Origin of the sequence: Bacillus pinisoli (assembly GCF_023036475.1) — a bacterium.
Lineage (GTDB): Bacteria > Bacillota > Bacilli > Bacillales > SA4 > Bacillus_BS > Bacillus_BS pinisoli.
Genome location: NZ_JAJQKI010000002.1, coordinates 346,030 through 403,700 on the forward strand (window position 1 = coordinate 346,030; position 57,671 = coordinate 403,700).

Consider the following 57,671-nt stretch of genomic DNA (forward strand, 5'->3'; position numbering starts at 1 on the left):
TACCCACATATTTGTGAGAGACTGTCTTATCCAGTAGAAGAGTTTCCTTATCTTGAAGATTCCTTGCTCTTTTTGCAGCAACCGTTACAAGTTTATATTTTGAATCTACCTTCGTCATTAACTTATCAATTGATGGATATAACATATTATTCTACCTCCAGCATTCGTTTATATCGTATAGCCACTCGTTCACGGCGACAGTGCTCAGCCACAACGATTGCCTTTATTCTATCACATGCAAGTTCTACTTTATCATTTTCAACTACATAATCATAGGCATCCATCATCTCAATCTCTTCTTTAGCAACCGTCATACGGTTATTAATAAGATCCTCAGATTCTGTACCTCTTGTCTGAATACGACTTTTCAGTTCATTTAAACTTGGTGGCGCAAGGAAAATAAATAATCCTTCCGGAAAAGCCTTACGAACTTGTAATGCCCCTTGGACCTCAATTTCAAGCATCACATCCTGCCCCTTTTGAAGAGTTTCTTCTACATAATCCACAGGAGTTCCATAGTAATTACCAACATATTCAGCCCATTCGAGAAGCTTATCTTTTTTTATTAAATCTTCAAACTCTTCACGTGATTTAAAAAAGTAATCAACACCATCTACTTCTCCTTCACGAGGCTTTCGGGTAGTCATGGAAATAGAGTATTGCAGTTTTGTGTTCTCTTGTTCAAAAATTGCTTTTCTTACAGTCCCTTTTCCCACACCAGATGGTCCCGAAAGGACAATTAGTAGCCCTCTTTCATTCATCAGTTACATGTACCTACCCTTCATCAGATAAATCTTCTTTATTTACAAAGCGTTGTGCAACAGTCTCCGGTTGCACGGCAGATAAAATAATATGCTCACTATCTGTAATAATAACAGCTCTTGTACGTCTTCCATATGTAGCATCAATCAGCATTCCTCTGTCCCTTGCTTCTTGAATCGTTCTCTTAATAGGAGCAGATTCAGGACTAACAATCGCAATAATACGATTGGCTGATACAATGTTCCCAAAACCTATATTGATTAGCTTTATACTCATTTCTTCCTCCTAAAGTCACAAATCTATTCTAACCTTGTTTTTCAAGGAATATAAGCCATTTATTCAATGTTTTGTACTTGTTCTTTAACCTTTTCAAGTTTCGTCTTCATATTAACAACATGTTCAGCAATGAAAACATCGTTTGCCTTGGAACCAATCGTATTAATTTCTCGATTCAATTCCTGAACAAGGAAGTCTAATTTTCTTCCCACTACCTGCTCATCACCATCAAGTGCTTTGTAAAACTGAGAAAGATGACTTTTTATTCTAGTCAATTCTTCGCTAATATCAGTTTTGTCAGAGAAAATAGCTACCTCATTGAGAATCCGATTTTCATCAATAAGCCCCTCCGTGAACTCTACAATCTTTTTATGGAGTCTGTCACGGTAAGATGACACAACGGATGGCGCTAACTCCTCAACTTGCTTAGCACTTTCTTCAATGAAGGTAAGGTTTTGTTTAATGTCTTTAAGTAGTCCTTGGCCCTCTACCTGTCTCATTTCTCTAAGCTGAAGAACCGCCTTCTCCACTATATCTAATAAATCCATCTCAAGCTGGGGATGCGTCTTTTCTTTTTCCACAATCTGAGTAAACTCTGAGTGTCGGAATAATTCCTCCACCGTTATGGGTTCTCCGACTAAATTATATCTCTTCCGTGCCTCAGTGAGAGCATCATAGTATTGATCAACAAGTTCCCATTCAACTTGTAACTCTTTTGTTGACAAGATATTACCTTCGATGCTGATAAATACCTCAACACGTCCTCGTTGTATGTATGTAAGAATGGACTTTCGAATTTTTTCTTCCATCAGCATGATCTGCCTCGGAATTCGAATATTAACTTCACAGAATCTGTGGTTTACCGACTTCATTTCAACTGTTATCGAGTAATCCGTAAACTGCTTATGCACACGTCCAAAACCAGTCATGCTAGTCAGCAAAATATCACTCCTAACTCCTAGTCTATTTATTTTATCACCTAATAAGTAAATTCGATAGTAAAAAGAAGAAGGTAGATAAGAATTCGAAAAATGTTGAATATTTCGACAGGGCAGTGAGGGTTATTTACTTAGTAAATAGGCTAGATTATATGTCTTTGATTTATTCTTACCTGTGGTTGGAAGATCAAGTGAGGAAAGTAGGTATCTTACTACATTGTTCGAGGATACTTGTAAAAAATTACGGGCTTGTCTATTCGTAATACACGTTCCAAAAAATAAGCTATAGTCCACTAATGCAGGAATATGTGCCATTCTGCTTTTATTATTACATTTTGGACAAACCCAATTACTATGAAATCTGCACATAGGAATATTCAAGCATTCAGGACACTGAACACCCTTTAAGATATCCGTTCGCTTTATTTCATAATATTGAAGAAGGTCTGAATCTAATGTTTGATTCTTTTTAACCAACTGTTTGCCTACTTTTTGAATTTCACTAGCTGACAATATTTCTTTAACATATAATTTATTTAGTTCCTCAATTTTCAAATGGAGTTTCGCACTATGAATAACACGTTGGAGGATTTGTTTTTTCGCAGTAGTGGCTTTAATAATAGTAGAGGGATTGCTAATCACAACAAGAGTATAAATGGGGATATCAGTGATGTTAATATGAGCACTCAAAAAATTCTTTAACAATCTTTTTTGTCTATCTACCTGTAACAAAGGATCCGGAAACGCCTCTTCTTTCTCTTGCTCAATCCGAATTAGCTGGTTGAATTCTGGATCAAAAAGGAGAGTGCCCTTTATATTTTTAACCTCAAGTATAAGAAAGTAGTACTTCGAAAGAATAAGGACATCAATTTGAAAGAATCCTATACCATCAAAAAACCTTAATCCATGCAAAATAACATATTCTTTCTCAGGTAAGTAACTCAAATGGTAATCTAATACTCTCTCACCTTGATAACCTGATTTTTGTCTCCCGAAGTTGTCGACTACTTTTTGAAAATTTATATGGTTTGGGTTCAACCTTCGTGATAATGCCTCTAGTTTCCTTAAATGAACAGGGTACTTCTTAATAGTTTCTCGAATCAATTTCCCACTCCTCTCGTATGAATATTTATTCTCCAATTGACCTAAAATATCCTTTACAGCAATTTGTATTTGTTAAATAAACTTCTGAGGACCTTAGAAAAGGAAAAACCTAATCTAACATCTTCTTACTAAATACCGTTCATAGTCTTTATCATGAAAGAATAGATAAATATCATTAAATCGAAACAATATATCAGGAATTTTTTGCTTATATCAGTAATTAGAACGATATATCAGCAAAACACCCCAATATATCAGGAATCTCACAAATACCATACAAAAAAACCCGCCACCAAGGCGGGTCCAAACTACATTCAACCTCTAAGCTCGACGCTTCTTTCCAAACAGCAACGATCCTGCTAACAGGAACGTCGGTATCGCAGACATTCCTAGGATTAACAACCAATCTCTTGGTTCAATCGCCATCGTGTGGAAGACTGGTTGAAGCGGTGGATAGTAGATTACGACTAACATCAGCAAAATGGAAGAGATTACGGCAAATACGAGATACATATTTTCGAACGGATTGCGGTGAAAGACTGAACGATCACTTCGACAATCGAATACGTGAATTAATTGAGCCATAACTAGTGTTGCAAATGCAATGGTTTGAGCGTACATTAAGTTGCTAGGATCATTTGTATAGACAATCATAAAGGCTGCAATGGTAACTCCACCTATTAGGAAACCGCGGCTTACTATTTTCCATGCAAGTCCTCTTGCAAATACCCCTTCACGAGGATTTCGAGGTGCACGCTTCATGACGTCTCCTTCAGGCTGGTCTAAACCGAGCGCCATCGCGGGAAGACCATCTGTGACAAGATTCACCCATAAAATTTGAATAGGTACTAATGGTAAAGGAAGTGCAAGAAGCATCGCAAATAACATAACTAGAATTTCACCGACATTTGATGCTAATAGATAACGAATGAACTTACGGATATTCTCATAAATGTTACGACCTTCTTTAATGGCTGCTTTAATTGTTGCAAAGTTATCGTCTAGCAAAACAAGGGACGATGCCTCTTTTGCCACGTCAGTACCGGTGATCCCCATGGCAATTCCAATATCGGATGCTTTAATTGCTGGTGCATCGTTCACTCCGTCTCCTGTCATGGCAACGATATGACCATTGTTTTGGAGCGCCTTCACAATCTTTAGTTTATGTTCAGGTGAAACGCGAGCAAATACATAGACATCTTCTACAATGTCTTCTAACTCTTCTACTGACATATTCGCTAATTCGCTACCTTGGACAACCTTTCCACCTTCAGGTAAGATTCCAAGCTGTTGTGCGATTGCTTTTGCTGTAATGATGTGATCTCCTGTGATCATAACTGTTCGAATTCCGGCTTCTTTACATTCTTGGACAGCCAATTTCACTTCTGGTCTCGGTGGGTCGATCATACCTTGAAGTCCGATAAAAATTAGGCCTTTTTCCGCATCAATTTCATTGTAGACCGTTTCTGAAGGACCAAGTGCCTTAAAGGCCACCGCAATTGTTCTTAACGCTTGCCCACCTAAATCAGTGATTGCCCCCTCGACTTCTTCCTTTAATCTTGGTGAAAGAAATTGCTGTTTTTGGTCCCATAAAATGGACTCACTGCTTTGAATCAGAACATCAGGTGCGCCTTTTGTTACAACAAAACGTTTACCATTTGTATCACGGACCACTACAGACATCATTTTACGATTAGAATCAAAAGGGAATTCTTTTTCAATAATAAATTGTTCTTGAAGTAATGATCTAGAGAGACCCGCTTTCATTGCCGAAACAACGAGAGCCCCTTCCGTTGGATCACCATCTAACACATACTCTTTTTTCTTTTGCTTTAATTCTGCGTTGTTACATAATAAGCCAAAGGTTAACAGCTGATGAAGTGATTTTACATCTTTTGGTTGAATGACTTCTTCACCATCATAAAAGCGACCATCGGGTTCATATCCAGTACCAGAAACAGTCCAAGTTTTGCCCCCTGACCATACATGAGTAACGGTCATTTTATTTTGCGTCATTGTCCCTGTTTTGTCTGAACAAATAACGGAGGCACAGCCTAATGTTTCAACAGCTGGAAGTTTCCGAACAATGGCATTGTTTTTGATCATCCTTTGCACACCAAGTGATAAGGCAACCGTTACAATAGCAGGCAGCCCTTCCGGAATAGCTGCGACAGCCAATGATACCCCTGCCAAGAACATACTATACACATCGTGACCTTGAAGTACACCAAGTAAAACCACAATAGCTGTTAAGAAAAGCGCAACTGTAATTAAAATTTTGCCAAGCTGTTCTAATTTACGTTGTAGTGGTGTTACCATCGTTTCAGCAGACTGTAGTAAATCAGCTATTTGCCCCATTGCCGTATTCATACCAGTTCCCACTACTACTCCGACACCTGATCCTCTAGTAACCATAGTTCCCATAAAAGCCATATTTTCTTGATCACCAAGTCCTACATCTTGCCCTTGAATCGGATTTGTTCTCTTTTGTACGGGTAAAGATTCCCCTGTTAGTGCTGATTCCTCAATTTCTAAACTGCTTGTTTCTACGATTCGAATATCTGCACTTATTCGGTCACCTGATGTGAATTTGACGACATCACCGACAACAAGTTCAGCTGAAGCAGTCTTTACCCAATTACCATCCCGTTTTACCATTACCTGTGGGGCCGATAACTCCTTTAGCGCATCTAGAGACTTTTCAGCTTTGCGCTCTTGGAAGAATCCTAGAAATCCATTAATGATAATAATCGCAATGATTGCAATGGCATCAATGTATTCTCCCAACAATCCCGAAATAAGGGTAGCAGCTAATAATACTAGAACCATAAAATCCTTAAACTGTGCTAGAAAAAGTAAAAACATATTTGGTTTTTCAGCTTCCTGAAGCTCATTATAACCAAACTTTTGAAGGCGATTTTTGACCTCTTTGTCCGATAATCCTTTCTCAAAATCTGTATTTACTTGCTTTTCTACATCTTCTGTTCGTAGCTCATACCACTTCATCTGGGAATCTCACACCTTTTCTCTGTTTAATCAAGACGTATGTTTGTCCTCTCTCATGGAAATCTTATTCAGACAAGTTGTAAAAAATGCTATACTTATAACAATTGTTCCAATTCTGGACAATAAAATAAGAAAGCTAGTGTATGGGTGAGAGGGTGTTTTTATGTCATTTGATGGTGTCGTCACAAGGGCCATTGCTGAAGAATTAAAAGAAACAATTGTAGGGGGAAGGATTTCTAAAATTTATCAACCCTATAAGCAGGAGCTATTAATTCATGTGCGTGCGGGTGGTCAAACGTATAAACTCTTACTATCTGCTAATCCTTCTTACTCCAGACTTCATTTTACAAATGAAGCCTATGATCATCCATCTGAGCCACCAATGTTCTGTATGCTTCTTAGAAAGCATCTAGAAGGAAATGTGATTACCTCAGTTCATCAGCTTGATATGGAACGAATCATTTACATAGAGACTAGAGGAAGAAATGAATTAGGCGATGAAACAATGAAACAGTTAGTCGTTGAAATCATGGGTAAGCATAGTAACATCGTGTTAGTGGAGAAAGAGAGAAACATTATTTTAGATAGTATTAAACATATATCACCTGCTGTTAACCGTCACAGAACGATATTGCCGGGGTATGAATATATGAGTCCACCCGCTCAGGAGAAGATTAATCCTCTTTTAGTGGATGAAGACACTTTTCTAAGAAAGTTAGATTTTAATTCCGGTAAGCTTGCTAATCAGTTAGTGGGTGCTTTCAGTGGAATCTCTCCAATCCTTGCAAATGAGATTGTCCAACTTACAGGATTAAGCGGTAAAAAGGCATTAGCACAGAACTTTTTTACTTTTATGGAGAAAATTAAAAACCAACAGTTTGTACCTAGTATTATGACTGGAAAGCAAAAAGAGAATTTTTATGTTTTTCCGCTTCAACATCTTTCTAACGAAATAAGACAATTTGCAACCCCTAGCGAAATGCTAGACCGTTTTTATTACGGAAAAGCTGAACGTGATCGTGTAAAACAGCAGGGGCATGATCTCGAACGATTCATTCGGAATGAAAAGGAAAAGAATGATAAAAAGCTTGTGAAGCTCGAAAAGACACTCGAGGATGCAGGGAAGGCTGAAGAATACCAATTATATGGTGAGCTTTTGACAGCAAATATGTATAGGCTTGAAAAGGGGATGAAAATGATTGAGGTTGAAAACTATTATGATGAACATAATAGTACCATTCAAATTACCCTCAACCCTTTAAAGACACCTTCAGAAAATGCTCAAAGCTACTACTTAAAATATCAGAAGGCTAAAAAGTCTGTACATTTTGTGTTAGAACAAATTGAAAAAGCCAAAGAGGAAGTTTCTTATTTCAATTCCTTGCTTCAACAAATGGAGTCTGCTTCCCCTAAGGATATTCAGGAAATACGAGAAGAACTTGTGGAAGAAGGTTATGTAAAGGCTAAACAAACAAAGGGTAATAAAAAGAATAAACCTCAAAAGCCGAGTTTAGAAGAATATGTATCAACTAGTGGATTATCAATTTTAGTGGGCAAAAACAATAAGCAAAATGATTATTTAACCAATAAGGTTGCCCACCGAGAAGAATGGTGGTTTCATACAAAGGATATTCCTGGCTCACATGTTGTGATTAAAAACACGGAACCAGATGAAAAAACAATTAGAGAAGCAGCCAACCTAGCTGCGTATTTTAGTAAAGCAAAAAACTCAAGCTCTGTTCCGGTAGATTATACGAAGATAAAACATGTTAAAAAACCGAGTGGATCTAAGCCTGGATTTGTCATTTATGATCATCAACAAACAGTCTATGTTACACCAAATGAGGATTTAGTTCTACAGTTGAAAAAATAAGGATCGTCTTCTATGACGATCCTTTTCTCTATGCTGTTACCCAGGATCCGTCCTGAGGATTTTGTCTCCATTGTTCAAGCTTTTGAATATCTGTTTCTGCAATCTTTCCTTCTGAAGCTGCCACTTCCGCTAAGCTTGAGAAAGTTGTAATAGAGTGCGCGGAAACCTTCACACCTTCAAAATTTTCTTTAGCCACTTTTAGTTCGTAAGAGAATATAGCAGCAATTCCTAATACTACACAGCCCTCTGCTCGTAGTGCTTCTACCGTAGCTAAAGAACTTCCTCCAGTTGAGATTAGGTCTTCAATAACAACAACCTTCTGACCTGGCTTAATTGCTCCTTCTACCTGTTTTCCTTTACCATGACTCTTAGCTTTCCCTCTTACATAAACCATTGGAAGCTCTAGTGCATCACTTACCCATGCGGCTGGCGCAATGCCACCTGTTGCAGTACCCGCAATCACTTCTACACCAGCAAAATGCTCTTCTATGATTTCTTGTAAGCCTTTGGCTACGTCTTTTCGAACGTTTGGATATGACATAATTAAACGGTTATCGCAATAGATCGGTGACTTAATTCCTGATGACCATGTAAATGGATGATTAGGTTGTAATGAAACAGCCCCAATTTCTAATAAATGTTTTGCGATTTGTATTTTCATACTGTTACACCGTCCCATTCGTTTTTCATTAATTCGTACTTCTCCAAAGGATTCTCTGCTTTTGTAATACTTCTTCCCACCACAATCATGCTTGAACCTGCATTTTTAGCATCAGCAGGTGTTGCAACTCTTGCTTGGTCATCTTTTGCATCACTTGCTAGTCGAATTCCAGGAGTAACCGTTAAAAAATTACTCCCACAAACCTCATTTAACATCGGAACTTCTAATACAGAACAAACAACTCCGTCTAATCCTGAATCTTGAGAAAGTCTCGCGTACGATATGACTGTTTCTGATAAAGAATGTTGAATTAATAACTCGTTTCTTAACATTTCGTCATTTGTACTAGTTAGTTGAGTAACAGCAATTAACTTCGGCCTTTTTCCAATTGCCCCTGCTTCTAATCCTTCAAGAGCTGCTTCCATCATCGTACGACCACCAGCAGCATGAACATTCACTAGATCAACACCTAAAGATGCAAGGCTTTGCATTCCTTTTTTTACTGTATTCGGGATATCATGTAGCTTTAAGTCTAGGAAAATTTGATAGCCTTCACTTTTTAAATAGTGAATAATGGTGGGGCCCTCTTTATAAAATAGCTCCATCCCAACTTTTACATACAAGTCCTTGCCTTTAAAGGGTCTCAAAAAACTTTGAACCTCTTGTAAATTATTAAAATCTAACGCAATGATAAGGGGGTGCTTTTGCATGCCTTATTCCAGCTCCTTCCGATACACTCTGAGATATGATCGTAGCCTAGCTCATCTAATAACCCAGGGAGTTCATCAATAATGGTTGGACATACAAACGGGTCAACGAAATTCGCAGTTCCTACCGCTACTGCACTTGCACCAGCATATAAGTACTCAATTACATCGGTTGCATTTTGCACCCCACCCATTCCAATAATTGGAATACCTACTTGTTGACTTACTTCGTAAATCATACGAATAGCAACTGGTTTAATTGCTGGCCCTGATAATCCACCAGAGCGGTTGGCCAAAATAGGTGTTCCTGTTTTTAAATCAAGACGCATTCCAAGTAAAGTGTTAATCATCGTTAAACCGTCTGCGCCTGCTTGTTCAACTGCTTTAGCCATATCAACGATATTAGATACATTTGGTGATAGTTTCACGTAAACAGGAACCTCTGAAACTTCCTTTACTTGTCTCGTCACATCCGCTGCTACCTCTGGAATAGTCCCAAAAGCAATTCCACCTGTTTTAACATTTGGACAGGAGATATTTAATTCTAATGCATGGACATTTTTAGCTTTTGAAATGTTTCTCGCGACCTCAACATAGTCTTCTACAACAGAACCGGCAACATTAGCAATGATGGGTGTTTCATATTGCTCTAACCATGCTAGTTCCTCAGACAGTACCTTCTCAAGTCCAGGATTCTGTAGTCCAATTGCATTTAACATGCCTGCAGAGGTTTCAGCTACACGTGGAGTCGGATTACCAAACCTTGGTTCGACGGTAGTTGCCTTAATCATGATGGCACCTAAAACATTTAAATCATATAGCTTGCCATACTCTTTACCAAAACCAAAACAGCCTGACGCTGGCATAATTGGATTTTTCAACTGTAAGCCTGGAAGCTCCATCATTAATCTGCTCATAGTACCACCTCACCTACTCTAAATACTGGTCCATCGCTGCAAACCTTCTTGTAAGCATAGCCCGTTGGATCATTTTGTACATGACATACGCAAGCAAAGCATGCACCAATCCCGCAACCCATTCTTTCTTCTAGTGATAAATAAGCTCGTTTCTCACGATAGCGTTCTTCTAGTGCTCGAAGCATTGGTGTTGGTCCACATGAATATAACGTATCAAAGGCAAGACAATATTGATCAATAACAGTTGTTACGAAACCAGCGGTTCCGTATGTCCCGTCGACTGTTGCGACATAGGTTTCACCTAGTTCGTTGAACTTCGACTCATAAAAAGTATTTTCCATTGATTGAAAGCCGAGAACATGGATGACATTTACCCCTCGATTTACCAATTGCTTTGATAACTCATAAAGAGGGGGGACGCCAATACCGCCCCCAACAAGTAACGCTGTTTCCCCTTTTTGAGTCGCCTCTACAGGAAACCCATTTCCTAGAGGACCGAGAATATTAACTTGATCCCCCGCTCTCTTTTCTGAGAGCAAACTAGTTCCTAACCCATCACGGCGATACAGCATCGTAAACTGTTTATTCTCATGATCAATGGAACAGATACTGATAGGTCTTCTTAGTAAAGGTTCCACACCAGTTGCTACTTTGATATGAACAAATTGTCCTGGTCCTTTCATGTAGTCAACTAGCTTTCCTTGAACCGTCAGTTCAAAAATATCCTTAGCAATGGGTTTCTGTGCAATGATTGTCATCCACTCTTGCTGAATCACGCTAAGACCACCTCTTGCTTACGTGTGATTGGTTCCATTGCCTGTGCCTGGAATGTCATAGACTCTAGTACCCCTAAGATGGCATAAGCAGTATCTAATGAAGTTAAACAAGCTACTCCGTTTTCCACTGATTCGCGTCGGATTCTAAAACCATCACGTGCAGGTTGCTTCCCTCTTGTTAGTGTATTAATGACGAATTGTGCTTCACCTTTTCTAATGACATCGATTAGATTTGGTTTTTCAGCGCCAATTTTATTTACAACCGTTACCGGAATATTTTCTTGTTGGATAAATGCTGCAGTCCCTTCCGTTGCTAAAATATTATAGCCGATCTGGTGGAAGCGCTTCGCAATACTTAATGCTTCTTCTTTGTCTTTGTCTGCTACTGTGAAGAGAACAGATCCATATAATGGAACAGATATCCCGGAAGCTACTAATCCTTTATATAAAGCCTTTTCAAGGGTTACATCCTTACCCATTACTTCTCCAGTTGATTTCATTTCTGGACCGAGGGTAATATCTACTCTTCTTAGTTTAGCGAATGAGAACACTGGGGCTTTCACATAAACACCACGAGATTCTGGATGATAACCGGTTTCATAGCCTAATTGTTTTAGCGGTGTTCCCAAAATTGTCTTTGTAGCTAGATTTGCCATTGGGACTCCAGTGATCTTGCTTAAAAATGGTACAGTTCTACTTGATCTCGGGTTTACTTCTAGTACATAAACTTGATTGTCAGCAATAACAAACTGAATGTTTAATAGTCCAATAATGTTTAACCCTTTTGCAAGCTTAATTGTGTAGTCAATAATTTCTTCTCTTATTTCATTCGAAAGATTTTGTGGAGGGTAAACTGCAATAGAGTCACCCGAGTGTACACCTGCACGCTCAATATGTTCCATGATTCCAGGAATATATACTGTTTCTCCATCTGAAATGGCGTCTACTTCAATTTCTTTACCAGTTAAGTATCGGTCGATCAAGACTGGGTGCTCTGGATTAATTTTTACTGCATTTTCCATATAGTGTAATAATTCATCTTGATGATAGACAATCTCCATCGCTCTTCCACCAAGTACATAAGATGGTCGAACTAGAACAGGATAGCCGATCTTTTCTGCCACTAACACGGCTTGTTCTACAGACGTTGCCGTTTTCCCTTCTGGTTGCGGAATCCCTAGAGTTGAAAGAGCATGCTCAAACTTATCACGGTTTTCAGCTCGATCTAAATCTTCTAGTGATGTACCAAGAATTTTAACACCCTTTTCAGCTAAACCAGCTGCTAGGTTGATTGCTGTTTGACCACCGAATTGAACAATCACACCTTCTGGTTGTTCAACTTCTATAACATGCATAACATCTTCAACCGTTAGCGGCTCAAAGTAAAGCTTATCAGATGTGTTAAAGTCAGTTGAAACTGTTTCAGGGTTGTTGTTGATAATGATTGCTTCATAGCCAGCTTCTTTAATTGCCCAAACGGAATGTACAGTCGCGTAATCGAATTCAATTCCTTGCCCGATTCGAATTGGACCAGAACCAAGTACTAATACACTTTTCTTATTCGTTACTGCCGACTCATTTTCGTCCTCATATGTTCCGTAGTAATAAGGAGTTGAGGATTCAAATTCAGCTGCACAAGTATCTACCATTTTATAGACTGGGAACAGCTTATGTTCTTTTCTTAGTTCATAGATTTCTGTTTCTTTCATGTTCCAAAGTTTTGCAACAGCTTTATCTGAGAAGCCGATTCGCTTAGCTGTTGTTAGTAGTTCTAAATCTCCAATGTTTTCACTAAGCTGATGATCCATTTTTACGATGTTTGCAAATTTATGAAGGAAGAACAGGTCAATTTTGCTCCATTCGAAGATTTGTTCTATGGTAATCCCTCTTCTTAACGCTTCTCCTACAATAAATAAACGCTCATCATCTGCTTTTGAAATTCTTTTTTCAATTTCCTCATCTGTTAAACTACGGAAGGCTTCTTCTGTAAAATGATAGAGTCCTACTTCTAAAGAACGAATTGCTTTTAATAGAGACTCTTCTAACGTACGACCAATTGCCATTACTTCACCAGTCGCCTTCATTTGAGTACCAAGTTTTCGATTTGCAGACTCAAACTTATCAAATGGCCATCTTGGAATCTTTGTTACGATATAGTCGAGTGCAGGCTCAAAGCATGCATATGTTTTACCTGTCACAGGATTCATCATTTCATCAAGTGTTAAACCAACTGCAATTTTAGCCGCAAGCTTTGCTATTGGATATCCTGTCGCTTTTGATGCTAATGCAGATGAACGGCTTACACGCGGATTTACCTCAATTACATAGTACTGAAAGCTGTCTGGATCTAATGCAAGTTGAACGTTACATCCACCTTCAATTCCTAGGGCACGAATAATCTTTAAAGAGGCATTACGTAGTAATTGGTACTCTCGATCGCTTAAAGTTTGGCTTGGTGCGACTACAATGGAGTCACCTGTATGAACGCCAACTGGGTCAATGTTTTCCATGTTACACACGACAATGGCATGGTCACCGCTATCTCTCATTACTTCGTATTCAATTTCTTTAAATCCAGCAATACTCTTTTCTAATAAACATTGTGTTACCGGGCTATTTTTTAAACCGCTTGTTACGATTTCAATTAATTCTTCTTCATCTTCACATATACCGCCACCAGTACCCCCTAAAGTGTAAGCAGGGCGAACAATAACTGGGTATCCAACTTCTTCAACAAATTTATAAGCTTCCTCAAGGTTATGGATAATGTCACTTTCAGGTACTGGCTGATTTAATTCATGCATTAATTGACGGAATAAGTCACGGTCTTCCGCTTGTTCAATCGCAGAAAGCTTTGTACCGAGAATCTCTACTCCACACTCTTCAAGTACACCCGCTTTTGATAAAGCAACGGCAAGGTTTAAGCCCGTTTGACCACCTAAAGTTGGAAGTAGAGCATCTGGGCGTTCCTTACGGATGATTTTACTCACAAACTCTACTGTTAAAGGCTCAATATATACTTTGTCTGCCATTTCTGAATCTGTCATGATTGTTGCTGGGTTTGAGTTAACAAGTATTACCTTATAACCTTCTTCTTTTAAAGCTTGACATGCTTGTGTTCCGGCATAATCAAATTCTGCTGCTTGACCAATGACGATTGGGCCTGATCCAATTACTAATATCGTTTCAATATCATGTCTTTTAGGCATATTGTTTAACCTCTCCCTTTTTATTGCGTTCAATTAATGCTTGAAATTCATCAAATAATTCACTTGCATCCTCCGGTCCTGGTGATGCTTCTGGATGATACTGTACAGTGAAAGCTGGATAATCAAGATGACGTAGACCTTCTACCGTCCCATCATTTAATGCAACATGCGTTACTTCTAAACGAGTGTCCACTAACGATTCTTCTTCAACCGTGTAACCGTGATTTTGAGCTGTAATGGCAACCTTTCCAGTCGGTAAATGCTTAACTGGATGGTTTGATCCACGGTGTCCAAATTTCATTTTCTCTGTATTCGCTCCACAAGCTAGAGCAAACAGCTGATGTCCTAAGCAAATACCGAATAATGGTACTTTTCCTAAAATTTCACGAATCATTTCGATAGCTTCTGGTACATCTTTTGGATCTCCAGGTCCATTACTTAGCATAATTCCATCTGGATTTAACTGAAGCATTTCTTTTGCCGTCGTGTTATAAGGAACTACCACTACATCACAATTACGATTATTTAGTTCACGTAGTATTCCGTGCTTCATCCCGAAATCTACTAGTACAACTCTGTCGCCTCTTCCTGGACTTGGGTAAGGGTTTGTTGTGGACACCTGTTGTACTTGATTCGTTGGAAGTACGTCGCTCTTAAGCTTTTGAACGATTTCTTCTACATTTACATCCATTGAACAGAAGGCACCTTTTAATGTTCCATATTGACGAATTATTCTCGTTAGTTTTCTAGTATCAATCCCAGATAAGCCTGGAATATTTTTTGCTTTAAAATATTCATCTAGTGTATATTCGCTTCTCCAGTTGGAAGGAAAATCACATACTTCCTTTACAATAAATCCAGATATTGCGGGAATAATAGATTCAAAGTCATCTCGGTTAATTCCATAGTTTCCGATTAACGGATAAGTAAGAGTAACAATTTGACCACAATACGAAGGATCAGACAGGATTTCCTGATAGCCAGTCATCCCAGTGTTGAATACCACTTCTCCAACTGATTGCTCTGTACTTCCAAAACCTTCTCCTACGAATACTGTTCCATCTTCTAAAATGAGCTGTCTTTTCATACTGTTACCTTCTCCTTTTCCCAAACAATATTTCCATCCACCATAGTTAGCTGTGGCCAACCTTTACAAGTCCAATCTGTGAATGGAGTGTTTTTTCCTTTTGATAGAAATGTAGCTGGATTAATAGTTTCTTCATTTTCAAGATCAATGACTGTTAGATCAGCTGCAGCACCTACTTCAAGTCTTCCATATGATAGGTTGAACGCTTCAGCAGGCTTAATTGTAAGGAAATCAACGAGTTGCTTAAGTGTTATGTGACCTTTTTCAACAAAATAGCTATATAGCAGTGGAAATGCTGTTTCTAAACCAACTATTCCAAAAGGAGCTAGTTGCATGCCTTCCGCTTTTTCAGCCTCTGTATGTGGCGCATGATCTGTTGCGATAAAATCAATCGTGCCATCTAATAGACCTTCAATAAGAGCAAGCTGATCATCTTTTCCTCTTAAAGGAGGGTTCATTTTATAATTAGGATCTAGTCCAGGAATATCTTCATCACATAATAAAAGGTGATGAGGAGTAACCTCAGCCGTTACTCGGATTCCCGCTCTTTTTGCATCTCTAACTACTCGAACCGATTCTTTTGTACTAATGTGGCAGACATGGTAATGACAGCCTGCAGCTTCCGCTAATAATACATCACGGGCAATATGAACCGATTCGCATACGGACGGAATACCGTTAATACCTTGTTCCTTTGAGAATGTTCCTTCATGGACAGATCCTTTATTAATAAGGGTATTATCTTCACAGTGAGCAACAATCGCCATATCAAGTGCAGCTGCTTTCTTCATTGCTTCTAACATGACTCCAGCACTCTGTACCCCTACACCATCATCTGTAAAAGCAAAGGCTCCCGCTTCTTTTAAAGCAGCAAAATCTGTTAGTGTTTCTCCTAGCTGCCTTACTGTAATGGCTGCATATGGTAATACGTGAATCGACGAAGTTTCCTTAATACGATTTTGTAACCACTCCATTTGTTCTTTTGTATCTGGAACTGGTCTTGTATTAGGCATTGGAGCAATAGTTGTAAATCCACCTTTTGCAGCAGCCTTTGTCCCTGTCTCAATTGTTTCCTTATGCTCGCCACCTGGCTCACGAAGATGTACATGGAGGTCTACAAGACCTGGCACAACTAGCTTATTTTGAACGTCAATAACTTGATCAATGTCTGTCGTTTCAATGGAGGAAGTAATCTCCACAACTTTTCCATCCTCAATCTTTATATCACTGCTGACTAATTGACCTTCTTGACTTAATAGCTTCCCATTTTTGAGTATTGTTGCCATTTTTCTTGTTCCCCCTTATTAGTGGTAACTACTTGTTTTAGTACGGCCATTCTTACATATACACCGTTTTTCATTTGCTCAAAGATTCTTGATCTTTCGCATTCTACTAAACTGTCGGCAATTTCAACATCTCGATTTACTGGAGCAGGATGCATTATAATACTGCCAGGTTTCATTTTTCTTTCTCTTTCGTGAGTTAATCCATATTGCGTATGATATTCTTTCGCTGTTAGCCCCATTTTTTCTCCGTGTCTTTCATGTTGGATACGAAGGAGCATGACAACATCAGCAATCTTAATTGCTTCATCTAATTCTAAGTAAGTCCCATTGGGATTAGATCCATCTGTCCATTCTCTTGGTCCAGAAAAGTAAACATTCGCTCCTAATCTAGCAAGAGTTTCTGCATTTGACTTTGCTACTCGGCTATGACGAATATCCCCTACAATCACGACATTAAGATGTTGAAACCTACCAAATTCTTTTCGAATGGTATATAAATCTAATAAAGACTGAGTGGGATGATGACCACATCCATCTCCTGCATTAATTATGGGGATTTTAATTGATGGGATTAGTTGATCAAAATAGTGATCTTCTGAGTGTCGAATGATTAACGCGTCTATTCCAATCGCTTCTAACGTCTTCACTGTGTCATAAAGAGTTTCTCCTTTTTGAACACTTGAATTTTCAGCTTCAAAATTCACGACTTGAAGTCCGAGTTTTTTCTCTGCAACTTCGAAACTGAAGCGTGTACGTGTACTTGGTTCGAAGAAGAGATTTGCAACAAATTGATCTTTCTCTGTCTTCCAGCTATCACCTTGTTCAAAGCGCTCTGCTTCATCTAGAATTAGTTGAATTTCAGTTTCGCTTAAATCACTCATCTTCACTAAATGTTTCATGTAGAGTCCTCCCATCATGGTTTAACAGCACATTTTTCAAAAGTGGCTATTCCTGTAAAGATTGTTGCTTTCGTAAAAATCCCAAAAGCCTGATTTTTACTAGGTAGTACAGTGTCCAGTGTTTTAGTTAGAGAGACTTGCTCTTTTCTAACAATTATTACTTCGGTTTTACGTTTTAAAAAGGCTAGGTTTTTATAAATATAGTTTGAAAAGCAACAAAGTTTTAGAAAAGATCCTTAAAAAAACACCCTTTTCTTTATGAAAAGGGTGTAAGAAAGCAGAAGGAGGGTATTAGTCCCCATTCCTTCTTTACACCCTTGCAAGCCTCTCTGGACTTAATTAAAAGGTGACCTATTTAAGATTGTCGTTAATATCGAACATATCTCCTGAAACATCTTCACGATCAGGTAGAATGATGTTTAAAATAATCCCTAGAATTGCTGCTAGCGCCATACCGTGTACTTCAAAGTTTTCAGATACTTTAATGATGGCTCCGCCAATTCCAATTACAAGAATAACAGAGGAGATAATTAAGTTACGGTTTTTCCCTAAATCAATTTTAGAATCTACCATCATACGTAATCCTGATGAAGCAATGATTCCAAATAGTAGGATTGACACTCCACCCATAACAGGTGTTGGAATGGAACTGATGATTGCACTAACCTTTCCAATGAAACCAAACACGATGGCAAACACAGCTGCACCAGCTATAACAAATACAGAGAATACTTTCGTAATCGCTAATACACCGATGTTTTCACCATAAGTCGTATTCGGAGGCCCACCAAGTAGTGATGCGATGATTGTTGCCACCCCGTCACCCATAATGGAGCGGTGTAAACCTGGCTTAGCAATTAAATCTCTGTGAACAACTTTACTTAATACCATTTGATGTCCAATATGTTCAGATAACGTTACAATGGCAACTGGAACCATTAATAGTACAATATCCCACGAGAAATCTACTCCAGTATAGAAAGTAACGAAGTCTGGAATTTGAAACCATTTTGCTTGTTGAACTCCTGATAAATCAACTAATCCTACGAAGAAGGAATAAATATATCCACCTGCAATTCCAAGTAATACGGGAATTAAGCTTAAAAATCCTTTTTTCAAATAAACTGAGAAGCTAATTGTTAAGATTAACGTCACTAATGCTGCTGAAAAATGAAGCAATGAATATGTTCCTGGATCACCAGGATTTTCTAGCATTGCCATATTAACGGCTACACCAGCAAGACCTAATCCAATAACAATGATAACTGGACCAACTACTACTGGTGGTAGTAATCTTATTAACCATCTGTATCCTGCGGCTTTTATAATGAGTGCTACTACTCCATATACGAGACCTGCTAAAAAGCTTCCAAGCATCGCCGCTTCTGGTCCACCAAGAGCGGTTGCTGCTATGATTGGTGCAATAAAAGCAAAGGAAGAACCTAAGTATGCTGGCACTTGACCTTTTGTAATCAGTAAAAATGCAAGTGTTCCAAGTCCGCTTGAAATCAGGGCAACTGCTGGGCTTAAGCCGGTTAAGAATGGAACTAGTACCGTTGCACCGAACATGGCAAACAGATGTTGAAAGCTTAGTGAGATCCAGCTTATTGGATTCGGTTTTTCATTTATGTCTAGTATGATGTCTTTTGATTTCATGTATGTTTCCCCCTATATGGTGTTACCAATATTTCTTCTCTTTTATTAAAGATATTATGCGTATATAATAAAACCCCTTTGCAAATCTTACGCAAAGAGGTAGGCAGCATACACTTATCCTAAGTAAGTATATGACCGCCCTTTGTTAGCCTCTCTGGACTCCCTTAAAAGGGCTATCTAGTTTTCATGTATTGTTACTTGCTCTAGTTCATCAACTTCATTTAGACCAACTACAATTTTTTCTGAGCTTGATGTTGGGATGCTTTTACCAACAAAGTCTGCGCGAATTGGAAGTTCGCGGTGCCCTCTATCCACTAAAACAGCAAGTTGGATTTGTGCTGGTCGACCTAGATCCATAACTGCGTCCATTGCAGCTCTGACAGTTCTTCCTGTAAATAGAACATCATCTACGAGGATCACTTTTTGGTTCGTTACATCAACAGGTACATCAGATCCTTTAAACAAAGGTTCCTGATCTTCTGTTTTTTTCGTAAGGTCATCACGGTAAAGCGTAATATCAACCTCACCCACAGGAATCTGCTTTCCTTCAATTTGCTCAATTTTTTCTGCAAGTCTCTTGGCAATGTAAATCCCTCTTGTCTTAATGCCAATGAGAATACATTGGTCAATCCCTTTATTTTTCTCAATAATCTCATGCGCAATTCTTGTTAATGCGCGACGAATGGCTTGTTCGTCAAGGACTATCGCTTTATACGTCATCAATCCTCACCTCTTTAGTTTTACCCTTAAAAGAAGTATAAAAAAATCCTCTCACTGTCAGTGAGAGGATAGACTTATCGTATAAAAAGGATACATGTGTAGCCTCATTATACTTACTCCGTTTCCTTCTCAGCCTCACAGGACTGTGTTAAAGGGTCTTATTCGATTAACTAGATTATGTCATTAGCCTCGAAATTTGTCAACTTCTTTTTTTCAACCACTCTAATACCTCTTCAAATTCTGGTGGTATAGGTGCTTCAAATTCTAAATATTCACCCGTTCTTGGATGGTCAAATCCTAAAATACCTGCATGTAAAGCCTGTCCATCAAGTTCAATCGTTTTTTTCGGCCCATACTTAGGATCTCCCGCTAATGGATAACCAATATATTTCATGTGAACGCGAATTTGATGAGTTCTTCCCGTCTCTAACTGACACTCTACAAATGTAAAATCCTTAAAACGCTCAAGTACTTGGAAATGCGTGACAGCATCTTTACTATTCTTCTCTGTCACGGTCATGCTTTGACGATCCTTTTCATCTCTACCTATTGGTGCATCAATGGTGCCTTTATCATGGGGTATGACACCATGAACAATTGCTTTATATCGCCTAGTGACTGTTTTATGAACTAGCTGATTAACTAAAGACTCATGAGCCTTATCATTTTTAGCTATCATCAGTAACCCTGATGTATCTTTATCGATTCTATGAACGATACCTGGACGCATTACACCGTTAATACCCGATAGATCTTTACAATGGGCCATTAACCCATTAACCAATGTACCTGAAACATGTCCAGGAGCAGGATGAACAACCATTCCTCTTGGCTTATTTACTACAAGTACATCCGCATCCTCATAATAGATTTCAAGGTTCATTTCCTCTGGCTCTACATCAAGAGGTTCTAAATCTGGGACTGTAAATGTAATGACATCGTCCTTCTTACATTTGTAGTTCCCTTTTACGACATTGTCATTAACAAGCACAATCTCACTTTTGATCCATTGCTGAACCTGAGAGCGAGACCAATCATCACTCATGGCTGTTAAAACTTTATCAATTCTTTCAAGATGTTCGTCTTCATTAACTTTGTATGTTACCTGTTCCATTCTCTTTCTCCTTTTCCTGCTTTCCTTCTAATAATGTATGAATAAAGAAAAGCCCTACCCCGATTACTAATGCGGAATCTGCAATATTAAAAATGGGAAAATCGTAAGTAAAAATATATGTATTTATAAAGTCTACGACTTCTTTACGAAATAAACGGTCTATAAAATTTCCAATTGCTCCACCTAGCATTAACCCAAGTGACCATCCCATTAATTTCTCTTTTGCAGATAGTCGTTGGATAAACACAACAATCCCGATAATAACAATTGTCGTTATAATATAGAAAAACCACATTTGCCCCTGTAAGATTCCCCATGCTGCTCCTCTATTTCGATGGGAAGTGAAATAAAGAAAATTCGTAATAAGTGGTATACTTTCACCCAGCTCCATATACCTTACAACTAACCATTTAGTAAACTGATCTAATAAAACCACAATAAATGCGATCACATAATAAATCAAGATGACTCCCCCGCTTCGGATAAGATACTTACTGATTTTATCACAGACTCCCCTTTCGGACAATGAAGCATTGTCAATCGACAAGTGCCTGTCACCTGTCGATTCAGTTTTTGCAAGAAAAAGACGCCTTAGTAGAGGCGCCTTATATTCTAACGAGGTCACTATAGGTAAAGTCGTGCAGTGTTCTTGCAGTAGGAATTGTGCGTAATTTCTCAATGGGAATTTGCTGACCTGTTTCTTCACAATATCCGTAAATTCCAAATTTAAATTTAAGTAATGCTCTTTTTACATCTTCTAAATCATCTTGAATGTGTTTTTGAATGAGAACTTTCTTTTCATCTTGGTTTCTTTGATAAAAGGGTTCAGTTGCAAATTCTTCATACAGGTGTTCACTACCTAGTTTAAGACGGTTTGCCAGCTCTTGTTGCATCATGAGAAGTTCAGAATGAATTTCATTAAGATCTACATCCAGATTCATTGAATTTCCTCCTCTAAGATGTTCAGTGTTGTGTATCATATAGTTTTACCTTTTGTCAAGAAAATACAAGCTACAAGATTTTCCTCTCATTCATAAGTTTCGTACTTAATTTAGTCTGTTTTGGTATAGATTTCTAATACATTTTATATACCGGACCCTTTATGAATAAAGAGAGGTTCATGTACATTACTCAAATTTAAAAAGCATTAAGCTTAAGAATACTTTTTATGATACTACTTTTTCTCAATCTCTTTAACCTATGTATGCTTAAACATTGGTTCTACGTCAAATGTTGGGGTGATGACTAAATAGTCGTCACCCTTATCCAATATGAGTACCTACTCTTTTATACTGATTAGTTAATAAGATCTTTGCTCTAAAACGCTTAAAGCTTCTAAATCCATAGGCATTCCTTTTGATGACTTTAGTTGAATTATTTATCCCCTCTAAAAATCCATTAGAGTAGTTATAGACAAAGCTATTGAGGATCTCTACTTGCCAATTCTTAAAGGTTTTTATGGCATTACTTAGTTCTGATATGTCAGCCGATTCAACCATTTCGTAAAACTCTACGAGTTCTTGTTTAACGGTAAAAATGTCTTCTTGGCCAATCTCTTTAGCCCTCTTAAACCATTTACAATAAGCTTCTTTCAATTCATACGCTTGTTTTAACTCATCAGACATATCTAAATAGCGTGCCAAATGCCAGCGTTCGTCCTCAGTTAATCGTTCATTCGCTTTATGAAATACGTGTTTCATTCTCTTACAAGTCTTTCGATCATAATCATGAAAGTCTCCCTGAACTTTTCTTCTAACCTTATCTAGAGCCCAGTAGATATACCTACAAAAGTGAAACCTGTCGGCAACGATGACTGGCTTACCTAGTGCTTCTTGAACAGCTGCTTTAAATGCAGAACTCATATCCATAATCACAATTTGAACGTTTGCCCCATGCTTTTTTAAGTAGTGCTTAATCGTATTTTTATATCGATTTGGTAGTATATCCAGAGGTTGTTTCGTTACTCCATCAGCTATAATCAACTGATATTTACCCTCTCTGGTATCACCTTTGTATTCATCAATCGCAATGACTGTAGGTAATAGCTCAACCTTTTTAATCTCATTATTAGCGATTTGATCAAATCTACGTACAACGGTCGAGGATGAAGTACCATAGATTTCACTTGTTTCCTTAAAGGATTTCCCTCTTATCGCTCTTATGGAAACCGCTTGATTCCACTCAACAGAGGTACGTTGATAACGCTCTACAATCTCTGTTTTCTCTGAAAACCGTTTACCACACACACATGCGTATCGACGTCTTCTATAGAATAGTTGTGTCTTTCTTTCAAACCACTTTAAATGTTCAATCTTCTGGATACGATAGTCATGTACACGTTTTGTTCGTTGATCACAACTAGGACAACGATGTATCCTCCGTTCTAACTCCAGGTGGATTTGAATAAACTCTCCAGCTTCCACAACCTTCTTCACTAGTACATCTTTCATTCCAGGTAAATTCATGATAAGATTCATATACACGTAAACTCCATTCTCTACTTGTTTCTAGACAATTCAAGTATAAAAGAATGGGAAGTTTGCGTGTATTTTTTTTGCAAAACAAATTGTATAAGTACCCCAACAAATATTATAGAGCCTAAACATTTTGTGCGATAAAAGAAGGCTTAAGGAGTTTTCCCCTTAAGCCTTTTATACTTATTCTGTATAGTTTTGTTTTATTACATCGGCACAACGCCCACATAAGGTTGGATGACTTGAATCTTCCCCAACTGTTGGTGTGACCACCCAACAACGTTCACATGTTTCACCTTCAGCAGCACCAATCTGAATGGAAACATCCTCAAATACTTGTGCGGTTGCTGGAGCCTCTTTCATTGAACCACCAAAATGAACACCTGACACGATGAATAGCTGTTTTAAATCCTCTTTAATTGAATCTAATAAAGCTTTAGACTTGTCATTTGTATATAGCGTAATGCTTGCTGTTAACGATTTACCGATTAGTTTCTCGTTACGAGCAACCTCTAGAGCCTTAAGGACATCATCTCGTAGCGACATAAACTGATCCCATTTTTGTTCAAGCTCTTTTGCACCTGAGATTTGGATTGATTCCGGCATATCTACTAGCTGAACACTTTCTTCTTCAACTCCGTGAATGTACTCCCAAACCTCGTCAGCTGTATGAGATAGAATAGGAGCAACTAGCTTTGTTAAGCTCAATAATGATTCATAAAGGACGGTTTGTATAGATCTGCGATCGCTCTGATCTGCTGCTTCAATATAAAGAATATCTTTTGCAAAATCAAGATAGAATGAGCTTAGCTCAATCGTACAGAAGTTATGGACAGCATGATAAACAGCTGCAAAGTCATATGATTCATAAGATTTTTTCACCTTATCAATCAATTTATTTAATTTTACAAGGATATAGAGATCCACTTCTCTTAGTTGATCAAAAGGAACCGCATCTTTCTGGTGGTTATAATCCGCTAAGTTTCCTAATAAGAAACGGAATGTGTTTCTTATCTTGCGGTAAACTTCAGAAACCTGCTTAAATCCATTATCAGATACACGAACATCTGACTGGAAGTCAACAGAAGCCACCCATAAGCGAAGAATATCTGCGCCAAATTGGTTAATAACTTTGCTTGGCAAGATAACATTACCAATTGATTTACTCATTTTTCTTCCTTGTTCATCAAGAGTGAAACCATGGCTTAGTACTGCTTTATATGGAGCTTTCCCAGTTACAGCCACACTTGTTGATAATGAAGAGTTGAACCAACCACGATATTGATCAGACCCTTCTAAATATAAATCAGCAGGACGCTGGAGGTCATCACGTTCTAATAATACAGATTGGTGTGAAGATCCTGAGTCAAACCAAACATCCATAATATCCGTTTCTTTTGTAAACTGACCATTAGGACTAGACTCATGAGTAAACCCTTCAGGAAGAAGGTCTTTTGCTTCACGCTCAAACCATATATTTGAACCATGTTCTCTAAACAGGGTAGAAACATGTTCAATCGTTTCGTCTGTAATGATAGGCTCCCCATTTTCACCATAAAACACAGGGATCGGAACTCCCCATACACGCTGACGGGAAATACACCAGTCACCACGATCACGAACCATATTAAATAGTCTAGTTTCTCCCCATGCAGGAACCCATTTCGTTTCTTGGATAGCTGCTAGTAATTCTTTGCGAATGTCAGCAATGGAAGCAAACCATTGGGCAGTTGCACGGAAAATTGTAGGTTTTTTTGTTCTCCAATCATGCGGATAAGAGTGTGTAATAAAGCTTAACTTTAATAAAGCACCTACTTCTTGCAACTTTTCAGTAATCGGCTTATTAGCTTCATCGTAGAAGAGACCTTCAAAACCTTTTGCTTCTGAAGTCATATAACCTTTCTCATCTACAGGACATAAAACATCTAGGCCATACTTTTTACCAACAATAAAGTCTTCTTCACCATGCCCTGGTGCAGTATGAACACAACCTGTTCCAGAATCTGTCGTTACATGTTCCCCCACCATTACTAATGAATCACGGTCATAGATTGGATGCTTTGCTACCACACGGTCAAGCTCTAACCCTTTCACTGTTTTCACAACCTGTGGATTTTCCCATTCTAATACCTTTGTCACTTCTTCTAGGAGTGCTGACGCAATGACGTATTTCTGATTGTTTACTGACACCACACTATACTCAAGTTCAGGGTGTAATGAAATACCTAGGTTTGCAGGAATAGTCCAAGGCGTTGTTGTCCAGATAATGATTTTCTCATCGCCTTGTAAGACACCTTTTCCATCCTTAACATCAAAAGCAACATAGATGGAAGCAGAACGTTTATCTTGATATTCAATTTCTGCTTCAGCTAATGCTGATTCACTTGAAGGTGACCAATAGACTGGCTTTAGACCTTTATAGATATAGCCCTTCTTTGCCATTTCTCCAAACACTTTAATTTGCTGTGCTTCATATTCCGGCTTGAGTGTGATATATGGATTATACCAATCGCCTCTTACACCTAATCGCATAAATTGGTGTCTTTGACTGTCAATTTGTTCATACGCATATTCTTCACAAAGCTTTCTAAATTCAGAAACGCTCATTTCCTTACGATTTACCTTTTTATTTTTTGTCAGAGCCGTTTCAATAGGAAGTCCATGTGTATCCCATCCTGGTACATAAGGTGCACAATATCCAGTCATTGACTTATAGCGAACAATAAAGTCCTTTAACACTTTATTTAAGGCATGCCCCATATGGAGATCTCCGTTTGCATATGGAGGTCCATCATGTAGAACATATAACGGTCGACCCGCCGTCTTTTTTTGTACTTTTTCATAAATATTCATATCTGCCCATCTTGTTTGAACCTCTGGCTCACGGTTAGGTAAATTCCCACGCATCGGAAATTCCGTTTTAGGCATGAGTAATGTATCTTTGTACTCCATTTCTCTTTCCTCCAATTTTTAATAGTTTCATCATGTCCAAAATGTAGAATTGTTAAAAGTAAATGATTAGTAACGTTAAGAAAACGCAAAAAAGACCCTCTATCCCAAAAGGGACGAGAAGGTCTCGCGGTACCACCCTTATAGACTGATTCCAAACCATTACTTAATGTTTTGGTATTGAACAGTCCACTCTACATTCGTAACGAGAATGATTCGCCAATGCTTACTATTGTTCAGCTTGGGACTCAAGGGTGATCTTCATTCTTTTTCCTGTAACGGGCTCCCACCATCCCCGAATCGCTAAAACAGTTTACAAAAAGAAATTACTGTCCCTATCATAGTCAAATCCATTATCAGACATTGTTTGTTAATGAATTATATGTAATTATCTTTATTTCGTCAAGACCTAATCTTCTGAATCAAGTTCTGCTGATGGAACCTTAATTTCCTTATTAAGTTCCATTAGGTGATCCCAATCATCATTTTCAATCAAGTCTAATTGAGCTTGGATGAGCATTCTGAATCTGTTTCGGAAAACTTTAGATTGTTTTTTAAGCTCATCAATTTCAATTGTGACTTTTCTAGCCTTTACAAGTGATTCATTAATGATACGGTCTGCATTTTTCTCTGCTTCTTTGACTATTAATTTAGCCTCTTTAGTAGCGTTTCTTTTTACTTCTTCTGCTGTTTCTTGAGCAATAAGAATTGATTTGTTAAGTGTCTCTTCAATGTTAGAGAAATGTCCAACTTTTTCTTTTAACTCAATGACCTTTTCTTCTAATTCCTTCTTTTCACGAATTACTAACTCATAGTCTTTAATTACCTGGTCAAGAAATTCATTTACTTCATCTTCATCGTATCCGCGAAACCCTCTAGAGAATTCCTTATTATGAATATCCAATGGTGTTAAAGGCACTCTGGCCACCTCCACGTTCTCATTTATACAATTTTTTTCTTAATTCGACAATTTTACCTCTATTTCCTTCTATTTTAACAAACTTTTTGCTATTTGGCTTTACCTAATTTTAATCTATATTTATCTCTTTTTGTCTTCCCTTCTATTTCAATTATTTTACACCTTCCGAATCCCCTTACAGACAACATGTCTCCCTCTCTACATTCAAAAGAGGTTTCTTCTACCTGCTTCCAATTAACCTTTACAACTCCCCCCTTAATAAGTGGAGAAGCTTTTGACCTTGATAGATTATATGCTTCTGCAATTAGAACATCTAACCGAAGTGATGATGCTGTACAAAACTCCTCTTTCCATTCCTCTACAACGGGAAGAAGAGCTGTGAACTCTTTTTCTATCAACGTAACTTTAGCTCTGCCGATAGAATGTAAGTTCATTTGTATGAAATCTGCAACTTCTTTAGCAACAATAATTTGAACCCGTTCATTGTCGAATAGAATGTCACCATACTTAGCTCGTTTTAGCCCTAATGACATAAGTGAACCTAAGACTTGTGGATGCTCAATGGTTACAAATTTATGAGGATATTCAACCTCAAATAGTTTTAACTGAAAGTCAATTAATTCTGGTACATAATAGTCTGGATAGAAAAGCGCTCGTTGTCTTTCTAGTTGGTCAGACCCTCCCAAAAATTGAACCTGAACATCTTGGTTCTGTCCAATTACACTTTTCACTATATGCTGTTCCCTTGGATCTAAAAAGTCTGATAACTTAGGGCTATAATTAGACATAACTAACTCTTTCCATTCTAAAACCTGATCTATGAACGCATGTTCTTCAGGCCTAAAATGCTGGTAGATCGTCATTACTTTCTCTCCATTCGCTAATAGTTGCTTAACAATAAAGGGGAACCTATAGAAGATTCCCCTCATACTACATTACTTTATTTGAGATTACATTCACTGCATTCGTTCCTGACTGTTTATAGAAAGTCATCTTTTAGTGCGGTTCTAATAAAGTTCACCTTAAATAAGACCTAAAAATTGGAATAAAGATACTAATCCTCTTTGCGCAAAATTCAATAAGAAAATAGCAACAATAGGTGAGATATCAATCATTCCCAGCGGAGGAATAATTCGTCTAAATGGCTCTAAATAAGGCTCACAAATTTTAGCTAGAAATTGGCCAAATCCACTTTGTTTGGCATTTGGGAACCAAGAAAGTAAAATATAAATAATTAGACCATAGGAATAAATAGTTAGGGCATACAACAAAATTTGCAATAAAGTATTCAATTTACCACCTCTTCTCTGTCATGTCTTCTTCATAGTTGTCACTAGAAATGCTACCTGATACATCAACATTATCTGGGGTACATAAAAAGATATTCGCCCCTACTTTTTGTATATCGCCACCTACGGCATAAACGGTACCACTTAAGAAGTCAACAATTCGAATTGCTTGGTCATGTGAAATACGTTGTAAATTTATGACAACTGATCTTCTATTCTTTAAATGGTCAGCTATTTCTTGTGCTTCTGAATATGTCCTTGGCTCAAATAATACCATTTTAGAAGAATTCTTCGGAACGCTTTGTAGGCTTACTACATTTTGTTTTGTAGTCGGTTGGTGCTTTGCAGATCTTGACACAACCATTTCCTCTTCCTCAACGGATTGTTCATAATCATTATAATCATATTCATCATCTAGAGCAAAAAAGTTCTTAAACTTTGATTTTACACTCACTTTGTATCCTCCTATCGTCTCTATAGGTCATTAAAAATCAGATGTCTTAAAATGTAAAGCATTATTCTAAACGAGAAAAGCCTTATGCAAATATGGAAGTACCAATTCGAATAAAGGTTGCTCCTTCTTCAATTGCAATCTCATAATCATTAGACATACCCATTGATAACTCTTTACAACTTGCGTTTGGAAGTTGTAATGCTTGTACATCATTTCTTAACTCTCTCAATTTCACAAAACATTCTCGAATGACTTCGGTTTGTTCTGTATTCGGTGCCATTGTCATAAGACCAACAACTTCAATGTTCTTATAATCCATCAGCTCTTTAACAAAATCAGTGACTTCATTAGGGGTTAAACCATGCTTTGATTCTTCTCCAGATGTGTTTACTTGAACAAAACACTTTACTGGCGCATCAGAGCGCTTATTAATTTCTGCCGCTAATGATATACGGTCTAAAGAATGTATGTAATCAACTTCATTTATGATGTTCTTAACTTTACGAGTTTGAAGGCTGCCAATAAAGTGCCAGTTAGGCTCTGAGCCTAGTTGAGCTTTTTTCTCAAGTAAACCTTCATCTCGGTTTTCTCCAATATGCGAAATCCCAGCTTGAATAGCTTCTTTTGCTTGCTCTACTGTTACATATTTTGTCACAGCAATTAAATGTATTTCTTCCGGATTCCGATTGACCTTTGAACATGCTTGTTCAATTTTATGCAAGATGTTTGCTACATTCTCTTGTACTGGCAAAAGTTCTTCAATCCTCCTTATAACCGATAAAACTCATCATTCTACCCGTTTTTCCACGATCTCTACGATGGGAGAAAAACAGTTGATCTTCACAAGAGGTACATCTTGAACTCATGATGATATTTTCCTCTTGAACGCCTGCCTTCAGTAGAATTTGTTGATTTAGCTTAGCCAAGTTAAGCGAGTATTGACCAGGAGAAATCTCGATAAAAGGTAGGACATCCTGATCATCGAGCACTTTTTTCACCTCGTTAATCACATAATCATCAACAACATAACAGCAGTTTAAGATGGATGGTCCTATACATACATGGATATTCTCAGCCTGAACTCCTTCTTCTTCTACCCAACATCTTACCATACGACTTGCAATTTCTCTCACTGTGCCCTTCCAGCCTGCATGTGCTAAACCAATAAGCCCCCTTGAAGGTTCGATGAAGTAAAGAGGGACACAATCCGCATATACAGAAGTAAGTAAAATATTTGCTTCTGATGTATATACTCCATCTGTACATGGAATTCCCTCTTCATACTTCATGACACCTTTACCTCGGTCAGCTTTTGTTACCTTTTTTATATGATGGTCATGTACCTGTTCAGAACATACCCAATCTTCTAAAGGAAAATGAAGTAGTCCAGCAAGTCTTCCTCTATTTTGTATAACATGGTCCTTAGAATCATTTACATGTAAACCTAAATTAAGCGTAGAAAATGGTTCTTGGCTATAGCCACGATTTTTTGTTGTAAATCCCGCTGTAATAGTTGGAAACATGTTTTTCCAAGGGACAATACATAAATATTCATCCTGTACTAAATGTAAAGGCTCCATTTTAAGCCTCCTTAGCCGTCTGACATTCCTGGAAGGGAAAATATCCCTTCGACACTATTCTATCATAAATGACGATGAGAGGGGTATTGCATTTTTATTAGGTGTCGCTTTTTGAAATAAAAAGGCTCGACTCTCTCTATTTAGAGCACCGGATCCTGTACTACTAAGTACAAAAACGGCCTTTAAGATTATTATGATAGCAACCGTAAGTAATAGTGACTAGTTTGAGGATTCATTATAATCTTCACCAGATTGATAAAATCGAACTAGTATGACATCTGCACCAATTTTCACTATATTTCGCCAAGGTATAATGACATCTTCCCCTCTTCCAAACAACCCCATCATTCTGGTTCCAGTTGAAATAATAATAGCATCAATTTTTCCTGTTGTTGTATTAATCTCTAAATCATCTATATTTCCTAATTTTTTACCATCCGCAACATTCACAACATCCTTCACTTGAAAATCAGATATTTTTACCATTCAACCTCATCCTCTCTAAGGAAAACGAATTGGTCTTTCACAGTTCCATATTTCATTTATATGTTAAGAGGAAAGGTAATCATTCTTAAAACTAATAGCTCGGTAAAGAAATATGTTGAAATCCTGCACAGTTGGTAAAAGTGAATGATGTAAGACTCCAGGGTCCCACATGGTGTTTAAGTGACTTCTTGATTCTAAATCGGTCTAGTTCCTAAACTTTTTATCTTTTAGCTGTGTTAAAGTACAGTGTTGATTATTAGCAGAGTTGATTGAAGTGGAAGGACGCGAGACTCCTGTGGGAGAGCGGGTCGCGGGAGACCCCACAGGCACGGTTTTCGCCGAGGAGGCTCCCGGACTCGCCCACGGAAAGCGAGTGTCCTGGAACGAAAATCAACAACAAGTTTTAACAGAGGCTATCTTTTAAGTTTTAGGTTAAAAAAAGAACTGTCAACAAGACAGTTCTTAAGATTGTATGTTTTTATTCATTTGTCTGATTGCTGCTTTTTCTAATCGAGATACTTGAGCTTGTGAGATTCCAATTTCTTCTGCGACTTCCATCTGGGTTTTACCTTGAAAGAAGCGTTTACGCAGGATGAGCTTTTCACGATCATTTAAACGTCTCATTCCTTCTTTTAACGCTATCTCTTCAATCCATTGAATATCCTTATTTTTTTCATCACTTAGTTGGTCCATGACATAAATAGGGTCTCCCCCATCATTATAGATAGGCTCAAACAGTGAAACAGGATCTTGAATGGCATCTAATGCAAAGACAATTTCTTCATGAGGAACATCAAGTTCTTTTGCAATTTCTGCCGCAGTCGGTTCCCTTGATGTTTCACTCATTAGTCTTTCACGAACCTGTAATGCTTTATAGGCAATATCTCGCAAAGATCTTGATACACGAATTGGATTATTGTCTCGTAGATAACGTCGAATCTCTCCGATGATCATCGGTACAGCATATGTTGAAAATTTTACATTTTGACTTAAATCGAAATTGTCGATTGATTTCATTAGTCCAATACAACCAACTTGAAATAGGTCATCAACATATTCTCCTCTATTATTAAACCGCTGGATGACGCTTAGCACAAGACGTAAATTTCCATTCACAAGCTTTTCTCTTGCCCAGATTTCGCCACTTTGCATTTTCTTGAATAGCTCTCGCATCTCATCATTCTTAAGTACTGGAAGTTTAGAAGTGTCCACACCACAAATTTCTACTTTATTTCGAGTCAATTCTTTCCCTCCTAACGGGAGTGCTGTACAAAGTAAAGTATCTCCTTTGAAGGGAAATTTATGCACTTGACAAATACTGAATATAACGTAAAAGTAACGAAAATGATCGCTAAATGCTTGATGTGGCTTACTATTTGTCCACTTTAAAAATTTTTCTATTTATACCATTTTATTGAATTCTTTACGTAATCTTTTAATAATTCTTTTCTCAAGTCGTGAAATATAGGATTGTGAAATTCCCAGCATGTCCGCGACATCTTTCTGTGTTTTTTCTTCACCGCCAATTAACCCAAACCTTAATTCCATGATTTGTTTTTCTCGATCATTTAATTGATGCAAGGCCTTAATTAATAACTTTTTTTCTACGTTTGCCTCAAGATCTTTTGTAATAATGTCCTCCTCAGTCCCCAAAACATCTGATAGCAAGAGTTCATTACCATCCCAGTCAATATTTAACGGCTCATCAAACGATACTTCTGAACGAATCTTATTGTTTCTTCTGAGGTACATCAAAATTTCGTTCTCAATACAACGTGATGCATATGTAGCAAGTTTAATTTTCTTTTCAGGGTTAAATGTATTCACGGCCTTAATAAGTCCAATTGTTCCAATACTAATTAAATCCTCAATATTTATTCCGGTATTTTCAAACTTTCGTGCTATATAGACGACTAAGCGTAAGTTTCTCTCAATTAAGATGGATCTAGTTGCTTTATCACCCTGTGGGAGTTTTTTTAGTAACACTTCCTCCTCTTCTTTTGTTAAGGGTGGAGGTAGTGCTTCGCTTCCACCTATATAATAGATCTCATCGGTCTTAATTCCTAATTTAATTAAAAGCTTATACCACCAAACCGTTAAACGGATCTTCCAATGTCTCATGATACTCCTCCTCTTATGCAGATTGTATAGATGATTGCAGCAACATTTTAGGATGTATAATACAATCAAATTCGTCATCAGATGATAATGTGGAGTGACTAATTCCTATTAACACCTTTTTCACATAATTAACTTCTTCTCTTTTTATGACACGAACTAAGTCAGGTTTTATAGCAATTAAGAACTCATTTTGTTGCCCTACACCTCGATACGGAATAATCCTTAATCGTGACTCCCAAGGGTGATTAGACTCTAATGTTGAAAAGGAGTCTATTCCCACTGACTTTTCAATGACCTCAATGGGTAAAAAGCCTTTTACTTTTTCTACATCGACAATCATGACAGGAGACTTTGTTATTGGATCGGATAATTGATTTCCACTATCAACTAGCCCCCTAAGAGAAATGCTGTGTTCTTCTATAGTAATGGAGACATCAACCAGCTGATCGTATTGGATCTGTTTTACCTCCATATCTTTTAATCTATTTTTTGAGAAATACCAGAGAACTGGGAAACCAATTACAACAAATGACCAGCTAATAGGACTACCAAAGCCAGTTGACTTAGTTGCAACAAGTCCATCAAAGATGACCAGCTCCGTACTTAAAAAATAATGTACGCCGAGCATCCCCCCTCCCAATAGGAATGTTGAAAAGTAAAAGGTGAGTAATGCTTGAAAAAAATAACGGAAGCGCTTAAAACCAAATGTCATAAATACCATGACCACTGAATATAGTAGCTTGACAATAGGATGACCCATGATAGCAAAATAAGGGGTAATGATGAATAAAACAATTGACGAACCTATTAGTGCACCACATATTAAACGTAATTTACTAATCTTGCGTTTAAGGAATATCGCAGTTAACAGTAACAATGATGCGTCAATTCCAAAATTCAACAACCAGATCGCATCTAAATAAACTGTCAAGCTAGCACAACCTTTACAAATTAATCTATGAAATAGAAACTTTCAATCTATTCCCTATGTAAAAACTAGTATATATATATTCTAGTTGGAAGTCTGTCAGTTTATGCCGATGAGAGTGTATAAATTTTGAAAGATTTGTTCATATTTTGTCAAATACCTAAAGCTCTCAATTGAATAGTTTCTTCTACTTCAAAAATTTTGGGGGTGCCATAAGCAAAACAAAAGAGACGATCCAAAAGGATCGCCTCTTTTTGTTTTGTATATATTTTTAACTTATCTACGACGATTTCGGTTTCTTAAGAAAGTAGGGATATCCAACGTATCCTCGGAGTTTTGCTGTGTTGGTACTTCTTCACGACTAACTTCTCTCTTCATCGTCGGAGAAGTTTGTTGTTGTTGTTTATTTGGTTGGATGACAGAACGCGCTGGTCTTGGTTCTGAAACATTATATTCAAAACCAGTTGCAATGACGGTTACGATAATTTCGTCCTTCAAGTTATCATTGATAACCGAACCGAAAATCATATTTACATCTTGGTCAGAAGCTGAAGCTACAATATCAGCAGCCTCTTGTACTTCATATAGACTTAGATTAGAACCACCTGTGATGTTCATAAGAACACCTTGAGCCCCATCAATTGATTTTTCTAATAGAGGACTAGAGATCGCACGCTTAGCCGCTTCGGCTGCACGGTTTTCCCCAGTAGAAACTCCAATACCCATTAAGGCAGAACCTTTATTAGACATGATCGTTTTAACATCGGCAAAGTCAAGATTAATAAGACCTGGAGTTGCAATAAGATCCGAAATACCTTGTACACCTTGGCGTAATACATTGTCCGCTTCTCTAAAAGCTTCAAGCATTGGTGTATTCTTGTCCACTATTTCTAGTAAACGATCATTTGGAATAACAATTAATGTATCAACAGCTTCTTTCATTGCCTCAATTCCACCAGTAGCTTGAGTGGAGCGTTTTCTACCTTCAAATGTAAACGGTCTTGTCACAACCCCCACAGTTAACGCACCAATTTCACGGGCAATTTGTGCGATTACAGGTGCAGCACCAGTACCGGTACCTCCACCCATACCTGCTGTAACGAATACCATGTCGGCACCCTTCAGCACTTCTTCTAGCTGCTCTCTACTTTCTTCAGCTGCCTTTTTACCAACTTCAGGATTAGCTCCAGCGCCTAGACCTCTAGTAAGCTTACCACCAATTTGCATTTTCACTTCAGCTTTTGAAAGGTTTAAAGCTTGGGCATCTGTATTAACAGCGATAAAGTCGACGCCTTGAACACCGTGTTCAATCATTCGGTTAACGGCATTATTACCGCCACCTCCTACACCAATAACCTTTATTGTAGCCAATTGATCTAAATTTGTATCAAACTCCAACATTAGTAGGTCCTCCTAATATACCATATTCCTTTTTCCGTTCCACGCGACAAGTGAGAGCCCACAAAATGTGGGAGCATGCCCGTAACATCAAGGGATTATTTCTTATTTATTATTCGAAGAAATAACCAAAGAATTTTTTCATTTTATTTTGTATTTTTTCTTCTTCTACTTTTTGCTTTTTTACCGGCTGACTTTTAACTGCCTTCTTTTCTGCAGTTTCCACTACTACAGTAGATCCAATTTTCTTACCTTGAAGCTTTGCATTTTTATATGCAAATTGAATTAAGCCAACTCCAGTTGTATACTGTGGTTCACGAACTCCAATGTAATCCGGAATTGCAATGCGTACATTACTACGCAGAACTAATTGGGATAACTCCAATACACCCGGCATTGCAACTACTCCACCCGTTAGTACAAATCCTCCCGGAAGCTCTCTAACACCAAACTTCTTAAGTTCTTGTTGCACTAGTTCTAAGATTTCCTCTAGTCTTGCCTCAATAATATCAGAAATCTCTAATTGACTAAACTGTTGGTGTTGGTCACTTCCGATAATAGGAACACTAAATACTTCTTCATCTGAAGCATGATCATAAAAGGCATGTCCATATTTCGTTTTAACCTTCTCTGCATCTTCAGTAGATGTTCGTAGGCCAATAGATAAATCCTTTGTAATATGCTCGCCTCCTACTGGAATAACAGTAGTTGAACGTAGAATACCTTGTTCAAATACAGAAACGTTCGTAGATCCTCCACCAATATCAATTAGAGCGACACCAAGGTTCTTTTCATCTTTAGATAGAGCAATCGAGCCAGCAGCCAATGGTTGTAGGCAAATATCTGTAATTTCTAAACCTGCACGCTCTACACAGCGTAATAAATTATGTAATACAGTTTTAGAACCAGTAATAATTGTACCTTCCATTTCAAGACGTACACCAATCATACCACGCGGATCATTAATTTCATCTAATCCGTCGACAATAAACTGTCTTGGAATAACATCAATAATTTCTCTTTCTGGTGGAATAGAAATTACTTGCGCAGCATCTATTACACGAAGAATATCATCATTTGTAATTTCTCGGTTTTCACTTGATACGGCCACTACACCGTGACAAGCTTGAAGCTGTATATGATTCCCAGCTACACCAACTACAACACGATTAATTGCAACGCCAACCATCCGTTCAGCTTGTTCAATTGCCTTTTTAATAGAATGAACCGTTTCATCTATATCAACGATTGTACCTTTTCGTAAACCTTCTGATTTTACATTCCCCACACCTATTATGTTCAGATTATCATTTAACATTTCCCCAATAATAACCTTCACATTGGATGTACCGATGTCAAGACTCACAAAGATTTCATTGTTGTTCATTCTCTGGCACCTCCTTCATGATCTTACATTCTCTATAATCCTTACTTTTACGAACAACAAATTTTTATTATTCAGAAATACTGGCGCAAATTGTACTTTAACATAGCCAATTTTTTATCCATAAGGGAAATATTCAACAAATTCTATGTTTTCCCTTTTTGTAAATCAAATTTTTTTATGATTTTTCCCTAGATATAGACCATTTTGAGATAACAATTCGGCGAATTACTGCAATGTTTTGGAATAATCTCACTCCAAAGGCAAATACAGCAGCCAAATACAAGTCTACACCAAGATGGACACCAAGAAAAGCTAAACTTGCAGCTAAAATAATATTAAAGAAGAAACCTGACACAAACACCTTTTCATCGTATAAATTTTGAAGATGAGCCCGTATTCCCCCGAAAAGAGTATCTAATGAAGCAAGTACTGCAATTGATAAATAATTAGAGTATTCATCCGGCACTCGAATCTCTGAAAACAATCCAAGCACAATCCCTACCAACAATCCAACAATTGGAAGCCACATATCACGATCCCTCCTTTTCTTTAGTTACAGGTTCTGTGTGTTTAAGTCGAATGGGCTGGTCGTAGGCAGGAATGGTTATGTGATTTACTGGTGAAGAGATATTTAATGTAAGACCTTCAATCTCAAACTCAAATTGGATAGATTCTGATGCTAACATTCTATTATATAGTCTTTGAGGGTCACTACTTAACACTTTAACTTCAATGGGAACACGAGACAGACGAAAATTATTAATCGTCGTATATCCGTTTACATCACGTATCGGTGAAGTATTTAAGTATCTTTGTTCAGCAATGGCAATCTCTTCAGCACCATTGATATTTAACTCATTAATAAGTCTTCTGAGTAATTCTGCAGAAACTTGTGGTTGTGATTGACCAATAATGGGTTCATCAAACATATTTTCAATTGTAATCAGGAGTCCTTGTCCACTTATGTCAGTGAGCCCAGCTTCCTCTTTTAGTACTTGAAGAGTATTTTTTAAAGCTAGTTCCTTGCTTTGCTCGATTTCAGATTCATATTTCTCAATTGCTTCTTCGTATTTTCTTATTTCTTGAATTAGCTTGGATTGCACTTCTAATTCTTGATTGATTGCTTCTCGTAACTCCCATGCATCTCTTGTATCTCGTACAACTGGTTCGTTCGTAGTTTGGAATTGGATGGCGAGCATTAAGCCAACTAGTAATGCGATTAGTGAAAAAACATATTTACTTCTATTTTGCACGAGAACCACCTTTCATTTTACTGAGGCTCTATTTGTAAATTTCTTTACTTTGCATCTAACTATTTACAATAGTATGGAATGCTATTTATTTCTAACGAGTAACTATGTCCTATTGTGTGCCAAGCTTAGGTTCTAGTAAAATTTGTTCCTGTTTTGCAATTTTTACATTTATATTGTCATTTAACAGTTGATCCTTTACACCGCCTGTTAAATTGAGAGCAGCGTTTAATACTTCTGAATCCCCAATGGCACTGATGACAAAAGGTGCCGGATGTTGCGTTCCATCCACACTTACAACTGGTCCAATACAAGAAATATATGAATCATGAAAGATTCGTTGACCATTAATAGCTATAGCATCTGCGCCTGAGATTAACAACTCGTTAATCACTTTTTGTAGATGGCCCTCATGAACAATATAGTTATTTACGTTAGCTTTAGAAGGTACATATGAGGCATCTTCTAATGTAACTTGTATTCCTTTACCTTGTACCGCAATTTCTCCTACATACATTCTGAGCTTCTCAACATCCTCTACAAGATTAAACAAATTTTGTTCTTGATTCGCTAAATCTTCCTCTATCTTTCTCACCTTTTCTTGACGTTCAAATAGCTCTTGTTGAAGATTTCGATTTAACTCTTCCTGTTTAATAAGTGTATTTCGATATTCAAACTCTCTTTCCCATTGTCTATTCGTTAATCGGCTCGACTCCTTATTTTCACTTTTCGTAAACTGGTAGGAAAAAGAAATCATAAAGCCTAGTACAACACAAACAATGGAGAGAATTAAATGATTACCCTTCACTTTCATCTTCGTTCACTTCTTCCTCTTTATCCTGTTCTTCCATGGGTTTTTCATAGGACTCGAAATAGTATGCAACTTCCATATGAATAATACCCTTTAAACTCGGATCTAGCTGATTTACGATTGCAGGATAGGCACTCATTTTCTTAGCAAAATCTGTAATGGTGGCACGTACTTCGCGTCCATCATTCATATATAAAGTAATATAAAATGGATCTGAATCCTTGGGTGTGTGATGAATTTCAGAGATGGAGTTTGAAATTGCCGGAGATAACTTGGCCAATTCTGAAGCCATTTCTTGTAGTTCATTTCCTGTCCCCCAGTTTAGGAGGATAGGTGCATCGAAGTGTAATAACGACTTATCTTTAGAGTCCAACACATTTCCATCTTCTAAGATGGGGACAATTTCACCTTCAGTCATTGCATATGCTACACGTTTCATTTCACTAACTGTTATAGTGACCGTATTAGGGAATGCCCTTTTTATTACAGCCTCTTTAATTTGCTTGTTTTTCTTAATTTTAGTTACAGCTGTCTCTTCTTTAATATTCCAGAAGCTTGTCCGATTAGAAATACCTGACAAACTAATGATCTCTTTCGTTGTGACATGAACATTCCCCTCAACCTTTATGTTTGCAATATGACTAAGAGGAGATTGAAGATAGAGAATACCGATGATGAGGAGAAAAAAGAATGACACTGAGATAATAAGTCGTCGATTTGCTTTTTGTCTTCTTTGTTGCTTTAACTTTGGAATTCGATCTTCAAGTGTAAGGACTTTTCCTTTCTCCATATAATAATCCACCCGTATTAAAATTTTTTACTTCTTCGTGGCTGTGATTGCCTGTCCTACTAGGTTATTTAACTGAACATATCAAGTAGTATTTGAACTTTTTTAAAGTTAGAGTACTAATGGGCCCCAAACCTCTAGTTAAGAAGGCTTGTCCATCTATCTCAATTTGGTATACTTCTAAAATCTAACAGGCTACTTTTTTATTATCTAACTGAATAGAAACGGCACGATTACCATGCCGTTTCTATGATTGCATATAGAACTCATCGTGCTTAAATTATATCACAATATAACCAAATAGTGGATTATTTTCGACCAATTATTTCAACTTCTGTATGCAGATCTACATTGAATTTTTGCTTAATTTCAACTTGAATATGTCGGATTAAATTTAATACATCTTCTGCCGTTGCATTTTCTTTGTTAACAATAAAATTTGCATGCATTTCTGATACTTGTGCACCACCAACTTGATAGCCTTTTAAACCTGCCTTTTCAATGAGTTGACCAGCATAATCTGGAAGTGGATTCCTAAATATACTACCTGCACAAGGGAAATTCCATGGTTGTGTCTCACGGCGGTAATCTTTATTTTTTTGAAGCTCTGCTTTTATTTCTTCCGTTATGCCTTCTTCTAATTCCAGAACCGCTTGAACACATATACCTGGACGTTCTTTTTGAAGAATCGATGTACGGTAGGAGAACTTCATCTCATCATTAGATAGCCATTCAAAACTGCCATCCTCAAATAGAACATACGCTTTTTTTAAGATTTTGGACATATCAGAACGATGTGCACCTGCGTTCATGTAGACAGCCCCACCAAGTGACCCAGGTATCCCTGCTGCAAACTCTAAACCAGATAAGCCCTTTCTTGAAATAACAGTAGCAAGCTTTACTAACGGATAGCCTCCTCCGACAGTTATTTCAGAGCCATTCATTTCAAGAGCGTCTAATCCTTCTCCGAGCTTAATAACTACTCCTTCAATACCATGGTCTGAAACCAGCAGATTGGAGCCTCTTCCGATTGCTCTCCACTTTACTCCATGCTCTTTTATTAATTTTATCGTATATTCAAGACCTTCTACTGATGACGGCTCGACAAATAAGTCAGCCGGACCACCTATTTTCATTGTTGTATGTTGGGCTAAATTTTCACCTAACATGACTTTCCCGACATTTGCTTGACGAAGTAAGTTCGCTAATTGTTCCATGTTGACCTCCTAACAAAAAAACCATTCTCTTTATCTTACAACTCCACTACTTATCTAAAGAGTTTTTAAAGCACGATATAGTAAGATTGGACTTAATTTTTATAAAATTATAGATGAAACACAGTCTTTACTTATAGTATGCCGTTCACTAGGCAAGTGTCATAATGAATTTTATAACTACTACTTTTCCAACTGTTTTATCAATTGGTATAGTTTTTCAGCTGCATCAGGTATACCAAGTGATAATGTATTATCTCTCATTTTCTTCCACTGGATTGGGTTTAGGATAATTTCATTAATCTCATTCACTAGTGTTTCGTTCGTTAATTCTGATTCTATAATAAGCTTTGCTGCTCCATTTTGCACTAAGGATCTTGCATTTTTCTCTTGATGATTATTTGTAACATAAGGACTCGGAATAAGTATACTAGGAACTCCTAAAGCCGTAATTTCAGCCAATGTTGTTGCCCCTGCTCTAGCAACAATTAAGTCAATATTTTTAAGTATATCTGGCATATTATGAACAAATGGCTTAACCATTACATTTGAAGGATTTCCAGCCTTAGAAATCTCCTCCCTTACTTTATCATAATGTATTTCACCAGTAATATATAAAACTTCATAATTTTGTTTTTTAAAATCTGGTAATGCACGGATACAAGCATCGTTTATTGGCCGTGCCCCACGACTACCTCCCACAATAAGAACCGTTTTTTTAGTCGGATCTAGCCCTAATGTACTCTTATCTATTTTTTGATTTTGAACTACTTCTGTCGCTCTCGGGTTCCCCGTAAATACAACCTTGTTAGAAGGGAAGTAAGAACCTGCCTCACTAAAGCAAATGGCAATCTTACTAACATATCTACTCAAAAACTTGTTTGTTAGTCCTGGAACACTGTTTTGTTCATGAATAATGGTTGGCACATTCAACTTAGCTGCGGCATATACGACAGGCCCACAAACATACCCACCTGTACCAATCACAACATCTGGCTTAAAATCTTTGATTAGTTGTTTACTTTTATGAACCCCAGTAACAAATCTCATAATGGTTTTCACATTATCTAAGGAGAGCTTTCTTTTAAATCCAGTAATGTTAATAGATGTAAATGGAATCCCTGCTTTTTCGACAATACTTTTTTCTAATCCCGTTTCAGTACCTACGTATAAAAAAGATGCTTTTGGCTCCTTTTTTTTGATTTCATTTATTAATGCAAGGGCTGGATAAATATGACCTCCTGTTCCCCCACCGCTGATCATCACTTTCATATTTCTCCCTCCATTTACATAGATAAAACCCTGTTCACTTAAAAACAGGGTTACCACTTATCATATCAGAAATAACATTTTTTAGCGCGTATAATTTTTTGGTTAGGTTATTAAGCTCTTTTTTACTATCTGATATATTATTGTTGGCTCTGGTACTCTGTACTTTAACAATGCAATTGTTTAAAGCTTATTTTAGTACCGAGCATACCTACTAATATTTAATAATACACCAACGGCCATTAGCATAAGTGTTAGAGATGAACCACCGTAACTTAAGAACGGTAATGTAATCCCGGTAACCGGCATTAAACCTATTACAACGCCTATGTTAATAAAAACTTGTATAGCAATCATTGAGATAATACCTATTGCTAAGAAACTTCCAAATAGGTCCGGAGCTCCTAGTGCAATTCTTACACCTCGCCATAATAATAAAGCAAATAATAAGATTACAAGAGAGCCACCAATAAATCCAAGTTCTTCTGCTAAGATAGCAAAGATAAAATCCGTCTGGGGTTCAGGTAAATAAAAGAATTTTTGTCGGCTTTTCCCTAAGCCTAGCCCTAATAATCCGCCTGGCCCAATTGCATATAGTGATTGTATGATTTGGAACCCACTACCTAGTGGATCCTGCCATGGGTCAAGAAATGATGTGATACGTTTAATTCGGTATGGTGCAGATAAGATGAGTGCAACAAACCCAGCCACCCCTATAAGGCCGAGACCAACAAAATGGCTAATTCTTCCACCTGCAACGAAAATCATAACCATACATGTTCCTACCATAACTGTTCCAGTTCCAAGATCAGGCTGAAGCATAATCATCCCGAATGCAAAGAATACTAGAGCTAATGAAGGAATTAATCCTTGCTTTAAAGAAGTTATCTTTTTCTGATTTTCTGATAAAAATTTGGCCAAGAAGGCAATCATGGCTAATTTCATAAATTCAGACGGTTGAATTGAAAATGCACCCACACCAATCCAACTTCTCGCTCCACCACGTACTAGGCCGATCCCTGGTATTAATACGAGTACTAATAAAATAAAACAAATAATAAGAGCAACTTTAGACCATGTACGCCATGTCCAATAATCAATATTCATAATGAAAAACATGGCGACGACTCCAAGTCCTGCAAAGAGTAATTGCCGCTTTGCAAAGAAGAAGGAATCCCCATCAAATTTATAGGTTGCCCAAGCAGCACTTGCACTGTAAACCATTATCATCCCTATTGCTAAGAGTAATAGTGTAAGTACTACTAGTAAAAAATCAGGTGTTGATTTCTTTGTCGGCAAGTGGATCACCTCATGTCCTAAAATTAAGGGCGAGGTTTTATGGCAAGTTCATTACATCTGGCCAAGCCCTTACTTCAGTCTATGCACTGCCTCCACAAAAATGTCTCCTCTCACCTCAAATGTTTTATATTGGTCCCAGCTTGCACATGCTGGAGATAACAATATGACATCATTAGGTTCAGAAAGCTTATAAGCAACAGGCACTGCATGTTCCACATTATCGACAAATTCAATAGATTTAATCCCTGCTTCTTTTGCAATTCTTGATAATTTTTCTGCTGTTTGCCCGAATGTAACTAGTGCTTTTACATGTTTTAGATATGGCTTTAGCTCATCAAACTCATTTCCCCTATCAAGTCCTCCCGCTAATAAAATTGTAGGTTGGTTGAAGGAAGAAAGTGCCTTCGTTGTTGCTAATATATTCGTTGCTTTTGAATCATTGTAGAATAAGCGGTTATTAATGGAAGTAACAAACTGTAACCGATGTTTTACTCCTGTAAATGTTTTTAACACATTTATAATGGCCTCATTATCGACGTGTAATAATTTCGCTACCGAAACAGCAGCTAAAATATTTTCTAGATTATGCTCCCCAGGAAGAGCAATCTCCTCAATATTAATTATTTTTTCACCTAAGAATTGAACATATCCATCTTCTACACTTGCACCTTCAGGTAGTAATTGTTTTGTTGAAAAGAACATCTTGTTCGCCTGAGTTGATGAAGCAAGACGGCAAACTTCTTTGTCATCAGCATTTAATACTAAATAATCCCCTGCTGTTTGTTGTCTAAATATATTTGCTTTCGCCTTTCCATACTCATCTTTCGTACCATGGTAATCTAAATGTGCCTCAAAAAGATTTAAAAACACTGATATTTTTGGTTTAAACGCTTGAACACCTAATAACTGAAAAGAAGATAGCTCTGTCACAATTGTATGTTCAGAAGTGGCTTCTTGAGCGACTTCACAGGCTACCGTCCCAATATTCCCAGCAATAAGAGGATGTTTATTACCCGTTAAGAGCATTTCAAAAATTAACGTAGTTGTCGTTGTCTTTCCGTTAGATCCGGTTATTCCAACAAATGGTGCTTCAGATATTTGATAGGCTAATTCAATTTCCGTTAAGACCGGTATATTTAGTGACATTGCCTTTTGAACTAAAGCATTGGTATAAGGAATTCCTGGATTCTTCACAACGGCAAAAAGAGTTGAATTGACCAACTCTAAAGGATGTTCACCACAAATAACCCGAATCCCTAATTCTTGTAGAGACTGGGCTGACTCATTTTCTTCTAGTGGCTTTCCATCATTAACAGTGACATTAGCCCCCAATTGATGAAGAAGCTTAGCTGCAGCTAATCCGCTCTTTGCTAAGCCAAGTACTAACACATTTTGATTTGTATACACTTGTATGTTTTTCAATTACATCCACACCTCAATATAAATTCCAATCACAGAAAAAATCAATCCAACAGCCCAGAATGTCACGACTACTCTCCATTCAGACCAACCTACTAATTCATAATGGTGATGAAGCGGACTCATCTTAAACACTCTTTTGCCAGTTGTTTTAAAGGATATAACCTGAATAATAACAGATAAAGTTTCAAGAACAAATACCCCACCAATAATCACTAATAAAAGCTCAAGCTTAGTTAAAATGGCGATTGTTGCAATGGCCCCTCCTAGTGCTAGTGAACCAGTGTCTCCCATAAACACCTTCGCTGGATGAGCATTAAATACTAGAAAACCTAACACCGCACCTACAACAGCAAGTGAAAATATTGAAATATTAATTTGTCCCTGACTCCATGCAAGTACTGCGAATGCACCAAATGCAATAGCGGCAGTTCCAGCAAGTAAACCATCTAACCCGTCTGTAAGGTTAACTGCGTTTGAGCCTCCAACAAGCATAAAAATAAGGAAAACAACATAAAACCAACCAAGGTCGTATGACAAGTCTGTTCCTGGTATTCCTACAACTGTAGAAAAGTCATATTGGATAAAGATGATAAAGAAAATAATGGCTATTACAATTTGACCGATCAGTTTTTGCTTTGATGTTAAGCCAAGATTCCTCTTCATCGCTACCTTAATATAATCATCAAGAAATCCTAGTATACCGTAACCGATTGTTACAAATAATAGCAAGAATATTTCAATAGATGGAGTTGAGAATTGAAAAGCAACTATTAAAGTTGTGATGATAATAGATGCTAAGATCATTAATCCTCCCATTGTAGGAGTACCTGATTTCTTCTGGTGGGATTTGGGCCCTTCTTCTCTAATACTTTGACCAAATTTAAGTCTTCTTAAAAAGGGAATAAAAATGGGAGAAAGAAGAACAGATATTAAAAAAGCGATGATAATTGTAAATAAAATAACTTGTTCAATCATTCTTCCTCTCCTCCTTTCATGTCAAAAGATTGCTTTGGAGTAATAGCTTCCATATTTTCCTTCAGTTCTGAGATTTTGTCACTTACATGTCTAGAATATGACATATTTTCATCTATATGTTTATTAATCATTGAAAATGAGAATTTGGTGTCCACAGTATTAGTTCCTTTCAAAACAAATGAATGTATATAGTTCTTTACGATTATTTCTAATGATTCACATGGATCCTCTACTAGAAATACAGGGAAATGAGTTGGCAGGAAGGAAGGTAGTGCATGCTCCTTATTCCACAAAGAAGCTATTGCACCGTTATTTAAAGCTGTTTTTAGATGATTACTATTCATCTTTTCATCAGGTAGTAACGGAACAAATAACCCCTTATCAACAGAAAGAGTTGGATCGAGATAGACAATCTTAAAACCAATCTCCTCAAGGGATACCCCTCTTTGAAGAGGACACTCCTTCAACACATCTGCCAATGTTAACATCCTTTTAATCTCTCCTTTATTAACCTCTTTGAAACTTCTCTATCATCAAAATCAACAACTTCATGACCCAGGTCCTGATAAGTTTCATGTCCTTTTCCAGCTATTAAGATGACATCCCCATCTTTTGCTTTTTCAATTGCATAAGCAATTGCTTCTTCACGGTCAATAATGGAGTGATACGTTGAGTGATCCTTCACACCTGCTTCCATGTCTTTTACAATCTGAATAGGATTTTCAGACCTTGGATTATCCGAAGTAAAGATAGCAATATCAGACAAATTAGCTGCAATAGCTGCCATTAGAGGACGTTTCATTTTGTCACGGTCTCCACCGCATCCAACAATCGTGTAAACCGTACCTTTGGCAAATTCTTTGACCGTTTTAATTGCATTTTCTAAACTATCTGGTGTATGTGCATAATCTACAACTACTGCAAACTCCTGACCAGCGTGAACTAACTCAAACCTACCTGGCACTCCCTCAAGCTTTTCTAGGGTAGATAAAATGGTATTCATAGGAACCCGTGCTGCAATACATGCTGAAACAGCTGCTAATACATTATACACACTAAAAAGTCCAACTAATTGTACATGAACCTGATACGATTCATTCCCAACCTCTAACGTGAATTCTGTACCCGTATTAGTCATTTTAATATGCTTAGCCATCACATCACTATCTGTCTTAATTCCATACGTGATGATATGCGCTGCAGTACTTCTCTTATATTCGTTTGAAGCTAAGTCATCCGCATTTAAGATGGCAAATTTCTTGCGTGTAGGATGAAAGGTATTACCTAATTGAGCAAATAATAACCCCTTTACTCGTTGGTATTCCGTCATTGTTTCATGGTAATCCAAGTGATCTTGCGTCAAGTTAGTGAACACTGCAATATCAAAATCACAGCCATGCACCCTTCCCAAGTCTAATGCATGAGAAGAAACTTCCATAATAGCAGTATCTACCTCTGCTTGATGCATGTTGGAAAACATTTTTTGTAAAGTTAAGGATTCAGGCGTAGTATTCTTTGTTTCAAACACTTGGTTCCCAATCTTTGTATGTATGGTTCCAATTAGACCCGTTTTCTTATCGTGAGCCTGCATCATTCTTTCAATCATATGTGTAGTTGAAGTTTTACCATTAGTCCCCGTCACACCTATTAGCTGAAGCTTATGAGTTGGATAGTCATAAAAATAATTAGCGACTACTGCCATTGCACGTTTTGAATCAGGAACTAGTACAACTGGAACCTTCACATCTATTGCTTCTTCAGCAATAATTGCAACAGCCCCTTTTTTCACTGCTTGTTCAGCGTAGTCATGACCATCTACTGTGTAACCTTTTATACAAATAAACAAGCTCCCTGGTTTCACTTCCCTCGAATCCATTTCGACTGAAGAGATTTCGGGATTTTCATTTGATTGATACGTATACAAATGTAATGTAGATAATATTGATTGTAAGTTCATAAAATTCCTCTCTTAATAGGCTCTATTGTAAAAAAAGCCACATTTTCACACCTTACTAATTAGATATCATAAGTAAAGACATCCTATACTATTTTACATGATGTTGTATAGAAAAAGAAACCATGGATTTACTCCACAGTTTCTTCTTTCTTTTTGTCGGAGTTTCCTAATAGCGCTCTAATCGTAGCACCTTCCTCGACCTTTGTACCACTACGTGGAGATTGTTGGATAATCACATCTCCTTCGCCCTCTAGATCAAGCTTAAAATTATAATATTGTTGAGCAATTTCCTGTTTTGTTAACCCAAGCAGATTAGGCACTTCAACCATTATAGGATCTAAATATGGCCTTGATTCTTTCTCAATCTGTCCTTCTCTAGGTTCAACCCCCATAGCCCTTAAGCTATCACCTATAATACTTCCTACAATTGGCGCTGCTACAACCCCACCAAATTGAATAGTACCCTTAGGATTATCAACTGCAACATATATAACAATTTGAGGATCATCTGCCGGCGCAAAGCCTATAAATGATACAATATGATTATTTTCCATATAACGACCATCTTTAACTTTTTGGGCGGTACCAGTCTTTCCTCCTACACGATATCCTTCAACAAACGCATTCCGCCCTGAACCTTGTGCAACAACCGTTTCTAAAGCATATCTGACTTGCTTCGACGTTTCCTCTGATATAATACGTCTCTTTAACTCAGGAGTGTTCTTGCTTACAACTTCCCCTGTATTAGGATCAACAAACTCCTTGGCAATATAAGGCGTATATAAATAACCACCGTTTATTGCTGCTGCAACGGCTGCTACCTGTTGTATTGGTGTCACGGATACTCCTTGACCAAAGGCTGTAGTCGCCTGCTCAACTGGACCTACACGGTCAATATTGAATAGAATTCCTTTTCCTTCTCCTTGTAAATCAATTCCGGTTTTTTGTCCAAAACCAAAATCCTTAATATATTTAAATAATCTCTCTTTTCCTAAACGTTCTCCGAGCTCAATAAATCCAGGGTTACAAGAATTTTGAACAACTTGAAGAAAGGATTGGTGCCCATGCCCCCCTCGTTTCCAACAGTGAAGTGTGGCTCCCCCCACTTTAACTGAGCCAGAATCGTTAAATTCTTCTTTTTCTAAGTCTACTTCGTTTTCTTCCAATGCTGCTGCAAGTGTAATAATCTTAAAAGTAGATCCCGGCTCATAGGTACTCCATACAGGTAAATTACGGTTATAGATTTCTTGTGGTACTTCTTGAAAGTTAGCCGGATCAAAATTAGGTCGGCTATCCATTCCTAAAATTTCTCCTGTTTTTGGGTCCATAGCTATTGCGATGAGCCCATCTGGATTATATTTTGATTCGGCGATATCTAGTTCTCTATTAATAATGGTTTGAACTTTAGAATCAATGGTTAACTTCAGATTTAACCCGTCCTCAGGTGGGTCATAGTCTGCCGACAAGTTCTGCATTGGTTGTCCTTTTGCCGTGATATAAGGCTTTAGACTACCATCATTACCTTTTAACTCTTCATCATAGTAGAGTTCTAGTCCCATAAGACCTTGATTATCAATACCCGCAAAGCCTAGGACATGAGATAAATAGCTACCGTTAGGATAATGACGCTTAGAATCTTCTGCAATATAGACACCTTTTATACCAAGCGATTGAATTTCTCTAGCTTTTTCATGAGAGATTTTTCTCGCTTCATTTACTTTTACAATAGAAGAGTTCTTCGTTAAATATTCATACATTTTTTTCTCTGAAATTCCAATTGCTGTAGCAAGCTGACCTGCGGATTCTGATGCATTTTCAATCTGTCTTGGCATTACATAGACAGTAGGCGCACTAATATTCGTTGCGAGCGGAACTCCATTCCGATCTAAGATCTCTCCACGCTCTGGTTCAAACGGAATGTTTCGGCTCCATGAATTTTTCGCCCTCTCTGTCAGCCAATCTCCTATCCAAAATTGCACAAATCCTAATCTAATATCAATAATCGAAAATAGAAGAACACCTACTGTTAAAACGATTATCAATCTTCGTCTTACTGTCACATTTGATACACGCATCCTTAACGTTCCTCCCCTATTACACAGCAATGTCACCTGTTCTCTATACTTTAAGATCGGTGCACAAGCTAGAAACTATCAACTTCTATCGGTTAGGCCCATTTATGTAGAGTAGGCTAAAACTATAGCGTTTGTACCTTATTCAGGGCTCGTTTCATCTTATGCTTGTACTTTTTCGAATAGAACGATTTAGGGAGAACAAAGACTTGAATTCAAGAAGTAGAGTTGTATTATTAGGTACTTTTTCCAAAACAGGAAGCGAAATCAAGAACAAAAGGCGCAAGCGCCCCGGTTAGCCTCAGGCATAGCAAATGTTCCTTTGACCGAGGAAAAAGTGTTGTTCTTTTTCTTTCGAGGGGCTGGGGGCTGGAGCTGGATTGAAATGCACTGACCCTAGTTATCCACAAATGATTATTTTATAATTTCCAAAACAACAAAAAAACCGAATTATTAGGTACCTAAAGATTTCCTAATAATTCGGGCTTATTAATTCTAATACAACATATATGTCCCAGCCTCTGAAGACGTTACTATACTAATCTTGTGGCTGGCCTTCGCTATCGACTTCTTCAGGATTAGAAGCTGGTTGAGCTGTATTTGGAGCTTGTAGTTCAATAACAAGCTGGTCTCCAACCTTAATTTCCGCACCTGGGGATATATTTTGGGCTACTACATAACCACTGCCCATTAAATTAACCTTTAGATCATACAATTGACTTACTTTCATGACATCTCGTAAAGACCATCCTGTTAAATCCGGCATGTTACTAGTGCCATCTGTTTTTAATATTATTTTCTCCCCTACAATAACTTCGCTTTTTGCATACGGGGCTTGCTCTATGACAGTTCCTCCGTCTCCAATAACCATTGGCTGTAACTGTTGGCTATATAAGGTTTCAGATACTTTACCTACTGCTTGATTAACATACGACGCAAGTACCATACCAACTTGCTTCTCCGAAGAAGTAGTCTGTTCATTTTTCTCAGATTGAGTTGGCTTAATGTTAAGGTATTGTAAGCTATTTTTTACTACACTATTAAAAATCATGGATACAGGCTGTGAACCTGTTTCATGAAGAGTTAATTTTGGTTTAGTTACTGCAACATATACCAATAGTTTTGGATCTTCTTTAGGGGCCATCCCTAAAAATGAGAAGATGTTGTTTCCATGTCCCGTTAAATATTTTCTCTTCGTATCTTTTGCATTCGGGTCTGGTATTTGAGCGGTTCCTGTTTTCCCTGCAATTTCATATCCTTCAATACGATACGGCTTTCCTGTTCCATTCTCTGACGAAACAACTGTTTCTAGAATATCCATCACCTGGTTAGCCGTCTCTTCCGATATCGGAGTGCCTGCTACAGTTGGTTTCCGGTCCTCAACGACCTCTTTTGTGACAGGATCCACAATCTTGTCAATAATAAACGGCTTCATCATTTTTCCACCATTTGCAATAGCCGTAGCTGCCTGAATTTGTTGAATCGGCGTAACGGTTGTTCCTTGTCCGAAGGAAGTAGTCACTTTTTCAATTGGATAGTTATACAAAATTTGACCAGAAGCTTCCCCTGGTAAGTCAATTCCGGTTGGTGCACTAAACCCAAAGCTATTTAGGTAGTTTAATAGTCTATCATCACCATTCATTTTATTCATTACTAAATTAGCCATCGCAACATTCGAAGAACGCTGAAAGCCTTCTAAATAAGTGATTGTACCCCAACCACCTCTATAATGGTCTCTAATCGTACTTGGTCCAACAGTAAACGAGCCTGATTTATAAGTTTCATTCGCATTAAAGACGCCCTCTTCAATAGCAGCCGCTAACGTAAACATTTTCATCGTTGATCCAGGTTCATACCTTGAAGCAATCGGATCATTTAACATATACGCATTCGCTGGAATATGATTTGGATCATAGCTCGGCCTAGAGCTCATCGCCAAAATTGCACCTGTTTTTGGATCAACAACAATACCCACGATATTCTCTGGCTCGTATTCTTTCATTACTTTATTCATTGAATCTTCTAGGAAAGTCTGTATCTTTTGATCAATCGTTAAATAAACACTATAACCGTTTTTAGGAGGTACAATATCATCTTTAGTCGGAAGTTTAATGCCGTTTCGGTCTCTCTGGTAAACTCTCTTTCCATCTTCTTCTTTAAGGTAGTCTTCTAAAGTTCGTTCTAGACCTTGTAAGCCTTCTACCACACCATCTTCATTTTTCTTTGCAAACCCAACGACATGAGTTGCAAAATTCCCATTAGGATAGTAACGTTTTTTCCCCTTTAGAAAAGTAATACCCGGTAATTCAAGAGCTTGTATCTCTTGCATAAGTTGATAGCTAATGTCTCTACCACTCGACCCTAATTCAATTTGGAAGCTCCCTCTATCTATACCTTTTTCAAACATTTGCAGTAACTTTTCTTCACTAATGTCTAATAAGGGAGATAATTTTTCAGCCGTCTCTTTTGGATTGACTACATGCCTAATCTCTTTTGAATCCTTAGAATGTTCCTCGTCTAGAATGGCGACAATGGTATAAGCTGGTGTATCCTGTGCAATGGCTATACCATTTCGATCTAGAATACTCCCCCTATCAGCCTCTAAAACGGTCGACTGGGTATATTTCTGGTTCGCTATCACTGGTAGCTCGTGTCCATCCACTGTCCCTGTAATTTGGATGTACAGAAAACGCAAAGCTAAAAGAAAAAAGAGCGAGCCAAAAATTACCGAAAAGAAAGCCGCTCCTCTATTAATATTACTACTTTTAGTTTTCATGTTTAGACCACACTCACAAATTCATTTAGTCTTGGACTACTTTCACATTGTTCTCATTCAACATTAACCCAAGTTCTTGAGCTTTTGCCCAGATTCGTTCGTATGTACTTAACTCCATGACTTGAAGTTCTAAGTCAGCATTCACTTTTGCCTGAGTATCAATGGATGTTTGTAGTTTGCTAATATCTCGATTTACTGAGTATATTTTAGCACTATTTGATACCATGACGATACTTCCAATTAAAACCATTACAGCAAACATTAGGAAAAGTACTTTCTCCCCAAAGGTAACCTTAAGTTTTTTCTGTATTTGTTGCCCTGCTTGTTGTTGATATTGTTGTTCTTCTTCAATTTTTCGACGTTGTTGAATTTGATACGCCAAGTTGCTCATATATCGGGCCTCCCTTACCTTATGTTTTGGCTTTATTTTCTTATTGTTTTTGTAGTATTAGATGTAAAGAACAACAAAGTATTAATTACTGTATCTACTTTATCTTTTCTGCAATTCGTAATTTAGCTGAGCGTGCACGGTTGTTTTCCTCAAGTTCTTCGTCTGAAGGCAGAATTGGTTTTCTAGTTACCAGCTTAATATTTGGTTGATATTCTTCTGGGATCATTGGTAAACCATGTGGTAAATTAGGTCCACTTGATTCTTCTTTAAAAATAGTTTTGCAAATTCGATCCTCTAAAGAATGGAACGTAATGACACTAATTCTTCCACCTTTACTAGTGATTGAAATGGCTTCTTTTAAGGTCTCTTCAAAAGCTTGAAGTTCATCGTTAACAGCAATCCTAATTGCCTGAAAAACTCTCTTTGCAGGATGTCCCCCTGTCCTTCTGGCAGGTGCAGGAATCCCATCCTTAATAATGTCAACAAGCTCCAACGTTGTTTCAATTGATTTTTTTTCACGATAGGCTTCAATTTTTCTAGCAATTTGCTTCGAGAACTTCTCTTCTCCATAGTGAAAAAATATTCGAACTAGCTTTTCGTATGGCCAATGATTAACAACATCGAAAGCAGATAGCTCTGATTCCTGATCCATTCTCATGTCAAGTGGAGCATCGTGGTGGTAGCTGAATCCCCTCTCAGGAAGGTCTAATTGTGGGGAGGATACCCCTAGATCAAATAAAATACCATCCACTTCATGGATACCTAACTCTGCCAACTTTTCCTTAAGATAACGAAAATTACTTTTTATTAACGTCACTTGATCCTGATAGCTTTTTAATTTCTCTTTAGCATGCTCAATTGCCAAGCTATCTTGATCAAATGCAAAAAGCTTACCGCCTTTTGTGAGCTTTGTTACAATAGCTAAACTGTGACCGGCTCCACCAAGTGTACAGTCAACATATACTCCATCAGGTTTTATATGTAAACCCTCAACTGCCTCGTCCAATAACACCGTTTTATGTTGAAACATAGGAAGCACCTCTTATCTGTTATAGACTTTATTTTTTAGATATCAAAATCAATTAAATTCTCTGCCAGGTCTGCAAAGGACTCTTCAGATTCTGAGAAGAAATCTTCCCAACCTGATTTACTCCAAATCTCAACTCGATTTGAGACTCCAATGACGACACACTCTTTTTCTAACCCCGCATATTGCAAGAGTGGTGTAGATATATTTATTCTCCCCTGCTTGTCTACTTCACATTCAATAGCACCTGCAAAGAAGAAACGCGTAAAGGCACGTGCGTCTTTTTTCGTTAATGGCAATGTTTTTAGCTTGTCCTCAAGTGTTTTCCATTCTTCAAGGGGATAACCAAATAAGCACTTGTCTAATCCTCTTGTCAGAATAAACGTAGTGCCAAGACCATCTCTGAATTTGGACGGTACAATAATGCGACCCTTCGCATCTATATTGTGATGATACTCGCCCATAAACATGCCCTTGCACCCACTTTCTACCCCAAACTAACCACTTTCCACCACAAATCACCACTAATAAGTCTATTTTCTCTTATAATTGAAATTCCTGCAATAGCCTAAAGGGGATTTATGTAAATTTTTTCTCGACTTTTTAATGAGAAAAACACCAATTCTTGATTATGATAGACAAAAAAAGACCCTTCTTTACAAGAAGGGTGACATTTCACGTTACATATATAAAACTTTATGTGAGTATTCAGAGGATGAAGTCTCATTTAAGATTTGACTAATAATAGAAAAACCGAATAAATTAATAAAATAAAAAATATTAATCATTCTCTCTTGGGGATGATTCTCCGGTCTAACTAAATGCTGGATTCGGTCAAATCGTTGTAATATCACTTCGTTTTTTCTTTGAGCATGTTTATAAAATTCTGTCTCAAGAAAATCAAGCTGCTTATGAATAAGAGCTTCATTTTTAGAAACCATTTGAGTAAGGCTATCATGAATAGCAGTTGCAGAGTAACTAAGTGTTTCATAGTGATTTTTTAGAGATACCTTCATCAACTGTATTTCGTTCGTAATCTTTGAATCCTTAATTTGTTCCAAAAACTCTTGTTTTTCTTTAGAAACGCCTTGTAACAAAACACTTGGTATTGACATATCCATTTCGTTTATATCACGTAAAACAGAGCGTAATATGACGGTTGTCATAAGTCGCGGAAAAACAGGAGGCATTTTGCGATCTAACCCTTCAAACACCTGTTTCAGCTCAGCCCAATAAGCAATTTCACCTGGGCCGGCAACAAACATGATTGTTGGGAATAGGTATTCCTGCATAATGGGACGAGTTACTACATTATTACTAAAACGATTAGGATGTTCATGTAGTAGGGCAAGAAGCTCCTTCTCAGAAAAACGGCATTCATTGTTCTTCCCTCGATAGAACACATTCCCCTCTTCCACCATTCTCTCCAATAACACTCTTTCTCCGTGTAAATGGTAAAAGATATGGGCTGAGTTTTCTTCACTATCTATCATTAGTGAGATATTCCGATCCTTTAATGTTTGTTGTTGCTTCTTCAATGCTGAGTCAATAGCAGCATTCTCTCTTAAAATGGTTTCGAACACAGGAATTTCAAGCTCTCTTAATTGCTCATTCCCAGAGTCGACGAGCACTAAACCTGTTTCCTTAAACAATAGAAAAATAAGTTTCGCAAAGAAATCAACATATGTATTAGAATCTTGTAAACATTTATTAATTTCCTCAAGTATTTCATTTGTATAAGAGGTCTCACCATAAAAACTAAATAATTCATTAATCCATTCTTGGCATGCTTGATGATCTAGCTGAACGTCACTAACAGAATGTTTATTCGGCCATTTCTGTTGGACAGAATGCTTCTTCATTTTCCCATTAACTTCAGTATATGTATGGTTAATTTCAGGAAAATCATGATCCTCCCCTGCTATCCAGAATACTGGTATAACAGGTGTTTGGTGCCGTTCCTCTATCAACTTCGCTTGCTGAATAATCGTCACGATTTTATTAATGGTGTAAAGTGGCCCTGTTAGTATACCTGCTTGTTGTCCTCCTACAACAACTAAAGTATTCGGATCTTCTAATTTTTTTATATTTTCAATGGTATTTTTGTCAGCTTGATACCTTTGGTTAAATATAGTTAAATGTTCAACTAATCTTATTCTCGGAAATGTATACTTTTTCAGTTCTGTAATTCTTTCAGAATATGATTCATAATCATATGGCGAATAATGAAAATCAGAGGATCTATGTAAACCATTTCCTAAGTAGTCTTCCATTAATTTATTTGTTATGGGTAGTACATGTTCATGAATTTCCATGAAGGTCCTTCCTTTCTAGACTCTCTAGAATTTTCTTTCTCGAGTATAGCACTCGTATCTGAAAAAAGGAAAAAACTTGCTTGCTGATTAATTAAGACTGTTTTGGTATTAAATGTTGTTTGTACTTACACCTAGCTTGAAAAGCAACAAAGTATTAGAAAAGAGCCTTTAGAAAATTGCTTTAAAGCTCCCAAACCCTACTTGAAATCCCCCATATCATTAATACTATGTGACAAATGAAGAAAAATAAAAAATTAAATCTCCAAACCCCTTTTATTACTTTTTGGATATGAATCTCTTCTCTTACTTTCCAATTAATAAAAACGAAAATAATAGCGATTAGCAGAGTAAAAACAATGATGGGAGTAAGGAGAGTAATATTGAAAATCACTTTTCCTAAAAAATAGACGGATATCATGAGCAGCAAAGTTGTTGCGTCTACTGAATAATGAAAAGCTCGCTTCTTCGATGAAAGGACTGATCTTAATACAGTAAATATCACTACAAATCCAAGTAGTGGGGCAGTAATCACTGTTGCGAAAATCCATGAAAAAAAAGAACTCACTATCGTCCCCTCCCTTCTTCAATCCCTTTTATTGCTTGATAAAGAAAGTCAAGGATTGGTGTATGAGTAGTTGAGAAGTCTGGTAAATTTCTATAATATCCAAGAATTCCTTCAATCTCTGTATCTTTATTCTGCTCAACATCACGGAGCATAGAAGATCTGTTTCTAGCTGTTTTTTCACAGATGGATTGAACTGATTCCCATAGCTGTTGCGGATGATTTGGCTTCAACAAGCAGATGATTTCTTGGAATAGCTCTTTAAATATCTGATAAAAATGAGGATTACTAACAAGCTGACCATTTTCAACCCGTAATAAGGCTGATAATGGATTAATCATAGAGTTAATCACTAGTTTTGTGAGTAACATACTATTCCAATCTTCTATAGCTTGTATGGTGAAATCCGAAGTAGAACAATTAGTAACAAACTCATTTGCTGATGTATTGCCTTTAAAATTACTAATTTTCGTCAATCCTATTCCCGTGTGCTTTACGGTAATATCATTTAACTTTAATGCACCATGCTCAACTACTCCAACCATTATATTATGATGTGATAAATTCC

The 57,671-nt window shown here is 37.4% G+C and carries 53 protein-coding genes and 1 other annotated feature (2 of these 54 only partly in view); of the genes, 1 reads left to right on the plus strand and 52 read right to left on the minus strand.

All coding sequences use genetic code 11. The features are described from left to right. The 6 genes from rpoZ to LT143_RS04180 all read right to left on the minus strand — a co-directional run. Positions 1–145, minus strand: the 5' portion of a protein-coding gene (gene rpoZ / locus LT143_RS04155) for a DNA-directed RNA polymerase subunit omega (RefSeq protein WP_246940086.1). The gene continues 92 nt to the left of window position 1, outside the view; 145 of the gene's 237 nt are visible here — the first part of the coding sequence; its start codon is at positions 143–145; its stop codon lies beyond the left edge, outside the window. 1 nt (position 146) lies between these two features. Then, positions 147–761, minus strand: coding sequence for a guanylate kinase (gmk, locus tag LT143_RS04160; protein WP_246940089.1), 615 nt, complete (start codon positions 759–761; stop codon positions 147–149). A 13-nt stretch (positions 762–774) separates the two neighbouring features. Then, complete coding sequence (gene remA / locus LT143_RS04165) at positions 775–1,038, minus strand: extracellular matrix/biofilm regulator RemA (protein ID WP_246940092.1); 264 nt, start codon at positions 1,036–1,038, stop codon at positions 775–777. 59 nt (positions 1,039–1,097) lie between these two features. After that, a complete protein-coding gene (locus LT143_RS04170; protein ID WP_246940095.1) occupies positions 1,098–1,979 on the minus strand; it encodes a YicC/YloC family endoribonuclease in 882 nt (293 codons plus the stop codon). Between the two features lie 120 nt (positions 1,980–2,099). Further along, a complete protein-coding gene (locus LT143_RS04175) occupies positions 2,100–3,080 on the minus strand; it encodes a nuclease-related domain-containing protein (RefSeq protein ID WP_246940097.1) in 981 nt (326 codons plus the stop codon). A gap of 321 nt (positions 3,081–3,401) precedes the next feature. Further along, positions 3,402–6,086: a calcium-translocating P-type ATPase, SERCA-type gene (locus LT143_RS04180; RefSeq protein WP_246940100.1), complete on the minus strand. Its 2,685-nt coding sequence runs from the start codon at positions 6,084–6,086 to the stop codon at positions 3,402–3,404. Positions 6,087–6,249: 163 nt separating this feature from the next. Here LT143_RS04180 and LT143_RS04185 point away from each other — a divergent pair, with 163 nt between their 5' ends. After that, entirely contained in the window at positions 6,250–7,959 is a 1,710-nt protein-coding gene (locus LT143_RS04185; protein WP_246940103.1) for an Rqc2 family fibronectin-binding protein, read from the plus strand. A gap of 28 nt (positions 7,960–7,987) precedes the next feature. Here LT143_RS04185 and pyrE read toward each other — a convergent pair whose 3' ends face one another. The 46 genes from pyrE to LT143_RS04415 form a co-directional block, all read right to left on the minus strand. Continuing rightward, the gene (pyrE, locus tag LT143_RS04190; protein ID WP_246940105.1) at positions 7,988–8,620 is read right to left on the minus strand and encodes an orotate phosphoribosyltransferase; all 633 of its coding nucleotides are present in this window, start codon (positions 8,618–8,620) and stop codon (positions 7,988–7,990) included. Beyond that, positions 8,617–9,330, minus strand: a complete 714-nt coding sequence (pyrF, locus tag LT143_RS04195; RefSeq protein WP_246940107.1) for an orotidine-5'-phosphate decarboxylase — start codon at positions 9,328–9,330, stop codon at positions 8,617–8,619. The genes pyrE and pyrF overlap by 4 nt, the downstream gene beginning before the upstream one ends. After that, complete coding sequence (locus tag LT143_RS04200) at positions 9,300–10,244, minus strand: dihydroorotate dehydrogenase (protein ID WP_418909800.1); 945 nt, start codon at positions 10,242–10,244, stop codon at positions 9,300–9,302. Before LT143_RS04200 ends, pyrF begins: the two co-directional genes overlap by 31 nt. Next, on the minus strand, positions 10,241–11,002 hold the full coding sequence (locus LT143_RS04205; protein WP_272495684.1) for a dihydroorotate dehydrogenase electron transfer subunit: 762 nt from the start codon (positions 11,000–11,002) through the stop codon (positions 10,241–10,243). The genes LT143_RS04200 and LT143_RS04205 overlap by 4 nt, the downstream gene beginning before the upstream one ends. A 14-nt stretch (positions 11,003–11,016) precedes the next feature. Beyond that, complete coding sequence (carB, locus tag LT143_RS04210) at positions 11,017–14,229, minus strand: carbamoyl-phosphate synthase large subunit (RefSeq protein WP_246940111.1); 3,213 nt, start codon at positions 14,227–14,229, stop codon at positions 11,017–11,019. Further along, entirely contained in the window at positions 14,222–15,316 is a 1,095-nt protein-coding gene (locus tag LT143_RS04215) for a carbamoyl phosphate synthase small subunit (protein WP_246940113.1), read from the minus strand. Before LT143_RS04215 ends, carB begins: the two co-directional genes overlap by 8 nt. Continuing rightward, positions 15,313–16,602: a dihydroorotase gene (locus LT143_RS04220; protein WP_246940115.1), complete on the minus strand. Its 1,290-nt coding sequence runs from the start codon at positions 16,600–16,602 to the stop codon at positions 15,313–15,315. The genes LT143_RS04215 and LT143_RS04220 overlap by 4 nt, the downstream gene beginning before the upstream one ends. Then, the gene (locus tag LT143_RS04225) at positions 16,569–17,501 is read right to left on the minus strand and encodes an aspartate carbamoyltransferase catalytic subunit (RefSeq protein ID WP_246940117.1); all 933 of its coding nucleotides are present in this window, start codon (positions 17,499–17,501) and stop codon (positions 16,569–16,571) included. The genes LT143_RS04220 and LT143_RS04225 overlap by 34 nt, the downstream gene beginning before the upstream one ends. A 351-nt stretch (positions 17,502–17,852) precedes the next feature. Next, positions 17,853–19,157: a solute carrier family 23 protein gene (locus tag LT143_RS04230; protein ID WP_246940119.1), complete on the minus strand. Its 1,305-nt coding sequence runs from the start codon at positions 19,155–19,157 to the stop codon at positions 17,853–17,855. A 177-nt stretch (positions 19,158–19,334) separates the two neighbouring features. Beyond that, positions 19,335–19,877: a bifunctional pyr operon transcriptional regulator/uracil phosphoribosyltransferase PyrR gene (pyrR, locus tag LT143_RS04235; RefSeq protein WP_246940121.1), complete on the minus strand. Its 543-nt coding sequence runs from the start codon at positions 19,875–19,877 to the stop codon at positions 19,335–19,337. Between the two features lie 199 nt (positions 19,878–20,076). Further along, positions 20,077–20,991: an RluA family pseudouridine synthase gene (locus LT143_RS04240; protein WP_246940124.1), complete on the minus strand. Its 915-nt coding sequence runs from the start codon at positions 20,989–20,991 to the stop codon at positions 20,077–20,079. Next, a complete protein-coding gene (gene lspA / locus LT143_RS04245) occupies positions 20,966–21,454 on the minus strand; it encodes a signal peptidase II (RefSeq protein WP_246940399.1) in 489 nt (162 codons plus the stop codon). The genes LT143_RS04240 and lspA overlap by 26 nt, the downstream gene beginning before the upstream one ends. A gap of 142 nt (positions 21,455–21,596) precedes the next feature. Further along, positions 21,597–21,932 (minus strand): TraR/DksA family transcriptional regulator, encoded by a 336-nt coding sequence (locus tag LT143_RS04250; RefSeq protein ID WP_246940127.1) that lies wholly within the window; start codon positions 21,930–21,932, stop codon positions 21,597–21,599. A 321-nt stretch (positions 21,933–22,253) separates the two neighbouring features. After that, positions 22,254–23,468: an ISL3 family transposase gene (locus LT143_RS04255; RefSeq protein WP_246940130.1), complete on the minus strand. Its 1,215-nt coding sequence runs from the start codon at positions 23,466–23,468 to the stop codon at positions 22,254–22,256. A 180-nt stretch (positions 23,469–23,648) separates the two neighbouring features. After that, a complete protein-coding gene (ileS, locus tag LT143_RS04260; RefSeq protein ID WP_246940133.1) occupies positions 23,649–26,417 on the minus strand; it encodes an isoleucine--tRNA ligase in 2,769 nt (922 codons plus the stop codon). A 106-nt stretch (positions 26,418–26,523) separates the two neighbouring features. Beyond that, positions 26,524–26,765: a binding site (T-box leader), on the minus strand. Positions 26,766–26,823: 58 nt separating this feature from the next. Next, entirely contained in the window at positions 26,824–27,333 is a 510-nt protein-coding gene (locus LT143_RS04265; RefSeq protein ID WP_246940136.1) for a DivIVA domain-containing protein, read from the minus strand. A gap of 89 nt (positions 27,334–27,422) precedes the next feature. Then, positions 27,423–28,196 carry a YlmH family RNA-binding protein gene (locus LT143_RS04270; RefSeq protein ID WP_246940138.1) on the minus strand — a complete coding sequence of 258 codons (774 nt, stop codon included), beginning with the start codon at positions 28,194–28,196 and terminating at the stop codon, positions 27,423–27,425. Between the two features lie 159 nt (positions 28,197–28,355). Further along, entirely contained in the window at positions 28,356–28,625 is a 270-nt protein-coding gene (locus tag LT143_RS04275; protein WP_246940141.1) for a YggT family protein, read from the minus strand. 1 nt (position 28,626) lies between these two features. Next, positions 28,627–29,076, minus strand: coding sequence for a cell division protein SepF (locus LT143_RS04280; RefSeq protein ID WP_246940143.1), 450 nt, complete (start codon positions 29,074–29,076; stop codon positions 28,627–28,629). An 82-nt stretch (positions 29,077–29,158) separates the two neighbouring features. After that, positions 29,159–29,827 (minus strand): YggS family pyridoxal phosphate-dependent enzyme, encoded by a 669-nt coding sequence (locus tag LT143_RS04285; protein WP_246940146.1) that lies wholly within the window; start codon positions 29,825–29,827, stop codon positions 29,159–29,161. 7 nt (positions 29,828–29,834) lie between these two features. Further along, a complete protein-coding gene (pgeF, locus tag LT143_RS04290; protein ID WP_246940149.1) occupies positions 29,835–30,656 on the minus strand; it encodes a peptidoglycan editing factor PgeF in 822 nt (273 codons plus the stop codon). Between the two features lie 219 nt (positions 30,657–30,875). Beyond that, positions 30,876–31,142 carry a YlmC/YmxH family sporulation protein gene (locus LT143_RS04295; RefSeq protein ID WP_246940151.1) on the minus strand — a complete coding sequence of 89 codons (267 nt, stop codon included), beginning with the start codon at positions 31,140–31,142 and terminating at the stop codon, positions 30,876–30,878. A gap of 462 nt (positions 31,143–31,604) precedes the next feature. Continuing rightward, positions 31,605–32,384, minus strand: a complete 780-nt coding sequence (gene sigG / locus LT143_RS04300) for an RNA polymerase sporulation sigma factor SigG (RefSeq protein WP_246940153.1) — start codon at positions 32,382–32,384, stop codon at positions 31,605–31,607. 159 nt (positions 32,385–32,543) lie between these two features. Further along, positions 32,544–33,263, minus strand: coding sequence for an RNA polymerase sporulation sigma factor SigE (gene sigE, locus LT143_RS04305; protein WP_246940155.1), 720 nt, complete (start codon positions 33,261–33,263; stop codon positions 32,544–32,546). A 13-nt stretch (positions 33,264–33,276) separates the two neighbouring features. Further along, complete coding sequence (spoIIGA, locus tag LT143_RS04310) at positions 33,277–34,194, minus strand: sigma-E processing peptidase SpoIIGA (RefSeq protein ID WP_246940157.1); 918 nt, start codon at positions 34,192–34,194, stop codon at positions 33,277–33,279. Between the two features lie 273 nt (positions 34,195–34,467). Further along, complete coding sequence (gene ftsZ / locus LT143_RS04315) at positions 34,468–35,592, minus strand: cell division protein FtsZ (protein WP_246940162.1); 1,125 nt, start codon at positions 35,590–35,592, stop codon at positions 34,468–34,470. 109 nt (positions 35,593–35,701) lie between these two features. Beyond that, positions 35,702–36,976, minus strand: a complete 1,275-nt coding sequence (gene ftsA, locus LT143_RS04320) for a cell division protein FtsA (protein WP_246940165.1) — start codon at positions 36,974–36,976, stop codon at positions 35,702–35,704. 175 nt (positions 36,977–37,151) lie between these two features. After that, a complete protein-coding gene (locus tag LT143_RS04325) occupies positions 37,152–37,505 on the minus strand; it encodes a small basic family protein (RefSeq protein ID WP_246940168.1) in 354 nt (117 codons plus the stop codon). 1 nt (position 37,506) lies between these two features. Beyond that, positions 37,507–38,229, minus strand: coding sequence for a DUF881 domain-containing protein (locus tag LT143_RS04330; protein ID WP_246940171.1), 723 nt, complete (start codon positions 38,227–38,229; stop codon positions 37,507–37,509). Between the two features lie 109 nt (positions 38,230–38,338). After that, a complete protein-coding gene (locus LT143_RS04335; protein WP_246940173.1) occupies positions 38,339–39,040 on the minus strand; it encodes a DUF881 domain-containing protein in 702 nt (233 codons plus the stop codon). After that, positions 39,024–39,827: a cell division protein FtsQ/DivIB gene (locus LT143_RS04340; protein ID WP_246940176.1), complete on the minus strand. Its 804-nt coding sequence runs from the start codon at positions 39,825–39,827 to the stop codon at positions 39,024–39,026. The genes LT143_RS04335 and LT143_RS04340 overlap by 17 nt, the downstream gene beginning before the upstream one ends. 305 nt (positions 39,828–40,132) lie before the next feature. After that, positions 40,133–41,041 carry a UDP-N-acetylmuramate dehydrogenase gene (gene murB / locus LT143_RS04345; RefSeq protein ID WP_246940178.1) on the minus strand — a complete coding sequence of 303 codons (909 nt, stop codon included), beginning with the start codon at positions 41,039–41,041 and terminating at the stop codon, positions 40,133–40,135. A 180-nt stretch (positions 41,042–41,221) separates the two neighbouring features. Next, positions 41,222–42,310 (minus strand): undecaprenyldiphospho-muramoylpentapeptide beta-N-acetylglucosaminyltransferase, encoded by a 1,089-nt coding sequence (gene murG / locus LT143_RS04350; protein WP_246940180.1) that lies wholly within the window; start codon positions 42,308–42,310, stop codon positions 41,222–41,224. Between the two features lie 192 nt (positions 42,311–42,502). Beyond that, on the minus strand, positions 42,503–43,606 hold the full coding sequence (spoVE, locus tag LT143_RS04355) for a stage V sporulation protein E (RefSeq protein WP_246940182.1): 1,104 nt from the start codon (positions 43,604–43,606) through the stop codon (positions 42,503–42,505). A 69-nt stretch (positions 43,607–43,675) separates the two neighbouring features. Beyond that, on the minus strand, positions 43,676–45,028 hold the full coding sequence (murD, locus tag LT143_RS04360) for a UDP-N-acetylmuramoyl-L-alanine--D-glutamate ligase (RefSeq protein ID WP_246940184.1): 1,353 nt from the start codon (positions 45,026–45,028) through the stop codon (positions 43,676–43,678). After that, positions 45,029–46,003 carry a phospho-N-acetylmuramoyl-pentapeptide-transferase gene (gene mraY / locus LT143_RS04365; RefSeq protein WP_246940187.1) on the minus strand — a complete coding sequence of 325 codons (975 nt, stop codon included), beginning with the start codon at positions 46,001–46,003 and terminating at the stop codon, positions 45,029–45,031. Then, entirely contained in the window at positions 46,000–46,491 is a 492-nt protein-coding gene (locus LT143_RS04370) for a hypothetical protein (RefSeq protein WP_246940191.1), read from the minus strand. Before LT143_RS04370 ends, mraY begins: the two co-directional genes overlap by 4 nt. Then, positions 46,485–47,960, minus strand: coding sequence for a UDP-N-acetylmuramoyl-L-alanyl-D-glutamate--2,6-diaminopimelate ligase (locus tag LT143_RS04375; protein ID WP_246940194.1), 1,476 nt, complete (start codon positions 47,958–47,960; stop codon positions 46,485–46,487). The genes LT143_RS04370 and LT143_RS04375 overlap by 7 nt, the downstream gene beginning before the upstream one ends. A 128-nt stretch (positions 47,961–48,088) precedes the next feature. Then, positions 48,089–50,035, minus strand: coding sequence for a stage V sporulation protein D (locus LT143_RS04380; protein WP_246940196.1), 1,947 nt, complete (start codon positions 50,033–50,035; stop codon positions 48,089–48,091). Between the two features lie 535 nt (positions 50,036–50,570). Continuing rightward, positions 50,571–52,808 (minus strand): penicillin-binding protein, encoded by a 2,238-nt coding sequence (locus LT143_RS04385; RefSeq protein WP_246940198.1) that lies wholly within the window; start codon positions 52,806–52,808, stop codon positions 50,571–50,573. A gap of 25 nt (positions 52,809–52,833) precedes the next feature. Beyond that, positions 52,834–53,199: a cell division protein FtsL gene (gene ftsL, locus LT143_RS04390; protein WP_246940201.1), complete on the minus strand. Its 366-nt coding sequence runs from the start codon at positions 53,197–53,199 to the stop codon at positions 52,834–52,836. Positions 53,200–53,293: 94 nt separating this feature from the next. Further along, positions 53,294–54,229 (minus strand): 16S rRNA (cytosine(1402)-N(4))-methyltransferase RsmH, encoded by a 936-nt coding sequence (gene rsmH / locus LT143_RS04395; protein ID WP_246940204.1) that lies wholly within the window; start codon positions 54,227–54,229, stop codon positions 53,294–53,296. 35 nt (positions 54,230–54,264) lie between these two features. Next, positions 54,265–54,696, minus strand: a complete 432-nt coding sequence (gene mraZ / locus LT143_RS04400; protein WP_246940207.1) for a division/cell wall cluster transcriptional repressor MraZ — start codon at positions 54,694–54,696, stop codon at positions 54,265–54,267. Positions 54,697–54,906: 210 nt separating this feature from the next. Further along, positions 54,907–56,541 (minus strand): bacillithiol biosynthesis cysteine-adding enzyme BshC, encoded by a 1,635-nt coding sequence (gene bshC / locus LT143_RS04405; protein ID WP_246940210.1) that lies wholly within the window; start codon positions 56,539–56,541, stop codon positions 54,907–54,909. Positions 56,542–56,722: 181 nt separating this feature from the next. Further along, positions 56,723–57,106, minus strand: a complete 384-nt coding sequence (locus LT143_RS04410) for a DUF3397 domain-containing protein (protein WP_246940214.1) — start codon at positions 57,104–57,106, stop codon at positions 56,723–56,725. Then, on the minus strand, positions 57,106–57,671 hold the 3' portion of the coding sequence (locus LT143_RS04415; RefSeq protein WP_246940218.1) for a 2-dehydropantoate 2-reductase. 334 nt of this gene lie beyond the right edge of the window; only the last 566 of its 900 coding nucleotides appear in the window; the start codon falls outside the window, past its right edge — the gene reads right to left on this strand; its stop codon occupies positions 57,106–57,108. The genes LT143_RS04410 and LT143_RS04415 overlap by 1 nt, the downstream gene beginning before the upstream one ends.

Excerpts from the sequence above, each read along its gene's own strand:
- LT143_RS04180 (WP_246940100.1), bottom strand. The coding sequence starts at position 6,086 with ATGAAGTGGTATGAGCTACGAACAGAAGATGTAGAAAAGCAAGTAAAT.
- mraY (WP_246940187.1), bottom strand. The coding sequence starts at position 46,003 with ATGATTGAACAAGTTATTTTATTTACAATTATCATCGCTTTTTTAATA.
- LT143_RS04380 (WP_246940196.1), bottom strand. The coding sequence starts at position 50,035 with ATGCGTGTATCAAATGTGACAGTAAGACGAAGATTGATAATCGTTTTA.
- LT143_RS04240 (WP_246940124.1), bottom strand. The coding sequence starts at position 20,991 with ATGGAACAGGTAACATACAAAGTTAATGAAGACGAACATCTTGAAAGA.
- LT143_RS04335 (WP_246940173.1), bottom strand. The coding sequence starts at position 39,040 with ATGAAAGTGAAGGGTAATCATTTAATTCTCTCCATTGTTTGTGTTGTA.
- murG (WP_246940180.1), bottom strand. The coding sequence starts at position 42,310 with ATGAAAGTGATGATCAGCGGTGGGGGAACAGGAGGTCATATTTATCCA.
- ftsL (WP_246940201.1), bottom strand. The coding sequence starts at position 53,199 with ATGAGCAACTTGGCGTATCAAATTCAACAACGTCGAAAAATTGAAGAA.
- LT143_RS04205 (WP_272495684.1), bottom strand. The coding sequence starts at position 11,002 with ATGACAATCATTGCACAGAAACCCATTGCTAAGGATATTTTTGAACTG.
- LT143_RS04250 (WP_246940127.1), bottom strand. The coding sequence starts at position 21,932 with ATGAATCTGGATGTAGATCTTAATGAAATTCATTCTGAACTTCTCATG.
- ftsA (WP_246940165.1), bottom strand. The coding sequence starts at position 36,976 with ATGAACAACAATGAAATCTTTGTGAGTCTTGACATCGGTACATCCAAT.
- LT143_RS04255 (WP_246940130.1), bottom strand. The coding sequence starts at position 23,468 with ATGAATCTTATCATGAATTTACCTGGAATGAAAGATGTACTAGTGAAG.
- remA (WP_246940092.1), bottom strand. The coding sequence starts at position 1,038 with ATGAGTATAAAGCTAATCAATATAGGTTTTGGGAACATTGTATCAGCC.
- LT143_RS04215 (WP_246940113.1), bottom strand. The coding sequence starts at position 15,316 with ATGAAAAGACAGCTCATTTTAGAAGATGGAACAGTATTCGTAGGAGAA.
- LT143_RS04200 (WP_418909800.1), bottom strand. The coding sequence starts at position 10,244 with ATGAGCAGATTAATGATGGAGCTTCCAGGCTTACAGTTGAAAAATCCA.
- LT143_RS04225 (WP_246940117.1), bottom strand. The coding sequence starts at position 17,501 with ATGAAACATTTAGTGAAGATGAGTGATTTAAGCGAAACTGAAATTCAA.
- pyrR (WP_246940121.1), bottom strand. The coding sequence starts at position 19,877 with ATGACGTATAAAGCGATAGTCCTTGACGAACAAGCCATTCGTCGCGCA.
- LT143_RS04385 (WP_246940198.1), bottom strand. The coding sequence starts at position 52,808 with ATGAAAACTAAAAGTAGTAATATTAATAGAGGAGCGGCTTTCTTTTCG.
- murB (WP_246940178.1), bottom strand. The coding sequence starts at position 41,041 with ATGGAACAATTAGCGAACTTACTTCGTCAAGCAAATGTCGGGAAAGTC.
- pyrF (WP_246940107.1), bottom strand. The coding sequence starts at position 9,330 with ATGCAAAAGCACCCCCTTATCATTGCGTTAGATTTTAATAATTTACAA.
- mraZ (WP_246940207.1), bottom strand. The coding sequence starts at position 54,696 with ATGTTTATGGGCGAGTATCATCACAATATAGATGCGAAGGGTCGCATT.
- LT143_RS04325 (WP_246940168.1), bottom strand. The coding sequence starts at position 37,505 with ATGTGGCTTCCAATTGTTGGATTGTTGGTAGGGATTGTGCTTGGATTG.
- sigE (WP_246940155.1), bottom strand. The coding sequence starts at position 33,263 with ATGAGACATTGGAAGATCCGTTTAACGGTTTGGTGGTATAAGCTTTTA.
- pyrE (WP_246940105.1), bottom strand. The coding sequence starts at position 8,620 with ATGAAAATACAAATCGCAAAACATTTATTAGAAATTGGGGCTGTTTCA.
- pgeF (WP_246940149.1), bottom strand. The coding sequence starts at position 30,656 with ATGGAGCCTTTACATTTAGTACAGGATGAATATTTATGTATTGTCCCT.
- LT143_RS04220 (WP_246940115.1), bottom strand. The coding sequence starts at position 16,602 with ATGGCAACAATACTCAAAAATGGGAAGCTATTAAGTCAAGAAGGTCAA.
- rsmH (WP_246940204.1), bottom strand. The coding sequence starts at position 54,229 with ATGTTTCAACATAAAACGGTGTTATTGGACGAGGCAGTTGAGGGTTTA.
- LT143_RS04370 (WP_246940191.1), bottom strand. The coding sequence starts at position 46,491 with ATGTTAACATTGGCAGATGTGTTGAAGGAGTGTCCTCTTCAAAGAGGG.
- LT143_RS04230 (WP_246940119.1), bottom strand. The coding sequence starts at position 19,157 with ATGAAATCAAAAGACATCATACTAGACATAAATGAAAAACCGAATCCA.
- bshC (WP_246940210.1), bottom strand. The coding sequence starts at position 56,541 with ATGGAAATTCATGAACATGTACTACCCATAACAAATAAATTAATGGAA.
- LT143_RS04295 (WP_246940151.1), bottom strand. The coding sequence starts at position 31,142 with ATGGTAAAAATATCTGATTTTCAAGTGAAGGATGTTGTGAATGTTGCG.
- LT143_RS04375 (WP_246940194.1), bottom strand. The coding sequence starts at position 47,960 with ATGAACTTACAATCAATATTATCTACATTACATTTGTATACGTATCAA.
- LT143_RS04185 (WP_246940103.1), top strand. The coding sequence starts at position 6,250 with ATGTCATTTGATGGTGTCGTCACAAGGGCCATTGCTGAAGAATTAAAA.
- ftsZ (WP_246940162.1), bottom strand. The coding sequence starts at position 35,592 with ATGTTGGAGTTTGATACAAATTTAGATCAATTGGCTACAATAAAGGTT.
- LT143_RS04340 (WP_246940176.1), bottom strand. The coding sequence starts at position 39,827 with ATGGAGAAAGGAAAAGTCCTTACACTTGAAGATCGAATTCCAAAGTTA.
- gmk (WP_246940089.1), bottom strand. The coding sequence starts at position 761 with ATGAATGAAAGAGGGCTACTAATTGTCCTTTCGGGACCATCTGGTGTG.
- LT143_RS04270 (WP_246940138.1), bottom strand. The coding sequence starts at position 28,196 with ATGACGATCTACCAGCATTTTAGGCCTGAAGAACATGCGTTCATAGAT.
- carB (WP_246940111.1), bottom strand. The coding sequence starts at position 14,229 with ATGCCTAAAAGACATGATATTGAAACGATATTAGTAATTGGATCAGGC.
- ileS (WP_246940133.1), bottom strand. The coding sequence starts at position 26,417 with ATGGAGTACAAAGATACATTACTCATGCCTAAAACGGAATTTCCGATG.